Annotated in this window: 55 protein-coding genes, 2 tRNA genes and 2 riboswitches (2 of these 59 running past the window's edge); of the genes, 32 read left to right on the top strand and 25 right to left on the bottom strand. The window is 67.5% G+C overall.

What is annotated here, in order from left to right; all coding sequences use genetic code 11:
• Together metK and lnt are read right to left on the bottom strand one after the other, a co-directional pair.
• Positions 1–891, bottom strand: partial view of a methionine adenosyltransferase gene (gene metK, locus O3305_RS18465; protein WP_184161484.1) — the 5' portion only. 321 nt of this gene lie to the left of the window's left edge; only the first 891 of its 1,212 coding nucleotides appear in the window; its start codon is at positions 889–891; the stop codon falls past the left edge of the window.
• Positions 892–962: 71 nt separating this feature from the next.
• Positions 963–2,501 carry an apolipoprotein N-acyltransferase gene (gene lnt / locus O3305_RS18460; RefSeq protein WP_269573837.1) on the bottom strand — a complete coding sequence of 513 codons (1,539 nt, stop codon included), beginning with the start codon at positions 2,499–2,501 and terminating at the stop codon, positions 963–965.
• A gap of 196 nt (positions 2,502–2,697) precedes the next feature.
• Between lnt and aguB the strand changes: the two genes are divergently transcribed.
• The 3 genes from aguB to O3305_RS18445 are packed head-to-tail and all read left to right on the top strand — an operon-like array spanning position 2,698 to position 4,967.
• Complete coding sequence (gene aguB / locus O3305_RS18455) at positions 2,698–3,549, top strand: N-carbamoylputrescine amidase (protein ID WP_269573836.1); 852 nt, start codon at positions 2,698–2,700, stop codon at positions 3,547–3,549.
• Positions 3,549–4,250 (top strand): VIT1/CCC1 transporter family protein, encoded by a 702-nt coding sequence (locus O3305_RS18450; RefSeq protein ID WP_269573835.1) that lies wholly within the window; start codon positions 3,549–3,551, stop codon positions 4,248–4,250. Before aguB ends, O3305_RS18450 begins: the two co-directional genes overlap by 1 nt.
• A gap of 54 nt (positions 4,251–4,304) precedes the next feature.
• A complete protein-coding gene (locus O3305_RS18445) occupies positions 4,305–4,967 on the top strand; it encodes a sulfite oxidase-like oxidoreductase (protein ID WP_269573834.1) in 663 nt (220 codons plus the stop codon).
• Positions 4,968–4,989: 22 nt separating this feature from the next.
• Here O3305_RS18445 and O3305_RS18440 read toward each other — a convergent pair whose 3' ends face one another.
• On the bottom strand, positions 4,990–5,274 hold the full coding sequence (locus O3305_RS18440; protein ID WP_269573833.1) for a hypothetical protein: 285 nt from the start codon (positions 5,272–5,274) through the stop codon (positions 4,990–4,992).
• Positions 5,275–5,351: 77 nt separating this feature from the next.
• Complete coding sequence (locus tag O3305_RS18435) at positions 5,352–5,945, bottom strand: uracil-DNA glycosylase (RefSeq protein WP_184161496.1); 594 nt, start codon at positions 5,943–5,945, stop codon at positions 5,352–5,354.
• A 23-nt stretch (positions 5,946–5,968) separates the two neighbouring features.
• On the opposite strand from O3305_RS18435, the gene folK reads away from it, so the two are divergent.
• The 3 genes from folK to dld all read left to right on the top strand — a co-directional run bounded on the left by folK (position 5,969) and on the right by dld (position 8,335).
• The gene (gene folK / locus O3305_RS18430) at positions 5,969–6,469 is read left to right on the top strand and encodes a 2-amino-4-hydroxy-6-hydroxymethyldihydropteridine diphosphokinase (protein ID WP_269573832.1); all 501 of its coding nucleotides are present in this window, start codon (positions 5,969–5,971) and stop codon (positions 6,467–6,469) included.
• Positions 6,460–6,535: transfer RNA gene (locus O3305_RS18425), tRNA-Lys, on the top strand. The genes folK and O3305_RS18425 overlap by 10 nt, the downstream gene beginning before the upstream one ends.
• A gap of 84 nt (positions 6,536–6,619) precedes the next feature.
• Positions 6,620–8,335, top strand: a complete 1,716-nt coding sequence (gene dld, locus O3305_RS18420; protein WP_269573831.1) for a D-lactate dehydrogenase — start codon at positions 6,620–6,622, stop codon at positions 8,333–8,335.
• Between the two features lie 12 nt (positions 8,336–8,347).
• On the opposite strand, the gene O3305_RS18415 is transcribed toward dld, so the two are convergent.
• Positions 8,348–9,190: an amidohydrolase family protein gene (locus O3305_RS18415; protein ID WP_269573830.1), complete on the bottom strand. Its 843-nt coding sequence runs from the start codon at positions 9,188–9,190 to the stop codon at positions 8,348–8,350.
• Positions 9,191–9,364: 174 nt separating this feature from the next.
• On the opposite strand from O3305_RS18415, the gene O3305_RS18410 reads away from it, so the two are divergent.
• Positions 9,365–10,345 carry a bile acid:sodium symporter family protein gene (locus O3305_RS18410; protein WP_269576559.1) on the top strand — a complete coding sequence of 327 codons (981 nt, stop codon included), beginning with the start codon at positions 9,365–9,367 and terminating at the stop codon, positions 10,343–10,345.
• Here O3305_RS18410 and speD read toward each other — a convergent pair.
• The 14 genes from speD to O3305_RS18340 form a co-directional block, all read right to left on the bottom strand.
• Positions 10,342–10,698: an adenosylmethionine decarboxylase gene (gene speD, locus O3305_RS18405; protein WP_269573829.1), complete on the bottom strand. Its 357-nt coding sequence runs from the start codon at positions 10,696–10,698 to the stop codon at positions 10,342–10,344. The two genes, O3305_RS18410 and speD, sit on opposite strands and share 4 nt — an antisense overlap.
• Positions 10,695–12,305 carry an FAD-dependent oxidoreductase gene (locus O3305_RS18400; protein ID WP_269573828.1) on the bottom strand — a complete coding sequence of 537 codons (1,611 nt, stop codon included), beginning with the start codon at positions 12,303–12,305 and terminating at the stop codon, positions 10,695–10,697. The genes speD and O3305_RS18400 overlap by 4 nt, the downstream gene beginning before the upstream one ends.
• Positions 12,295–13,830 carry a polyamine aminopropyltransferase gene (locus O3305_RS18395; RefSeq protein ID WP_269573827.1) on the bottom strand — a complete coding sequence of 512 codons (1,536 nt, stop codon included), beginning with the start codon at positions 13,828–13,830 and terminating at the stop codon, positions 12,295–12,297. The genes O3305_RS18400 and O3305_RS18395 overlap by 11 nt, the downstream gene beginning before the upstream one ends.
• Positions 13,823–14,035: a DUF350 domain-containing protein gene (locus tag O3305_RS18390; RefSeq protein WP_269573826.1), complete on the bottom strand. Its 213-nt coding sequence runs from the start codon at positions 14,033–14,035 to the stop codon at positions 13,823–13,825. Before O3305_RS18390 ends, O3305_RS18395 begins: the two co-directional genes overlap by 8 nt.
• A gap of 10 nt (positions 14,036–14,045) precedes the next feature.
• Positions 14,046–14,192: a hypothetical protein gene (locus O3305_RS18385; protein ID WP_184161688.1), complete on the bottom strand. Its 147-nt coding sequence runs from the start codon at positions 14,190–14,192 to the stop codon at positions 14,046–14,048.
• A complete protein-coding gene (locus tag O3305_RS18380; protein WP_269573825.1) occupies positions 14,189–15,562 on the bottom strand; it encodes a DUF4178 domain-containing protein in 1,374 nt (457 codons plus the stop codon). Before O3305_RS18380 ends, O3305_RS18385 begins: the two co-directional genes overlap by 4 nt.
• The gene (locus tag O3305_RS18375; protein ID WP_269573824.1) at positions 15,552–16,226 is read right to left on the bottom strand and encodes a DUF4178 domain-containing protein; all 675 of its coding nucleotides are present in this window, start codon (positions 16,224–16,226) and stop codon (positions 15,552–15,554) included. Before O3305_RS18375 ends, O3305_RS18380 begins: the two co-directional genes overlap by 11 nt.
• Positions 16,227–16,233: 7 nt before the next feature.
• Positions 16,234–17,235: an SPFH domain-containing protein gene (locus O3305_RS18370; RefSeq protein ID WP_269573823.1), complete on the bottom strand. Its 1,002-nt coding sequence runs from the start codon at positions 17,233–17,235 to the stop codon at positions 16,234–16,236.
• 128 nt (positions 17,236–17,363) lie between these two features.
• On the bottom strand, positions 17,364–18,386 hold the full coding sequence (gene rtcA / locus O3305_RS18365) for an RNA 3'-terminal phosphate cyclase (protein WP_269573822.1): 1,023 nt from the start codon (positions 18,384–18,386) through the stop codon (positions 17,364–17,366).
• A complete protein-coding gene (locus tag O3305_RS18360; protein ID WP_269573821.1) occupies positions 18,383–19,180 on the bottom strand; it encodes a nucleotidyltransferase domain-containing protein in 798 nt (265 codons plus the stop codon). The genes rtcA and O3305_RS18360 overlap by 4 nt, the downstream gene beginning before the upstream one ends.
• A gap of 8 nt (positions 19,181–19,188) precedes the next feature.
• Entirely contained in the window at positions 19,189–19,632 is a 444-nt protein-coding gene (locus O3305_RS18355) for a hypothetical protein (protein ID WP_269573820.1), read from the bottom strand.
• Positions 19,633–19,685: 53 nt separating this feature from the next.
• Positions 19,686–20,912 (bottom strand): RtcB family protein, encoded by a 1,227-nt coding sequence (locus O3305_RS18350; protein ID WP_269573819.1) that lies wholly within the window; start codon positions 20,910–20,912, stop codon positions 19,686–19,688.
• Between the two features lie 570 nt (positions 20,913–21,482).
• A complete protein-coding gene (locus O3305_RS18345; RefSeq protein WP_269573818.1) occupies positions 21,483–23,027 on the bottom strand; it encodes a vWA domain-containing protein in 1,545 nt (514 codons plus the stop codon).
• Positions 23,028–23,045: 18 nt separating this feature from the next.
• Positions 23,046–23,123: transfer RNA gene (locus O3305_RS18340), tRNA-Pro, on the bottom strand.
• 262 nt (positions 23,124–23,385) lie between these two features.
• Between O3305_RS18340 and rtcR the strand changes: the two genes are divergently transcribed.
• Entirely contained in the window at positions 23,386–24,981 is a 1,596-nt protein-coding gene (gene rtcR, locus O3305_RS18335; RefSeq protein WP_269573817.1) for an RNA repair transcriptional activator RtcR, read from the top strand.
• A gap of 140 nt (positions 24,982–25,121) precedes the next feature.
• On the top strand, positions 25,122–26,138 hold the full coding sequence (locus tag O3305_RS18330; RefSeq protein WP_269573816.1) for an alpha/beta hydrolase: 1,017 nt from the start codon (positions 25,122–25,124) through the stop codon (positions 26,136–26,138).
• A 103-nt stretch (positions 26,139–26,241) separates the two neighbouring features.
• Here O3305_RS18330 and O3305_RS18325 read toward each other — a convergent pair whose 3' ends face one another.
• Genes O3305_RS18325 through O3305_RS18310 form a run of 4 tightly spaced genes read right to left on the bottom strand, consistent with a single transcriptional unit; the run spans position 26,242 to position 30,335 of the window.
• The gene (locus tag O3305_RS18325; RefSeq protein ID WP_269573815.1) at positions 26,242–27,483 is read right to left on the bottom strand and encodes an MFS transporter; all 1,242 of its coding nucleotides are present in this window, start codon (positions 27,481–27,483) and stop codon (positions 26,242–26,244) included.
• Positions 27,484–28,206: an IclR family transcriptional regulator gene (locus O3305_RS18320; RefSeq protein ID WP_184161717.1), complete on the bottom strand. Its 723-nt coding sequence runs from the start codon at positions 28,204–28,206 to the stop codon at positions 27,484–27,486.
• 39 nt (positions 28,207–28,245) lie between these two features.
• Positions 28,246–29,412 (bottom strand): mandelate racemase/muconate lactonizing enzyme family protein, encoded by a 1,167-nt coding sequence (locus tag O3305_RS18315; RefSeq protein ID WP_269573814.1) that lies wholly within the window; start codon positions 29,410–29,412, stop codon positions 28,246–28,248.
• Positions 29,413–29,414: 2 nt separating this feature from the next.
• The gene (locus O3305_RS18310) at positions 29,415–30,335 is read right to left on the bottom strand and encodes a dihydrodipicolinate synthase family protein (protein WP_269573813.1); all 921 of its coding nucleotides are present in this window, start codon (positions 30,333–30,335) and stop codon (positions 29,415–29,417) included.
• Positions 30,336–30,546: 211 nt separating this feature from the next.
• On the opposite strand from O3305_RS18310, the gene O3305_RS18305 reads away from it, so the two are divergent.
• From O3305_RS18305 to O3305_RS18190, 23 genes are all read left to right on the top strand, one after another.
• Entirely contained in the window at positions 30,547–33,222 is a 2,676-nt protein-coding gene (locus O3305_RS18305; protein ID WP_269573812.1) for a TonB-dependent receptor, read from the top strand.
• A gap of 27 nt (positions 33,223–33,249) precedes the next feature.
• Entirely contained in the window at positions 33,250–33,978 is a 729-nt protein-coding gene (locus O3305_RS18300) for an SDR family NAD(P)-dependent oxidoreductase (RefSeq protein ID WP_269573811.1), read from the top strand.
• On the top strand, positions 33,962–34,879 hold the full coding sequence (locus O3305_RS18295; RefSeq protein WP_269573810.1) for a 2-dehydro-3-deoxygalactonokinase: 918 nt from the start codon (positions 33,962–33,964) through the stop codon (positions 34,877–34,879). The genes O3305_RS18300 and O3305_RS18295 overlap by 17 nt, the downstream gene beginning before the upstream one ends.
• Positions 34,876–36,315: a 2-dehydro-3-deoxy-6-phosphogalactonate aldolase gene (locus tag O3305_RS23155; protein WP_353739202.1), complete on the top strand. Its 1,440-nt coding sequence runs from the start codon at positions 34,876–34,878 to the stop codon at positions 36,313–36,315. Before O3305_RS18295 ends, O3305_RS23155 begins: the two co-directional genes overlap by 4 nt.
• 69 nt (positions 36,316–36,384) lie before the next feature.
• Positions 36,385–37,668: a BNR-4 repeat-containing protein gene (locus tag O3305_RS18280; RefSeq protein ID WP_269573809.1), complete on the top strand. Its 1,284-nt coding sequence runs from the start codon at positions 36,385–36,387 to the stop codon at positions 37,666–37,668.
• A 60-nt stretch (positions 37,669–37,728) separates the two neighbouring features.
• Positions 37,729–37,998: a hypothetical protein gene (locus O3305_RS18275; protein ID WP_269573808.1), complete on the top strand. Its 270-nt coding sequence runs from the start codon at positions 37,729–37,731 to the stop codon at positions 37,996–37,998.
• 59 nt (positions 37,999–38,057) lie between these two features.
• A riboswitch (cobalamin riboswitch) is annotated at positions 38,058–38,279 on the top strand.
• A gap of 175 nt (positions 38,280–38,454) precedes the next feature.
• Positions 38,455–40,395 carry a TonB-dependent receptor plug domain-containing protein gene (locus O3305_RS18270; RefSeq protein ID WP_269573807.1) on the top strand — a complete coding sequence of 647 codons (1,941 nt, stop codon included), beginning with the start codon at positions 38,455–38,457 and terminating at the stop codon, positions 40,393–40,395.
• Between the two features lie 20 nt (positions 40,396–40,415).
• On the top strand, positions 40,416–41,024 hold the full coding sequence (gene cobO / locus O3305_RS18265) for a cob(I)yrinic acid a,c-diamide adenosyltransferase (protein ID WP_269573806.1): 609 nt from the start codon (positions 40,416–40,418) through the stop codon (positions 41,022–41,024).
• Positions 41,024–41,881 carry an ABC transporter substrate-binding protein gene (locus tag O3305_RS18260; RefSeq protein WP_269573805.1) on the top strand — a complete coding sequence of 286 codons (858 nt, stop codon included), beginning with the start codon at positions 41,024–41,026 and terminating at the stop codon, positions 41,879–41,881. Before cobO ends, O3305_RS18260 begins: the two co-directional genes overlap by 1 nt.
• Positions 41,878–42,870 (top strand): FecCD family ABC transporter permease, encoded by a 993-nt coding sequence (locus O3305_RS18255; protein ID WP_269573804.1) that lies wholly within the window; start codon positions 41,878–41,880, stop codon positions 42,868–42,870. Before O3305_RS18260 ends, O3305_RS18255 begins: the two co-directional genes overlap by 4 nt.
• The gene (locus O3305_RS18250; RefSeq protein ID WP_269573803.1) at positions 42,864–43,637 is read left to right on the top strand and encodes an ABC transporter ATP-binding protein; all 774 of its coding nucleotides are present in this window, start codon (positions 42,864–42,866) and stop codon (positions 43,635–43,637) included. The genes O3305_RS18255 and O3305_RS18250 overlap by 7 nt, the downstream gene beginning before the upstream one ends.
• Positions 43,634–44,326: a phytanoyl-CoA dioxygenase family protein gene (locus O3305_RS18245; RefSeq protein ID WP_269573802.1), complete on the top strand. Its 693-nt coding sequence runs from the start codon at positions 43,634–43,636 to the stop codon at positions 44,324–44,326. The genes O3305_RS18250 and O3305_RS18245 overlap by 4 nt, the downstream gene beginning before the upstream one ends.
• Positions 44,325–44,508, top strand: a riboswitch (cobalamin riboswitch). (Overlaps the previous gene by 2 nt.)
• A 141-nt stretch (positions 44,509–44,649) precedes the next feature.
• Positions 44,650–46,611: a TonB-dependent receptor plug domain-containing protein gene (locus O3305_RS18240; protein ID WP_269573801.1), complete on the top strand. Its 1,962-nt coding sequence runs from the start codon at positions 44,650–44,652 to the stop codon at positions 46,609–46,611.
• Positions 46,612–46,625: 14 nt separating this feature from the next.
• Positions 46,626–47,162 (top strand): hypothetical protein, encoded by a 537-nt coding sequence (locus O3305_RS18235; protein WP_269573800.1) that lies wholly within the window; start codon positions 46,626–46,628, stop codon positions 47,160–47,162.
• On the top strand, positions 47,162–47,569 hold the full coding sequence (locus O3305_RS18230; RefSeq protein WP_269573799.1) for a DUF1636 domain-containing protein: 408 nt from the start codon (positions 47,162–47,164) through the stop codon (positions 47,567–47,569). The genes O3305_RS18235 and O3305_RS18230 overlap by 1 nt, the downstream gene beginning before the upstream one ends.
• Positions 47,566–48,579 carry a nicotinate-nucleotide--dimethylbenzimidazole phosphoribosyltransferase gene (gene cobT / locus O3305_RS18225; RefSeq protein ID WP_269573798.1) on the top strand — a complete coding sequence of 338 codons (1,014 nt, stop codon included), beginning with the start codon at positions 47,566–47,568 and terminating at the stop codon, positions 48,577–48,579. Before O3305_RS18230 ends, cobT begins: the two co-directional genes overlap by 4 nt.
• Positions 48,576–49,145, top strand: a complete 570-nt coding sequence (locus O3305_RS18220; protein ID WP_269573797.1) for a histidine phosphatase family protein — start codon at positions 48,576–48,578, stop codon at positions 49,143–49,145. The genes cobT and O3305_RS18220 overlap by 4 nt, the downstream gene beginning before the upstream one ends.
• Positions 49,142–49,861, top strand: a complete 720-nt coding sequence (locus tag O3305_RS18215; RefSeq protein ID WP_269573796.1) for an adenosylcobinamide-GDP ribazoletransferase — start codon at positions 49,142–49,144, stop codon at positions 49,859–49,861. Before O3305_RS18220 ends, O3305_RS18215 begins: the two co-directional genes overlap by 4 nt.
• The gene (locus O3305_RS18210; protein WP_269573795.1) at positions 49,858–50,823 is read left to right on the top strand and encodes an aminotransferase class I/II-fold pyridoxal phosphate-dependent enzyme; all 966 of its coding nucleotides are present in this window, start codon (positions 49,858–49,860) and stop codon (positions 50,821–50,823) included. Before O3305_RS18215 ends, O3305_RS18210 begins: the two co-directional genes overlap by 4 nt.
• The gene (gene cbiB / locus O3305_RS18205) at positions 50,816–51,754 is read left to right on the top strand and encodes an adenosylcobinamide-phosphate synthase CbiB (RefSeq protein WP_269573794.1); all 939 of its coding nucleotides are present in this window, start codon (positions 50,816–50,818) and stop codon (positions 51,752–51,754) included. The genes O3305_RS18210 and cbiB overlap by 8 nt, the downstream gene beginning before the upstream one ends.
• The gene (locus tag O3305_RS18200) at positions 51,742–53,199 is read left to right on the top strand and encodes a cobyric acid synthase (protein ID WP_269573793.1); all 1,458 of its coding nucleotides are present in this window, start codon (positions 51,742–51,744) and stop codon (positions 53,197–53,199) included. Before cbiB ends, O3305_RS18200 begins: the two co-directional genes overlap by 13 nt.
• A complete protein-coding gene (gene cobU, locus O3305_RS18195; protein WP_269573792.1) occupies positions 53,196–53,702 on the top strand; it encodes a bifunctional adenosylcobinamide kinase/adenosylcobinamide-phosphate guanylyltransferase in 507 nt (168 codons plus the stop codon). Before O3305_RS18200 ends, cobU begins: the two co-directional genes overlap by 4 nt.
• Before the next feature lie 68 nt (positions 53,703–53,770).
• On the top strand, positions 53,771–54,739 hold the full coding sequence (locus O3305_RS18190; RefSeq protein WP_269573791.1) for a hypothetical protein: 969 nt from the start codon (positions 53,771–53,773) through the stop codon (positions 54,737–54,739).
• On the opposite strand, the gene O3305_RS18185 is transcribed toward O3305_RS18190, so the two are convergent.
• Positions 54,733–56,283 carry a sodium:solute symporter gene (locus O3305_RS18185; protein ID WP_269573790.1) on the bottom strand — a complete coding sequence of 517 codons (1,551 nt, stop codon included), beginning with the start codon at positions 56,281–56,283 and terminating at the stop codon, positions 54,733–54,735. The two genes, O3305_RS18190 and O3305_RS18185, sit on opposite strands and share 7 nt — an antisense overlap.
• Before the next feature lie 8 nt (positions 56,284–56,291).
• Positions 56,292–56,622, bottom strand: partial view of an exo-beta-N-acetylmuramidase NamZ family protein gene (locus O3305_RS18180; protein WP_269573789.1) — the 3' end only. Its footprint extends 908 nt past the window's final position; the window shows 331 of its 1,239 coding nt (coding positions 909–1,239); its start codon lies off the right edge, out of view; its stop codon occupies positions 56,292–56,294.

The raw sequence follows: 56,622 nt of genomic DNA, 5'->3' as shown, positions 1-56,622 counted from the left end.
GGCGAGATAGCGGGTGATGTACGCCGCCGAACGGTCGACCTTGGTCGGGTCCTTGCCCGAGAAGGCGCCGCCGCCGTGCGGAGCCGCGCCGCCATAGGTATCGACGATGATCTTGCGGCCGGTGACGCCCGCGTCACCGTCCGGACCACCGATCTCGAACGAGCCGGTCGGGTTGATGTGGTACTCGGTGGCGTCCGAAAGCAGCGCCGCCGGGATCACGTCCGCGACGACCTTCTTCACATAGGCCTTGAGCTCGGCTTCCTTGTCGCCTTCGTCATAGCCCTTGCCGTGCTGGGTCGAGACGACGATCGCGGTGGCCGCAACCGGCACGCCATTTTCGAAGCGCAGCGTGACCTGGCTCTTGGCGTCCGGCTCGAGGAACGGCGCGGCGCCCGAGTGACGGTCGGCCGCCATCTTGGCGAGGATCTTGTGGCTGTAGTCGAGCGTCGCCGGCATCAGGTCAGGAGTCTCGTCGGTGGCGAAACCGAACATGATGCCCTGATCGCCCGCGCCTTCGTCCTTGTTGCCCGAAGCATCCACACCCTGCGCGATATGCGCCGACTGCGGGTGCAGGTTGTTCTCGAAGCGGAAGCTCTCCCAGTGGAAGCCGTCCTGCTCGTAGCCGATGCGCTTGACGGTGTCGCGGACGGTCTTCTCGACCTCTTCCTGCACGCCCGGGGCCCAGTTGCCCTCGGTGTCCATGATGCCCTTGCCGCGGATTTCACCGGCGAGGACGACCAGCTGGGTGGTGGTCAGCGTTTCGCAGGCGATGCGGGCTTCGGGGTCCTTCGAGAGGAACAGATCGACGATGGCGTCGGAAATCTGGTCGGCGACCTTGTCGGGATGGCCTTCCGAGACCGATTCGGACGTGAAGAGATAGTTGGAACGCATGGTTTTCCTCAGACAATGGGAGGAAAGCGCGGCCGTTGCCATGCCATATAAAGCTTTCCTTATATCCTGCCCTAGCGGGCCAGGCGCCGGAAGGCAATTGCCAACACTACGCAAGCGAGCGCGGCGAGCAGCGCCAGCCAGTTGCCCAGGCGGGAGAACAGGGTCGGCGGCGCCGCCCGCGGGAGCGGTGCTTCGATCGCACCTTCCTGCTCCGCCGGCACCGTGCCGAGCAGGCGACCGCGCGCATCGATGATCGCGGAAATGCCGGTGGGCGTGGCGCGCAGGATCGGCAGCCCCTCCTCGATCGCGCGTAGCCGTGCCTGCGCCAGATGCTGCACCGGCCCCCAGCTGCCGAACCAGGCATCGTTGGAAGGATTGAACAGGAAATCGGGCCGGTTGCGCTGATCGATGATCTGGCCGGAGAAGATGATCTCGTAGCAGATCGCCACGCCCGACTTGCCGAATCTCGGCACGTCCAGCGTCTGCGGGCCCGGGCCGGGCAGGAAATCGAAGTCGCCCATCACCACCCGGGCGAGGCCGAGCGGCGCGAGCAGCGTGCGCATCGGCAGATATTCGCCATAGGGCACCAGATGCGCCTTGTCGTAGCGCTTGCCGAGCATCCCGGCGGAATCGACCGTCCATACCGAATTGCCGACGCCGGCAAGCTTGCCTTCCGAGAAGATCAGCGCGTTGCCGCCGACCATCGCGCGATCCCGCGGCCCCAGCAGCCCGCCGATCCGCCCGCGCACCCAGCGGGGATCGGCGTCGCGGTAATAGGCCTGGGGATAGCCGTCCTCGATCAGGTAGTTGACCATGCCCTCGGGCCAGACGACCAGTCGCGGCACCGCGCCCGGCTGGCCGCTCCAGTCCGCCAGCTTGTTGAGCACCCGCGGTGCATAGTCGGGCTGATCCACGCCCACCTGGCCGATATTGGGCTGGACGATGCGGACATGCGGACGGCTCATATCCTCGGCCGGACGACCGGGATTCAGCGCGAAGCCGGCGACCAGCAGCAAAGCGGCAGTGGCCAAGGGCGCGCGATACTGGTGCTGGCTGGCAAGATAGAGCGCGCCGGCGGCGAGCAGGGTGACGCCCGACAGCGCATAGGTGCCGGTGAATGCCGCGAGCTGCGCGATCGGCGTCGGCACCCAGATCACGCCCATCGGGTTCCAGGGATAGCCGGTGAACAGCGTGCCGCGCAGATATTCGGTGACGATCCAGGCGCCGGCGGCGGCAAGGATAAAGCCGAGGTCCGGCTCGTCCCAGCGCGCCTTGACCAGCCGGGTGAAGCGCCAGGCCAGGCCCATGGCCACCGCCGGATACACCGCCAGATAGAGCGCCAGCAGCACCACCGCGAAATAGCCGAGCACCGGCGGCATCTTGTCCTGGAAATCGAAGGCGTGCTGGATCCAGTTATTGCCGAGGGTGAAATGCCCGACCCCGAACAGCCAGCCGCGCAGCAGCGCGCTCTTCGTCGTCGGCGCGTGCCAGGTGAGGTGCAGCAGCACCGCGAGGCAGATCAGCGTTACCGGCCACCAGTCGAGCGGGGCGAATCCGGTAGCGGAGAGGAAGCCGGCGATCAGCGCGATGAGCAAAGGGCGGTTGAGCATCGGGTGGGTGCTTACCCGATCCCAAAATACCCTGTCATGCTGAACTTGTTTCAGCATCCAACGTGCGGCTGACGACACCGCCCGATCCTCCAGGCCACGGCCCGGCCCAACCTTGGACCCTGAAACACGTTCAGGGTGACGAAGTGGGGAACGGATCGGGTAGCGAATCCCCCTCGACCGCACTACATGGCGCGCCATGACCGAGATCACCGTCGCCGCCCTGCAGCTCGCCTTTTCCGACAATATCGACGCGAACATCGCGAACGTGTCGCGGCTTGTCCGCGAGGCGGCCTCGCGCGGCGCGCAGGTGGTGCTGCCGCCCGAACTGTTCGAAGGCGAATATTTCTGCCGGGTCGAGGACGAGGGCCTGTTCGCCAATGCGAAGCCCACCTCCGAGCACAAGTCGGTCCTGGCGATGCAGGAACTGGCGCGCGAGCTGAAGATCCACATCCCGACCAGCTTCTTCGAGATGGACGGTCATCATTACTACAACAGCCTCGCGATGATCGATCCGGACGGCAAGATCGCCGGCGTCTATCGCAAGAGCCACATCCCCGACGGCCCCGGTTACGAGGAAAAGTTCTACTTCCGCCCCGGCAATACCGGGTTCAAGGTTTGGAACGGTCCCGACAAGACCACGCTCGGCGTCGGGGTGTGCTGGGATCAATGGTATCCCGAGACCGCGCGCGCGATGATGCTGATGGGCGCCGACATCCTGTTCTACCCGACCGCGATCGGCAGCGAGCCGCATGACGACAGCCTCGACACCGCGCGCCTGTGGCGCCGGGCAATGGTGGGCCATGCCGTGTCGAACGTCGTCCCCGTGGTCGCCGCCAACCGCATCGGCACCGAGCATGGCCAGACCTTCTATGGCACCAGCTTCATCACCGACGAGCGCGGCGACATCCTGGCCGAACTCGACCGCGAAGAAGAGGGCGTGATCACCGCCAAGATCGACCTCACGCTGGCCAAGCGCCACCGCGCCGCCTTCGGCTTCTTCCGCGATCGCCGCCCGGAGCTGTATGGTCGCCTGGTGCAGGATATCTGATGCGCAGCAAGCGCCACCTCGAGCGTCACCTGGTCTCTCGGATCGGTTGGCTGCGCGCGGCGGTGCTTGGCGCGAATGACGGTATCGTCTCCACAGCAAGCCTGATCGTCGGCGTTGCTGCGGCAGCGCCGGACCGGTATGCGATCCTGGTCGCGGGCGTGGCAGCCTTGCTTGCCGGCGCACTTTCGATGGCTGCAGGCGAATATGTCTCCGTGAGCTCGCAGGCAGATACCGAGAGAGCCGATCTTGATCGCGAGCGGACCGAACTCGCAGAAATGCCCGAGATGGAGCTGGAGGAGCTTAGCCAGATCTATATCTCTCGCGGGGTCGAAGAGAAGCTTGCCCGCGATGTTGCGGCCCAGATGATGGCGCATGATGCTCTGGAGGCCCATGCACGCGATGAGCTCGGCATCACCAGTCATCTTGCCGCTCGGCCGGTCCAGGCGGGAATAACATCGGCGCTTACATTCGCGGTCGGTGCCGCCGCGCCCTTGCTGGTCGCGCTGCTTGCCCCGACTGCGATGGTGATTCCAGCCGTATTCATCGCCTCGTTGCTCTGTCTTGCCCTGCTCGGCGCGCTGGGCGCCCGCACCGGCGGCGCCGGCATCGGCCGAGCGGTGATGCGGGTGGTGTTCTGGGGAGCCGTAGCGATGGCTGTCACCGCAGGAGTGGGAGCGTTGTTCGGCACCACTCCAGGCTGACACGCGTTCGCAAAGGGCCTAATCTTTGCGGCAACTGCGACTGGAACCGCAAGCATGGACGACCCCGAACTTCCCGACGACAGCAAGCTGACGCTCTCCAAGCAGCAATGGGCGAGCCAGGGCAAGTTCCTGACCGGTCATATCGCCCGGCCCGAGGAGGAGCGCCTGCCGCCCGGCCAGCACCTGACCGTCAAATGGCCGGTGCTCGATCTCGGCCGCCAGCCCGACATCGCCCGCGAGCGCTGGAAACTGGAAGTGACCGGCATGGTCGCCAGGCCGGTGACGCTCGACTGGGCCGGGCTCATGGCGCTGCCGCAGACGCGACTGACCAGCGACATCCACTGCGTCACCAGCTGGTCGCGCTACGACAATGACTGGCAGGGCGTGCTGACCCGCGACCTGCTGGAGCATGTCGAGCCGCGCGACGAGGTGCAGGCGGTGATGCTTCACGGCTATGACGGCTATACCACCAATGTGCTGCTCAGCGACTTCGCTGCTCCGCAAGCGATCGTCGCGCATGGCTGGGCCGGCCAGCCGCTGGCGCGCGACCATGGCGGCCCGGCGCGGCTGGTGATCCCGCACCTCTATTTCTGGAAAAGCGCCAAGTGGATCCGCAAGATCGAGCTTATCGGCGCGGACAAGCCCGGCTTCTGGGAAGTGAACGGCTATCACATGCGCGGCGATCCCTGGACCGAGCAGCGCTACAGCCGGGATTAGAGCATTCTCTGGCCGCGCAGGTTCAGCGCTGCTTGTCGCCCAGTTCGTCGGCGATCTTCACGGGCTTGTCGCAACCGTCTTCCGTACGCTGCACGGCAAGGAACAAGCCTGCCTTCGGTTCCCGACCGAGCGTGCCCGCGCGCACCGGGTTACCGAAGGTGGGTATGGCATAGCCCATGCGTGCATTCTGGCACTCGACCTTGGGTGCCGCAGGCAGCGCAAGGTGCGAAGCCGGAACCGATACTTCCCGCTCACCGGCGAAAGCGGGGACAGGCGTGAGGGCCAGACAGAGAAGCACGATACGCATGGGCACCTCCTTTACCTGGAGCCATGCTAGCAGAGTTGCCGCCAACCGGCGTACCGCGAGATGTCACCGATCCGGTGCTATGCGTCGCGGAGCGCCACGGCACGGGCAACCACCGCCTCGAGCATCTCGGGCGTCAGCCGCCCGGTATTCTGGTTGTAGCGCGAGCAGTGATAGCTATCGAGCAGCAGCTGCCCGCGGTGCATGCGATGCTCGGCGCCATGCGCGAAGCGATGCTTGGGGAGCTTGCCGCCCATCGCCTTGACCGCCGACTGGTGCGCGACCTGACCGAGCGCGATCACGATCGGCGCCTTGAGCTCGGCGGCCAGGAACGGGCGGCAGGCATGGATCTCGGCCGGCTCGGGCTTGTTCTCGGGCGGCAGGCAGCGGACGGCATTGAGGATCACCACGCCCCTGGGCTCGCCCGCCTCCGCCAGCCCGAACCTGGCGAGCGTCGCGAACAGCAGGTCACCCGAGGCATCGCCGGTAAAGGCGCGACCGGTGCGGTTCGCGCCATGCTTGCCGGGGGCGAGGCCGACGATCGCGATCGGCGCATCGGGCTCGCCCAGCATCGGCACCGGCGCGTTCCACCAGTCGGGATGTGCCGCACGCAGCTCGGTGCGGAGCGCGACGAGGCGCGGACAGAGCGGGCAATCACGGCTTGGCTCGAGCATCCGCGCGCGATAGTCGCCGAAGCGTGCCGAGGACAAGCTATGCCATCGCGATCGGATCGAACCGGCCGGGCCGCCATGGCGGCCCGCGGCGCGAGGTGCTGGCGGCGATCGCGGCGCTGGAGGGGGTGCGCGCGGTATCGCCGATCCTCCACACGCCGCCGCTCGGCCCGTCGAAGCGCCGCTTCGCCAATGCGGTGGCGTTGATCGAGAGCGACGACGAGCCTCCTGCCCTGCTGCGGCGATTGAAGGCGATCGAACGCAGTTTCGGCCGGCGGCGCGGGCAGAGCTGGGCGGCGCGGGTGATCGACCTCGACATTGTGCTGTGGTCGGGCGGCAGCTGGGGCACGCCCGGGCTCACCGTGCCGCACCGCCTGTTCCGCACCCGCGATTTCGTGCTGGCGCCGCTGCTGCGGGTGGCGCCGGAATGGCGCGATCCGATCACGGGCCTGAACGTCCGGCAGCTTCACGCCCGGTTGACCCGCCGCAAGCCCGCATCTAGGGGCAGGGCCGGTGTGGGTCCGTAGCTCAGTCGGTAGAGCAAGCGACTTTTAATCGAGAGGTCCCGGGTTCGAATCCCGGCGGACCCACCACCGCCTCTCCGCGCACATGCGCCCATCCGGATCCGCGCAATTTCCATTTGGGCCCGGCCTGCGCACGCGCTGCAGCTGACGGGAATGACGGTGGGCGAAGAAACGCAGGTTCGGGACGATCTCCTCCAGGCGCTCGAAGGTGCCGTCGGTGCGCGACATGTATTGACCGATCCCAGGCGCACCCGCTTCTATCGCACCGGTTTTCGAACCGCGGCGGGAGATGCCCTTGCCGTGGTCCGGCCGGGATCGCTGGTGGAGATGTGGCGCGCGATCGAGGTCTGTACCCGCTTCGGCGCGCCGATGATCGTGCAGGCCGCCAATACCGGCCTGACCGGCGGCTCCACGCCGGCACCGGGCGGATATGACCGGCCGATCGTGATCATCAGCACCCTGCGCATCGGCGGCATCACCCCGATCAACGAAGGGCGCCAGGCGATCTGCCTGCCCGGGGCAACGCTTCACGCGCTCGAAAGCGCGCTGAAGCCGCTGGGCCGGGAGCCGCACTCCGTGATCGGCTCCTCCTGCTTCGGCGCGTCGATCGTCGGCGGAGTCTGCAACAATTCGGGCGGCTCGCTGGTGCGACGCGGCGTCGCCTATACCGACTATGCCCTGTTCGCCCGGTCGACGGCCGATGGCGGCATCGAACTGGTCAATCATCTCGGCATCGACCTGGGGGACGACCCCGTCGAGATCCTGCACCAGCTCGACACTGGAGCCTTTCCGCGGATCGCGGACGAGACCCCCGGCAAGTCGGCCAGCGACAAGGACTATGCCAGCCAGGTCCGCGACGTCGATGCGGATACGCCCGCGCGCTACAATGCGGACAAGAGGTGCCTGCACGAAGCCTCCGGATCCGCGGGCAAGCTCGCGGTCTTCGCGGTCCGGCTCGACACGTTCGAGCTGGAGAAGGACACCCGTACCTTCCTGGTCGGCTGCAACGATCCCGCCCAGTTCGCGACGCTGCGCCGCGCTATCCTGAGCGAGGATCGCCCGCTCCCGATCGCGGCGGAATATCTGCATCGCGAAGCGTTCGATCTCGCCGACACCTATGGCAAGGACCAGTTCCTGCTGATCGAGAAGCTGGGGACGGACCGGCTTCCCAGGTTCTTCGCGCTCAAGAGCCGCATCGACGCGATGCTCGAGCGCTGGCGGTGGATGCCCGCCAATGCCGTCGATCGCCTGCTGCACGGACTGGCGTGCTGGCTGCCGGACCATCTGTCCCCCCGGCTGCGCGAATGGCGCGACCGGTTCGAGCACCTTCTCCTGATCAAGGTATCGGCCGGCGCGGTTCCGGAAATGCGCGCGCTGCTCGACCAATGGGGCGCCGGCAAGGACGCAGCGAGCGTCGAATGCACCCCGGGTGAAGCGACCAAGGCGTTTCTCCACCGCTTCGTGATCGCGGGCGCGGCGATCCGGTACCGAGCGCTGCACACCCGGCAATCGGCGGGCGTCCTGTCGCTCGACATCGCGCTTCGCCGCAACGATGCCGACTGGTTCGAGACGCTTCCGGCCGAGATCAGCGAGCAGGTCGCCCACCGCATCTATTACGGTCACTTCCTCTGCCATGTGCTGCACCAGGACTATGTCCTCACGGCAGGCGCCGATCCCGATGCGATCAAGACAGCGATGCTCGACCTGCTGGACAAAAGGGGCGCGCGCTATCCTGCCGAACACAATGTCGGCCATACCTATCCCGCCGCACCGAACCTGGCAGCCTTCTACGAAGCGCTCGATCCGGCCAATCTTTTCAATCCCGGGATCGGCAAGACCTCGCGCCGGAAGAACCACGAGGCGGGATAAGGCACCGCTGGATCAAGCCGGCAATCGATAGATGCGTTCGGCATTCCGCCAGAAGAAGTGCTCGCGATTGGACTCACTCCAGTCCTCGCTCAGTGCTTCCGCCAGCCCGAACCAGGCCTTGTAGCCGCCCGCGACTTCGCAAACCGGCCAGTCGCCGCCGAACAGGATGCGATCGGGACCGAACGCCTCGACCGCGGCGCGGGCGTACCAGAGGATCTCGTCCGGCACCCAGCCGGTCCAGTCCGCCTCGGTAAGCAGGCCGGAGATCTTGCAGGCGACATTGGGCAGAGCCGCCATCTCGCGCATCTGCGCGTGCCAGGGTTCCCGCAGCCCGGCCAGGATCGCCGGCTTGGCGCAATGGTCGAGGACGAACTGTCCGTCTGGGCATTGCCTGACGAGCTCGATCGCCTCCGTCAGCTGGTCATGGGTGAGGCAAAGCTCGAAATGCAGGCCGTGCCGATGCACCTCGCGCACGCCGGCGACGAAGCCGGGCTGTACCGCATAGCCCGCAGGATGGCCCTGGAGATTGTCGCGGATCCCGCGCACCAGCGGCAGGGCGCGCACTGCCTCGAACGTTGCCGGCGCGGCATCGTCGAGCAGCGCGACGCGCGCGACAATGGCCTGGATGCGCGGATCGGCCTCGGCCAGGCCGGCCACCCAGCCAGCCTCCTGCACCGAACAGCGCGGATGCGCGTCGCACTCCACAAAGACCATCCGGGCAACCGGCACATCGGCGGAGGCGCGCTGATACCCGGCGGGAAGGAAACTGCGGTCGAACGGCGAGCCTCTCTCGATCCAGGGATAATCGAGCGCATCGACATCCCAGAAATGGACGTGCGTATCGATGACCTGCAAGCAGCCTTCCCCCTCCAGAGATTTTCAGGGCCGCATATTGCGTGCCGATACGCCTGTTCCGCAATCCGCCGCGGCATTCCCGCACAGGAAATCGCCATCGATCGATCAAACCAAGGGATGGATTGCGCCGATGCCCTCCCGTCCCCAAGGTCCAACCTTCCCTGGTTCCCGAGTATCGCCTTGCTTCGTTCGCTTTTCGCTCGCTTCTCGATCGATCCCTATCTCCTGCTGCTGATCGGCACCGTGATCCTCGCGCTGCTGCTTCCGGCACGCGGGGCGGCGCAAGGCATCGCCGAGATGGCGGTGACGCTCGCGGTCGGGCTGCTGTTCTTCCTCTATGGCGCAAGGCTTTCCGCCTCGGCGGTATGGGCAGGCATCGCCCATTGGCGGCTCCAGTCGCTGGTGCTGGCGAGCACCTTCGTCCTGTTCCCGCTGCTCGGCCTTGCGGTCTATTTCCTTGCCGGCGCCTGGGTGCCGCATGATATCGCGATCGGCCTGCTCTACCTCTGCCTGCTGCCCTCGACGGTGCAGTCCTCGATCGCCTTCACTTCGATCGCGCGCGGCAATGTGCCGGCCGCCTTGTGCAGCGCATCGGTATCGAACCTGCTCGGCGTGGTGCTCACCCCGATCCTGGTCGCCTGGTTGCTGCCAGCCTCGGGCGGCGGCTTCTCGATGGGTGCAATCGAGGACATCGCGCTGCAGATCCTGCTTCCCTTCCTCGCCGGCCAGGCGCTGCGCCGCTGGATCGGCGGCTGGATCCTGCGCCACCGCACGCTCACCTCGATCGCCGACCGGGGCTCGATCCTGCTCGTCGTCTATGCCGCGTTCAGCGCCGGCGTAGTGGCAGGTGTATGGAGCAGCCTGAGCGTGCCGGACTTCGTCATCGTCCTGCTGCTGAGCACGCTGATCCTCGCCATCGTCATCGCGATCACCACCGCGCTCAGCCGCGCGCTCGGCTTCTCGACCGAGGACGAGATCGCCATCGTCTTCTGCGGCTCGAAGAAGAGCATGGCGAGCGGCATCCCGATGGCGACGATCCTGTTCGCCGGCCACGCGGTCGGCCTGATCGTGCTGCCGCTGATGCTGTTCCACCAGATCCAGCTCTTCGTCTGCGCAACGCTCGCCAGACGCTATGCGAAGCGCCCACAGGCCTAGCCCGCCACCGCCTGTTTGCCGAAGTTGCGCTGGACCAGCGAGCGCTGGTCGATCCTCGCCGCCAGGCCGGTCACGATAGCATCGAGCCCCGCATCGAGGTCGTGCGCAAGCCCGCACATGAAGATGTCGACACAGGCGGTGCCATATTCGGGCCAGGTGTGGATCGAGATGTGCGATTCAGCGAGCAGGGCCACGCCGGTCACCCCCTGTCCAGGGCCGAAGCTGTGCAGCCGCACTTCGAGCAGCGTCGCGCCGGCAGCCGCCGCGGCAGCGACGAGGCAGGCCTCGATATGATCGGCCTCCGTCAGCCGGGTAGCGCCGCTAAGATCGGCGATCAGATGGTATCCGGTCACAACAGGGACTCATGCGCGTGGCGTAACAGGGTCATCGCGCCTTCGGCGGCGCGGACCCCGTGATAATGGGCTTCCTCGAACAGCGACAGTCCGCTGAGGTCGGAATGGGCGAGGAACAGCGGCGGCGCGGGCTGGTGCGTCGTGCCGCGATCGAGAAAACCCGGTGTGGGACGGATCATCGCATGGCCCCAGCGCCAGAGCTCGATCGCACCGATCGCGCCGTCCAGTTCGGGATGCAGCGCGAGCAGATCGTCGCGCACGATGCGCTTCCATTCATCGGCCGATCGCTCGACCAGCAGCCGGCGCGCGGCGGCGGGCTCCATATTCGACAGCGGCAGATACCAGGTGAGCACCGTCTTCTCGGAGATCGCCGCGGGCCCCTGATGGGTGGCGACGACATAGCCGAGCGAATCGCTGGTGCTCGACACATTGTCCCAGGCCAGTGGCACGCCGCGCCCGCCCGGCAGGTGATCGACCGTGACATTTGCGATCAGCCAGGGCGCATAGCTGAATGCCTTGGCATCGCCGAGCTCGGGGCAAACCCGGGTGGCGATGAAATGCGGCATGGCGAGGATCGCAGCGCGGGCACGGGTGCGGACGGTGCGATTGGCGGCGACATCGAAACTGTCGACCAGCACCCGGTCTCCCTCGCGAGTGACCCGGTGGACGATGTGGCCGCGCGCGATCTTCCCTGGAAAGAAGCCGGCGAGCTGCCCGACCAGGCGGCCATTGCCCTCGGGCCAGGTCAGCTCGTTCTCACCTGCACCGTTCGCGGCCCAGCCGCGGCGGCCGGCGAAATAATGGATACCCGCCCAGGCCGAGACATGCTGTGGCTCGGTGCCGTAGTCGTCGCGCATCGCATAGCGGACATGGGCGCGCAGCACCGGCGAATGCCAGCCCTGCGCATCGAGCCATTCGGCGAAGGACTGCCCGTCGAGTGCGCGCAGGTGCGGCTCCTGCGAACTATAGGCCATGGGCACGGCGAAAGCCGGCTTGCCGTCGGTGCCGATATAGCTGGAAAAGCGCTTCATCTGCGCGTCGAAGGCCGCGAGGTCCTCGCGGTCCCGCCGGGTGAGCCCGGTGCGCGGGATCAGCCCCTCCTGCCAGCGCCCCTGCCAGAACAGCCGTTCCTGCAGATCGGCGCAGAGCTGGACAGGATCATAGACCGGCACGCCATCCGCATCGCCGGTGATCATGCCGAGTTGGCGCAGCAGGTGCCGGAGCGCCTTCGCCTCCCGGTTGGCGACCGGCAGGTAATGCGCGCCAAGCGGATAGGCCGATACGGCGTTGCGCCCGCACCGGGCATTGCCGCCGACCGCGTCCTCCAGCTCGAGCAGCTTGAACTTGCCGAAGCCGGCATCGGTTAGCCGCCAGCCTGCGGAGAGCCCGGCCACGCCGCCGCCGGCGATGATGAGGTCGACTTCCTCCTCGGCGCTGGGTTCGGGAAAGCCGCCGTCACGCAGCCGGTGGCCGCGCGCCATGTCGGCGCCGCCCAGCGCGCCCGGCGGCAGCGGCGCCTCATGGTTCAGCGCATAGGCGAGACCGCCGCCGGCGACTGCGATCGCCGCTGCGCCCAGGCCCAGCGCCGTGCGCCGGTCAGCCTTCATATTTCCCCCAGGCATCGGCGAACTCGCGCACCAGCACCTGGTTGTCGAGCCGGTTCACCGGGGTCGGTCGCCGCGCCATGTCGGGCGGAAAATCGAACAGGCGCTGGTCGATCGTGGGGGTGAGGAAGCGCCCGCCCGGCAGGACGCGCGCCTGGTCCGGGATAGGCCTGGCCGCCGCCAGCACGAAACCCCACTCGCCGAAGCTCGGTACATAGACATGATAGCCGCGCGTCTGCAGCCCCACCGCCTCGAGCGTCGACGCGACGGTCCAGAAGGCGTTGGGCGCGACCAGCGGGGAAGTACTCTGCACCACCATCATGCCGCCCGGCGCGAGCAGCTTGCGCACCGCGCGATAGAAGGTGTCGGTGTAGAGCTTGCCGACCGAGTAATCGACGGGATCGGGGAAATCGACGATGATCGCGTCATACTGGCCGCTATGCTCGCGCGCCCAGCGAAAGCCGTCGGCATTGATCACGGTCATCCGCTTGTCGGTCAGCGAGCCGCGATTGAGCGCGGCGAGGGTCGGCGTGTTCGAGAACAGGCTGGTCATCTCGCCGTCGAGGTCGACCAGCGTGAGCTTCGCCACTTCGGGATGCTTGAGCACCTCGCGCGCGGCCAGCCCGTCGCCGCCGCCGAAGATCAGCACGTTGCGCGGATTGGCCACCCGGCCGAGCGCGGGGTGCACCAGCGCTTCGTGATAGCGATATTCGTCGCGCGACGAGAATTGCAGGTTGCCGTTGAGATAGAGCCGCAAGTCGTCGTCGCGGCGCGTCAGCACGATGCGCTGGAAGCGCGTGGTCTGGGCATAGATCACCGGTTCGCCGTAACTCGCCACCTCCGCCCAGCGCTGGAGCCGATCCGATGCGATGAAGCCGGCGATCAAGCCGATCAGGATCAGCACCCCGGCCAGCTTCTCGCTCCGGTAGCCGGTCGCGCGGGGCAGCACGAACAGTAGCGCCAGCGCCACTGCGGCGTTGGCGATGCCGAACAGGAAGCCGGTGCGGATCATCCCGAGATGCGGCATCAGCAGCAGCGGGAAGAGCAGGCTGGCAACGAGCGCGCCGACATAATCGAAGGTCAGCACGTTCGACACGGTCTCGCGGAAATCGAAGCCGCGCAGGATGCGGATCAGCAGCGGGATCTCGAGCCCGACCAGGAAGCCGATGGCCAGCACCAGTCCGTAGAGCGCGACCCGGAAATGCTCGACCAGCGGGAAGAGCAGGAACAGCGCGGCGGCCGAGCTGCCGCCGATCAGCGCGATCAGCAGCTCGACCCGGACGAACAGCCGCACTTCGTCGCGCTTCACATAGCGCGAGCACCAGCTGCCGACGCCCATCGCGAACAGATAGGAGCCGATGACGGTGGAGAATTGCGTGACGCTGTCGCCGAGCAGATAGCTGGCCAGGGTGCTCGCCAGCAGCTCGTAGATCAGTCCGCAGGTGGAGACGACGAACGCGGACGCAAGCAGCGCCGCCGCGGGGGCGGAGGCGCGGAACCGTGGATGGGCGGGATCGCCTTCAGCCATGGATGGCGGCGGCGACGATCATCGCGAGCCCGATCGCGACGGCACCGGCGAAGATCGCAACGGCGATATTCTGCTTCTGGTGGATCTCCTGCCACAGCTTGCCCGGGGTGAGCAGGTCGAGGACGATGAAGCCGATTGCGAAGATGACGATGCCGACCACCGCATAGACGAGCGTGGCGAGCAGGGCTGGAAAAGAAGTGAACATATCCAACTCCTTATTTGTGGGTGGGGCCAGAGATGCGGGAATAGCCGTGCGCCCGCCCGCCTTCGGCGAAGGGGGACCAGGCGAAGATGCCGCTGAGCACGAACAGCGCAGCCACGCCGAGGCACCAGAGCGCATAGAGGAAAGTGCGCGTGCTCATTCTTCGTCATCCTCCGAGGATTGCGTCAGCGCGGCAAAGCCGGTCGGTGCGAAATCGCTTTCCGCCTGGCGTGCCTTGTCGAACTGGATGTGGCGGATCAGGCCGATCAGCAGCGGCAGGCCGAGCAGGAGCAGCGCGATGAAGAAGCTCGAGGCGAACAGCGCGCCGCCCCGCACCTCCACCACGACTTCCGGCTGGTTGTCCTGGTTCAGCCAGCCCGGATCCTCGACCGACACGCCCCTGGCGTAATCCCAGGTCGTGCTGCTGTTCCAGCGATTGCCCTTGTAATCGACGACCAGGTCATAATCCCCGGCCGGCACGCTCGCCACCGAGATCGAGGAGCGGCGCGAGCCCTCCGTCCACGGCCCGTCGGAATCGCTGCCCGAATAGCGCTCGGCCGCGCCATAGGCCTCATAGACCTGCTGCGTCTTGCGATCGACCAAGGTGTAGTCGAGATCGACCCAGCCATTCTCCAGCCGCGGTACATCGGCGCGGATCTCGACGCGCTGATAGAGATGGCCAAGGTGGATCGGGCCCAGCGTGACGGTACGTTCGGTGCCGTCGGAGGCGATCGGGAAGCGCCCCGCGGTAACCCAGCTGGTGCCGCCGAAGGCCAGGATCAGCACGGTCAGCAGCAGGAACATGCCTGCGAAGATCTTGAACCCGGTGCCCAGCCAGGCGGCATTGGGCGAAGGCTGGTGCGGCATCGGCGGCCAGCTGGCGCCCTTCTGCACGCCGAACGCTTCCGCCATCTCCTTGTGGTCGAGCAGGATCGACCGGGTCCAGCTCACTTCATGCGCGTTCTTCTCGCGCGAGAGCATCGAGCCCGGGCGGACCCAGTCGGCACCGACCACTTCCTCGCCTACCGCCACGCGCCAGTAGAATTCGCCGAGCACGTAGTTCACCCGCGCGGTGCTGTCCTCGTAGAAGCGGGTATAGGCCCTGTCGCCGAGCAGCATCGTCTCGTAATCGGAATAGCTGGGCGAGACGGTCAGCTGCTCGCCCAGGCTCCAACCGCGGCCGTCCGTGATCAGCCAGCGATAGCCGTGATAGGGATTGAACAGCAGATATTCGTCCCAGGCCCCGCCGCCCGCCGCCGAGCGCTGCAGATAGCCGATCGCTTCCCATTCGATCCCGCGCAACGTGCCGCGCGACCCAAGCGGAATCTCCAGCGCCTCGGCGGCCTGGCGATATTCGGTGATCAGCTTCACTTGCGGATCGGTGACGTCGAGGATCGAGCTGCAATATTGGCAGACGACGCTCACGCTATAGCCGGCCGCGCGGAGCGCGACCGAGCCGCCGCATGCCGGGCAGGCCAGGGCCTTCACCGCAGGGGCCGCGGGCAGCTGGAGTTCGGTTTCAGGCTGCATAAGCGGGAAGCGTCCAGCCTTCGAACGCGCGCAGTCCGGTGGGAGCGAGTTCAGGGAGCGTCACATAGCACCCCTGGTAGAAAGTCGTGGCGAGCGCATCGCGCTGGAGCGAGGCGCATTCGCCCTTCGGCCCGCGCAGATCGACGCTGTAGACCCGCCAGCCCGGCGTCGGGGTGAAGGGCAGCTCCCCTTCGGCCGCGATGCAAAGCACGTCGCGCGCATCGACGATCGTCAGCTTGCGCGCGTCGAGCGTGATCTCGGCGCCCGGCACCGCCTCCTTGCCCTTGCCGATGTCCTTGAGCGTGCGGGTCTGGACCTGGCTGAACGGGCGCTCGCGCATCAGCATGAACTGGCCCATCGCATCGCCCAGCCAGCCGTGGCTGCCATCGCCGAACAGCAACAGCCACTCGTTCCAGGCGCCGTCAGTCCAGGCCCAGCGCACCCGGCCGATCACTTCGAACGGCTGATCCTCGATGCGCCCCCGCATCCCGATCCGCACCGGGCTGACATCGAAGGGCAGCGGCGCGGACTTGCCGACCACCATCACGCCGGTGTCGCTGCGGGAAAGCAGGCTATGGCAATAGTCGCAGACGCGCGCCGGCAGGGCCGCCGAACGGAAGACGGCTTCGGCGCCGCAATTGGGGCAATTGACGCTCAGGCTCATGACGGCTTCAGCGGATGCGCGAAAGCAGCTCGGCCTTCTTGGCGTCGAACTCCTCTTGGGTGATCGCCCCGATCGTCAGCAGCTTGTGGAGCTTCTCGATCTGGGCATAGGCATCTTCGCCCGGCGCCGCGGCAGCCCCCGGCGCCGGCAGCGCGCCGCCGCCGATCCCGCCGGCCATGCTCTGGCCGATCGCCACGCCGGCCGCCGCGCCCGCACCGATTCCGGCGATACCGCCCGACTGGGCCGCCGCCGTCTCGATCGCCTCGGCGCTCTGGAAACGCACGAACCGGTCAAGGTCCCCGACCACGCGCATCGAGCTGGCCTTGTCGAGCATCGCCTGCACTTCGTCGGGCAGCGACAGGCTCTCGATGAAGAAGCTGGTGCAGCTCAGCCCCCATTGCGCGAAGGCCGGCTCCACCGCTGCCTTGAGCTTCTCCGAAAGCGCGCTCTGGTTCGCGGCGAGATCGAGGAAGGCGATCTCGCCGGTGCCCAGCGCCGAGGCGATCGACGTGGCGATCGCGGCGCGCAGCTGCGGCTCGAGGTCGCTCACCGTCAACCGGTCGAGCGAGCCCATCATCTTAACCGCGAAGGCCGAGACATCCTCGACCCGGAAGCTGTAGCTGCCGAATGCGCGAATGCGCAGCGGGCCGAATTCCTTGTCGCGCACCGTGATCGGCTGGGTGGTGCCCCATTTGAGCCCGGTCTGCTCCTTCTGGCTGTAGAAATAGACATCGGCCTTGAAGGGCGAGGCAAAGCCCTTGTCCCAGTTCATCAGCGAAGTGAGCAGCGGCAGGTTGCCGGTCTGCAGCGTGTGCAGCCCGGGCAGGAAGGCGTCGGCAATCTCGCCCTGGTTGAAGAACAGCGCGGTCTGGCCGCTGCGCACGGTCAGCTGCGCCCCGTTCTGGATCTCGCGATCCTGCATCGGATAGCGGATCGCCAGCGTGCCGGGCTCGTCGACCCAGTCAATGACGTCGACGAACTGCTTCGAAAGGAAGTCGAAAATGCCCATGGTGCCCCTCCTGCACTGCAGGATAGGCGATATATTGCCGGCGCAAAACTGCAAAGCGACATGCCAACCGGCATTTCGACATTCCGGCAACTGCCCGGCCGCTTGCGCAAACCGGGCAGTTGCTGGTCTCAGCCGCTCGCCAGCCGGACGAGATGGCACCCATCGGACTGTTGCTCGAACAGCCAGCGTTGCCCCGTGAACCGCTCGATGATGTCGGCGGCGGTCCGAGCGTGCTGGCTCGGCTTCACCGTGGTGAAGCTGCCACCGCCGGCAAGCGCGAAGGGCAGCAGCAACTGGTCGGCGAGATACGGCCCTGCGAATGCCGGCGATTCGAGAAACCCGGCCATGCGCTGCGCCGCCGTCCGGGCGAGCGATTCCGCCGATACGCCCAGCTTGCCGAAGCCGGTGACGACCTCGGTCACCTGCTCGAACTCGGCCGCGAGCAGCAGCGCATTGCCCGGCCCCTGCCCCTCGGGCAGCTGGTGCATGGCAAAGGCATCCTCCGGCCACTCAGGCAAAAGGCTGCGTGCAGTCCGCAATTCACGCTCGGCGATATTGCCCGGCAATGCCGCGAACAGCGCCGTCGCCGAAACCGAGCGCAGCGCACCGCGCTCAATGCAGTCGATCGGCGCGAGCTTGCCCGGCACGATGTCCACTTCGATCCGGCCGCCACCGCGCGGGTAGAAGCCATGGCGGACCAGCCGCATGTCGATACCCGCGCCCATCCGCCGCACCACCGGCGCGAACGTCTTCGCGATGAAGTCGAACGGGGGCGCGAGCATGTTGTGCGTGCCGCCCTCGAGGACGATCCGCGACGGTCCATTGGCCATCAGCAACGGCATCAACAGGGTCTGGAAGACCAGCCCGGTGCTGCCCGCCGTACCCACCGCGAAATGATATTCGCCGGGCGTGACGCGGCCAGGCGTAAAGCTGAAGTCAGACGCGCCGACTTCCAACCCCTCGCAGACCGTGCCGCCGATCGCCAGCGCCGCTTCGATCGCAGTCACATGCTGGCGCATCAGCCCCGGCTTCTCGCGCTTGCCGCGCGCATTGGTGATGCGGAAGGGCTGGCCGGTCACCAGCGACAGCGCGCAGCTGTTGCGCACGATCTGGCCGCCGCCCTCGCCTTCCGATCCGTCGATGACAATCATGTATTCACCAGTTCCAGAAAAAGGTCGTTCGCACGATCGACGAAGCGATCGTGCAGCTTGCGCGCCGGCAGCTCTCCCGCCCGCTCGAGTTCGCCGCGGATCAGCACGTCGATCTCGGGCGGCCGGGCGCCATTGGCACGCTCGTTAGTGCGCGCCTTGGCCTCGACCAGCGCCTCGATCTGCTCGACCAGCAAGGCCGGCAGGTCGCTCGCCGCAACCAGCGCCTGCAGGTTCATCGGCGGCCGCACCCCCGGGTTGAGCCGGATTGCACGGATCGCCAGCGCAGGACGCAGGGCGTAGAAATACTTCTTCACCGGCACATCCCCTTCCCCGTCGAGCCACCGATCCGCGGCCAGCTTGCCCGACCGCGCATAATGATAGGCGATCGCCCGCGGATCGAGCAGGTCGTCCGCCAGTTCCGCCAACCGGGCGATGAACGGATCATCGGTCCGATAGCGGATCGGCGAGAGCATCCACTCGCTGACCACGGCATTCGACTTGAGCAGCAGAGTGAGCGCCTTGCGCACGTCCCAGCCGTTCAGGTCGATCTCGTCCTCGATCGGCATCTCGATCACGTCGCGGCCGGGCGCCAGCGACAGATACCAGTCGCGCGGCCGCACATAGAGGAAGCGCACGTCATAGTCGCTGTCGGGCGAGGGAAAGCCCCAGGCCCGCGAACCGGATTCGGCCGCAATCAGCAGGCGCGCGCCATGCTCCGCCTCGATTCGCTCGAGGCGGGTTTCGATCTCCTTCCGCACGGCGGAGGGGATGGTCGCGTCGGCCTTGGCTGTCATCTCTTGTCTCACCAGAACATCCAGGGATCGGGCCGTCGCGCGTCGGATGGCCCGATGCCAGAATCATTTTGCCCGAGCATGAGGTCGATAAAGGCCTCTCGCAGCAGTGGCGCACGCTCCGCACCGATTCTGAGGATCAGCCTGTTCTCGACGGGCTCGATCTCCAACGCGGCCTGTTCAGGGCAATATTCGACCCGAAGCCTCTCGAACCTGTCCCACTTTGGCGAGCCGAAGTTCGGCCGCCCCCATATCGCTGGTGTTACCGGAGCGAGCCCCATCGTTCGATGGCTCGGCACTTCCTGACCGACCATGCGATCGATCAGATCGATGATCGATGCACAGCCGTCGCGGTCGGCATGGAAGTGCCAGCCGCGACGGCTGCCGCTGAGCGCGGCATAGCGCCAGATATAAAGGCTGCCCGCCTGCTTCCAGGCGGAAACCTCTGCAATCATCTTCCTGACCTCTTGGGAAACCGGCGGTGTGCGCCAAGAGCTGAGGAGAGCTTTTAGCCCTTCACGCACACCACCTGCTTGAGCGTATGGACGATCTCGACCAGGTCGGCCTGCGCCGCCATCACGGCCTCGATCGGCTTGTACGCCTTCGGCGTCTCGTCGATCACGCCCTCGTCCTTGCGGCACGCCACACCCGCGGTGTCACGGATATGCTCGTCGAGCGTCACCAGCTTCTTGGCCGCGGTGCGGGACATCACGCGCCCCGCCCCGTGGCTGCAGCTGTCGAACGATTCCGCGTTGCCCAGGCCGCGCACGATGAACGACTTGGCGCCCATCGATCCGGGGATGATCCCCAGCACGCCCTTGGCCGCGCGGACCGCGCCCTTGCGGGTGACCAGCACATTCTCACCGAAGTGGTTTTCGCGCTGGACATAATTGTGGTGGCAGTTGACTGCCTCCAGCTCCGCATCGAACGGCTTGGCGATCTGCCCGCGCAGCGCGCGGATGACGTTGGTCATCATCATCCGCCGGTTCAGCGCCGCGAAGTCCTGCGCCCAGCCGACCGCCTCGACATAGTCTTCGAAATGGTCGGTCCCTTCCGGGAAATAGGCCAGGTTCTCGTCGGGCAGGTTGATGTGCCACTTGCGCATGTCCTGCTTCGCCAGCTCGATGAAGTAGGTGCCGATCGCATTGCCGACGCCGCGCGACCCCGAATGGAGCATCACCCACACGCGCTGGTCCTGATCCAGGCACAGCTCGATGAAGTGGTTGCCCGTGCCCAAAGTCCCCAGATGCACCAGGTGATTGGTGTTCTTGAGCTTCGGATACTTCTCGACGATCCGGTCGAATCGCTGGGCAAGCGTTGCCCAGGCTTCGACGATCGCCGGGGGCGGATCGCCCCACGAACCCGTGTCGCGCTTGTTGCGGTTCATCGACCGGCCGTGCGGCACGGCGCGCTCGATCGCGCTGCGGATCCCTTCCAAATTGTCGGGCAGGTCGCTTGCCACCAGCGAGGTGCGCGCCGCCATCATGCCGCAGCCGATATCGACACCCACCGCGGCAGGGATCACCGCGCCCTTGGTCGGGATCACCGAGCCGACGGTCGCGCCGATGCCGATATGGACATCGGGCATCGCGGCGACATGCTTGAACACGAACGGCATCTTCGCCGCGCGCGCCAGCTGGTCGCGGGCCCCGTCTTCCACAGGCACGCCACGGGTCCACATCTTGATCGGCACGCCCCCTTCGACGTGCTGGAAATCATACAGCGTCTCGGTCATCGCGACCTCCTTCAAACTCGATCATGGTGCCGGCGACGAGCGGTGGCGAGACAGTTTTGCTGAGCTATCCGGTTGCCCGGAGGCGGAGTTGAACCGCCGACCTCCCGCCGCAAGAGGGCGGGTGCTCTGTCCTGTAGTCCCGCCGGCATTCGCCAGCGAATTGGGTTCCGGCGACGAGGGATGCGATGGACGTTCCCCGAAGGGACACTTTGGAGGTGTAGTCCAACGCGGCATTCGCCGGGTTTTGCCGGTCACGGCGACGAGGGATGGGAAAGACTGCCCCGAAGGGCCGGTGCTCTATCCGCTGAGCTACCGCTCCCGGGGGAGCGGGCGGGATTCGAACCCGCGACACCCGCATTACCAATGTAGTCCTTGCCCGGCATTCGCCGTGATGTTCGTGTTGGGCCGTGGCGACGAGGAGTGACGAGAACGTCCTTGAGCTACCGCTGCAACGGGGGGACTCAAACCCCACCTCCCGTTCGGCCGAAGCCTCCCGGGCGCTCTTTCCGGACTTTCGGGTTTCCCCTTGGAGCAATGTAATCCCGCCGGCATTCGCCACGGCCCTGTTCGTCAGATCTCCACTTGCTTGACGATGCCCACCCCGTCACGCGTGTCGCCGGAGACGAAGCGCGCGATGGTGTCGAACACCGCGTCGGAGAAGCCCCCGACATTCAATATGTCCGCCCGGTCCTGCGCCTGGCTGGTGCCATGCGGCTGGATGTCGATGCAGACGAGCTTGGCAGCCGGGTTGCGGCGCTTCAGCGCGTTCCACTCGCGCATCGTCGCCGTCGCGCCGTACCGGTTGGCATCCACCCAGGACTCGTTGTCCGAGACGATCACCACCAGGTCCACCGGCTCGCGCAGCAGGTTGAGTGCAGCCAGCGGTGCCGAGACGTTGGTCCCGCCCCCGCCGATCGCCGCCAGCTTCGCCGCATTCACAGCGACGCGGGCGCGCGGATCGAGCTTCACCTTCACCACCGCCTGCTCGAACGGCAGTACGCGGGTATCGCGATTGGTGCGCAGCATCGCTGCAGCAACCAGCGCCGCGACATCGATGCACCGCACCTTCGACGAGGCGCCCTTGCGGTAGCCCGTCGCCGGCGAAGACATCGACCCAGACACATCGGGACAGACCACGACCCGGCCCGGCACCTTCGGCAAGCGCGCGAGCGACTGCTCGAGTGCATCCTCCAGCGCCGCCTGGACCTTGAGCGGCACGCTCTCGCGGGCCTGGTCCAGCGCCACCATCAGCTGGTAGGGCATGGGCCGGACCTTCGCGATCGCGTCGCCATCCGCCAGCCGCACGGCAACCGCATCGGCGACCCCCGCCACGTCGAACGCCCCGTTGCGCGCCAGCGTGTTGAGGTTCATCCGCAGCGCCTGCCAGCCGATCCGCGTGGACAGCACCGCCCAGTCTTCCGCCGTCAGCGGAAAGGCAGTCAGCCACTCGAACGGCACGTTCGGCAGCGGGAGCGACCGATCGGCCTTCCACGCCTCGAACCCGGCGATCTCGGCAGGCAGCGCGGCAACGTCGTACGGACGCCCGATCAGCCAGCCGTAGAAAGCGCGCCGCGCCGCATCGGCGGGCTTGGGGTGCACCATGCGGACAATGTCCGCCAGGCTCGGATCCTTGCCCGTCGCCGCCATCAGCTGCGGCATCGACGCCTGCTCCAGCCAGCGCTGGACCAGCCGCTTCGGCCGCGAGCCGAGCGAAGTACGCCCCACCTGCCCCGAGCGCATGATCTGCACGAAGTTGCGCAGCATGCGGCCATTGTCGATCACCCGGCCGAACACGCGGACCGCAAGATCCGGATCGGCAACCGTGAGATACGCCGCAAGCAGCGCCGGCATGTCCTTCATCGCGCCCGACTGCCGGGCGTAGACCGCGGCCTGGGCAACGAAATACGGATCGCAGACCCGTGCGGCATCGAGCATCTCGGCCAGCTGCGTTTCCGCCGGCGCGTAGAAATTGTCGGCCAGCGCGCCGGTCACGGCAAGCTGGGCGAGCTTGTGCTCGGGCCCATAGGCATAGGCCGGCGCACCCTCGCGGTTCCGCGTATCCGCGGCCGGCATCAGCTTTGCGATCGCCGAAGCGAAAAGTCCTTTGTTGGCCATCGTCCAACTCCTCGTATCTGGTCAGGGCGGCAGGATTTGAACCTGCGACCTCCCGCTCCCAAGGCGGGCGCTCTGCGCAGCCTGAGCTACGCCCTGTGAAATTTCCCGGGGGCGGCCAGCCCATTCCGGCCGCCCCGCGTTTCCGCCGCCGGCTTGGGAGGTTCGACATCTCCCCGTCCGACGCCGAAATGTATTGCAGTGCGCGTGCCAGTTTCGCTGCGCGCGCCGGAATTTTCTCACAACATATTGGTTATTAGTTATTTTATTCGGCACGCTGATGTGACTGCATTCTCATCGAAAACAAATCGAAAGCGATTTTGCTATCGATAGAGATCGTAATTTATCCTATGGTATAAGCATGAAGCCACTCACCGTTATCGGATTCCTCGGCTCGACGCTTGACGCGAGCAAGTTTGGCCCGTCACGCTGGGGCAAGTGGCGCCCGTCCGTCGCACTGACGATGCACGAGGATCTGCGCGTCGATCGCTTCATCCTGCTGCACGGCTCGCTGCATCGTCGGCTGGCGGAATATGTCGCCGAGGACATCGCCTCGGTGTCCCCCGAGACCACCGTCGAGATGCGGCTGCTCGATTTCGGCGACCCCTGGGATTTCGAGCAGGTCTACGGAAAGCTGCTCGACTTCGCCCGAGCCGAACCCTTCGATCCGGACGTCGAAGACTATCTGATCCACATCACCACCGGCACGCATGTCGCGCAGATCTGCCTCTTCCTGCTCACCGAGGCGCGCTATCTGCCCGGCCGCCTGCTGCAGACCCAGCCGCGGCGCGGCACGCCCGGCGATGCCGCCGGCCTGTGGAACGTGATCGACCTCGACCTGTCGCGCTATGACAGCATCGCCACCCGCTTCGCCGTTGCCGCGGAGGAAAGCACCTCCTTCCTCAAATCGGGCATCGAGACACGCAACGCCGCGTTCAACCGGATGATCGACGAGATCGAGCATGTCGCCCATCGCTCCAAGGCGCCGATCCTGCTGATGGGGCCCACCGGCGCGGGCAAGAGCCAGCTTGCGCGACGCATCTACGAGCTCAAGCGCCTCAAGCACCAGATCGCAGGCACCTTCGTCGAAGTGAACTGCGCGACGCTGAAGGGCGACGGCGCGATGTCGGCGCTGTTCGGGCACCGCAAGGGCGCTTTCACCGGCGCGGTTGCCGATCGGCCGGGGCTGCTGCGCGCCGCCGACAAGGGCATGTTGTTCCTCGACGAGATCGGCGAGCTGGGCCTCGACGAGCAGGCGATGATCCTGCGCGCGATCGAGGACAAGCGTTTCCTGCCGGTGGGGTCTGACAAGGAAGCCGCATCCGACTTCCAGCTGATCGCCGGCACCAATCGTGACCTGGGCGAGGCCGTCGCCGCCGGCCAGTTCCGCGACGATCTCTATGCCCGGCTCAACCTCTGGACCTTCCAGCTGCCCGGCCTGGCCGAGCGGCGCGAGGATATCGAGCCGAACCTCGACTATGAGCTCGAGCGCTTCGCCGAACGCGAGGGCGACAGCGCCAGCTTCAACAAGGAAGCCCGCCAGCGCTACCTGGCCTTCGCGACCGGACCGGATGCCAGGTGGCCGGGCAATTTCCGCGACCTCGCCGCCAGCGTGACGCGTATGGCGACGCTCAGCGCCAAGGGCCGGATCGACCTCGAATGCGTGGAAGCGGAGATCGAACGATTGAAGCGGCTCTGGTCGGGCCAGCGCGAGGACGAAGCGGGCGTGCTGGGCACGATCCTCGCCACCGAGGCACTCGCCGAAATCGATCCGTTCGATCGCGTCCAGCTGGCGGAGGCGATCCGCACCTGCCGGCGCAGCCGCTCGCTATCCGAAGCCGGCCGCACCCTCTTCGCCGCCTCGCGCACCCGCCGGACCAGCGCCAATGATGCAGACCGGCTGCGCAAATATCTGGCGCGCTTTGGGCTGGATTGGGCGGTAGCGTCGGGCCAATGAACCGGCCAAGACATTTATAGCAACAATCATGGCCGATATTGTGCCTTTCCGCAGGATATCGGCCATTTTCGTTGCTGTGTTCGCCACACTGGCTAGGATGCCCTCGCCCGCATCGACAAGGGCCGCGCAGGGAGAGGATGATGACCCGCATCGTGGAAGCCGGTAGCCGCCGGAACATGCTCAAGGCGGCTGCGCTGCTGCCCGTCGTCGCGGCGGGCGCCGCGAGGGCGCAAGCCGCGTCGCCAGGCGACCTCCTCGCCTTCGCCCGCGACACCCGCGAGCCGGATCTCGTCCTGCCGCTCTGGCCCGAGGGCAAAATGCCGGGCGGCCCGATCCCGGCGATGACCGAACGCATCGACGACCAGACCGACAATGCCGGGCTGCGCTACCGCGTCGCCGAGCACGTCACGCGCCCCACCCTTTCCTTCTTCGCGCCGACCACGAGCCCGACCGGCGCCTCGATCCTGATCCTGCCCGGCGGCGGCTATTCGCGCGTCGGCATCGACCGCGAAGGCTATGAGACTGCGCGCTGGTTCAATGCGCAGGGCATCGCCGCCTTCGTGCTGCGCTACCGATTGCCCGCGGATCGGTGGGGCGGCGGCGCGCTCGTCGCGCTGCAGGATGCGCAACGGGCAATGCGGCTGATCCGGGCGGGCGGCAAATGGAGCATCGACCCCAAGCGCGTCAGCGTGCTCGGCGGATCTGCCGGCGGGCATCTGGCGATCAGCCTGTGCGTGAAGGTCTATGACCGCACCTATCCGGTGATCGACGCCGCCGACCGGCTGCTCACCCGGCCCGATGGCGCGATCCTGCTCTATCCGGTCGTGTCGATGGGCGCGGGCGCGCATACCGGATCGAAGCTGGCGCTGCTCGGCCCCGACGCCTCAACTGCGGACGCAGCCGCCTGGTCGTTCGACCAGCGCCTGCCAGGGATCACGCCGCCGATCTTGCTGGCGCATGCAGTCCATGATCGGGTGGTGCCGGTCGATCACGCGCTCGCGCTGTTCGGCGCGGTGCGCGGATCGGGCGGTTCGATCGACATGCATTTGTTCGAGGACGGCGCACACGGGCTCGGCCTGCGCGGCGATCCGGCCTGGCCGATGTCGGACTGGCCCAACCTCGCCCGACGCTGGCAGCAGCGCAACGGGCTGGCGTAGACCCCGATATACTCGTCACCCCGGCCTTGAGCCGGGGTCCCGCTATCCTACCCTCCCGCGAAGGAGCGGGACCCCGGGTCAAGCCCGGGGTGACGGAAGAAGATTAACCCGGCCGCAGTTCCGACTTCGGCTGGCTGCGCAGTGCCACAAAGGCGATCAGCATCGCCAGCGGGTGGAGGCACCCCATCAGCAGGAAGATCTGCCCGTAATTGCCCGACTGGGCGAGGCGGCCGACAAGCTGAGTCGAGAAGATCCCGCCCAGCCCGCTGCCCGCCGCGACGATGCCGAACACGGTCGCCACCACCCGGGTCGGATAGAGGTCGACCACCAGGGTGCTGATATTGATCTGGAAGACGAGGTGCGCGAACGCCACCAGTGCCGCCAGCGCGAAGGTCACTTCGATCCCCGGATTGGTCGAGATCAGCATGCCCACCGGCGCCAGCACCGCCGCGACGCCAAGACCGACCAGCCGGCTGTTCGGAGGAGTCATCCCGCGCTTGATCAGCTGGCCCGAGAAGATGCCCCCGCCGATGCTGCCGATGTCCGCCGCGAGATAGACGATCCACGCCGTCGCCGCGATCGTCATCAGGCTCAGCTCGCGCTGATCGGCAAGGTATTTTGGGAACCAGAACAGGTAGAAATACCACACGGGATCGGCGAGCATCCGCGACACGGCAAAGCCCCAGAGCGGCCGCTCGCGCAGGATGACGCGCCACGGCGTCGGCTCGCGCACTTCCTCCCGCGCCTCCTTGCGACGCGGATAGATCGCCAGCCAGGCAACCAACCAGACAAAGCCCATCGCGCCGGTCGCCACGAACGCTTCGCGCCAGCCATAGGTGAGTGCCAGCCAGCCGATCAGCGGCGGGGCGATCGTCGCGCCGACCATTGCGCCGGCGGTATAGGTGCCGAATGCGAAGCCACGTTCGCGCGGCGGGAAATGCTCGGAGACCGCCTTGGGCCCGGCGGTATAGTTGCCCGCCTCGCCCAGGCCGAGCATCGCCCGTGCCCCGCCCAGCGCCCCGGCGCTGCGCACGAAGCCCGTCGCCATGTTGGCGAGCGACCACCAGCCGACGAACAGCGCCAGCGCCGTCCGCGTGCCCAGCTTGTCGGTCAGCCAGCCGGCGACGAGATAGGCGATGGTGTAGGCGATCAGGAACAGCTGGACGACATGCGCATAGCCGATGTCGTTCATGCCCAGGTCGCGCTGGACCATCGGCGCCAGGATCGAAAGCGTCTGCCGATCGACATAGTTGAGCACGGTCGAGGCGAAGAGCAGCGCGAGGATCGCCCAGCGCAAAGGGCTCGGCGATTTGGTCTCGCCGATGGGCACAGCCGGATCGGACATTCAGCCTCCTATTTCGGGTGCAGCCTCGCGCAGCGCGGCAACCAGCGGCTCGGTCGCCGCCTCGGGAATCCAGCCGGAAAGCGCGATGCCGGCATGGGCCGGGTCGCCGGTCGAAACCGCGACGACATGATGGTCGCGCTCATCGGCGACATGGACACGCGCATAGCCCAGCCGCCGTACCTCGGCGAGCTTGGCGAGCAGCTGCTCGATCCCTTCCGGGAACATCGGAATGTCCTTGTCGCGGTAGATGTCGCGCACTTCGTCGTCGTCCAGCTCGGAGAGCAGGACGATGCCGATGCCGCTGGTGGTGGCGGGCAGCAGGCCGATACGCCCAAGCCCGCGCGATGCCTCGATTCCCGGCGGCGCGTGAAACAGATAGCTGACGCTGTCGCCCCACAGCACGCCGAGCGCGACCGTGTGGCCAAAGCGGCGAAGATTCTCGAGCACCGGCAGCGCGCGCCGGATCAGGCCTGATGCGAACAGGCTCTGCGCGGCGAGCACATGCATGCCGGCACCGGCGGTATATTTGCGGTTGGCGGTCTGCCGGGCGATGCCGAGATAGGCGAGCGTCTTGAGCAGCCGGTTGATCTTGGTCGGATCGGCGTCGAGCCGGCGAGCGAGCTCGCGGCAGCCGACCGGCTCGGGCGAAGTGGCAAGCGCCTGGAGCGTGGCGATGCCGTCGATCAGGCTCTGGTTCGGCTGGGCGTTGAGTTTAGCGCGCATGGTTGCATCCTATGCACCCGCGCGTGCGCGCCGCATAGCTCACGCCACCTGCTCCGCATGGCCCCAGAAGCGCCCGTTCGGCTCGACGCCAAGGCCCGCACCAGTGGGCAGGACATAGCCGCCCTCGCCATGCCCCATATCGGTGTCGAGCAGTGCCAGGTTCCGCTCGAACACGGAGTGCTGCCACTCATGCTTCCACAGGCCCGGGATCGTCGCCGAAGCCTGGAGGCTGGCGGCGAGGAAGATGCCGGTGCCGACCGTCGCATGCGGCGCCACCGCGACGCGCTTCGCCGCTGCCAGCCGGGCGATTCGGACGAACTGGGTGATGCCGGTATGGCCCATCTCGGGCTGGATGTACGCCAGCGGGCCGGCGGCTAGGCGGTTCGCGGCCTCATACTCGGTGTACCATTCCTCGCCCGCTGCGACCGGAACCGGGCTGGTAGCCGCAAGATGTGCCAAGCCGGCGATGTCCTCGGGCCTGACCGGCGCCTCGACGAAGCCGGGGCGGTACGGCACAAGCTTCTGGATCAGGTCGGCAGCCTCGGCCGGGCTGAACTTCCAGTGCAGGTCGATCAGGACCTCGGCCTTGTCGCCCAGCGCCTCGCGGAGCGCAGCCATCTCGGCAACGATCCCCTCATGGCTGACCACCGCGGCGAACTTGAACGCGTCGATCCCGCGCGCCTGCCAGTCCCTGGCCAGCGCCACCCGCGCCTCCAGCGTCGCCGCCGGAAGCCCCGAAAGATAGCTCGGGATCGCCCCGTGCACGGTCTCGCCGATCAGGTCGCGGACAGGCTTGCCCTTGGCCTTGCCCTTCAAATCCCACAACGCGATGTCGATCGCCGCGATCGCATCGACATGGAAGCCGCCCCAGGCGCCGCGCACGCGCATCAGCCCGTAGAGCAGGTCCCAGGTCGCACCGATGTCGGTGATTTCCTCGCCCATCAGCACCGGTGCGAGCAGATCGTTGATGATCTCGCAGGTCGCGCGCGGTGCGCAGATGCCATAGGTCTCGCCCCAGCCCACGCTGCCGCCCTCGGTGGTCACGCGCACCACGATCGAACGGTCAACGGTGGGGTAGATCGTGCCGTTGCCCTTGCGCACGATATAGCCACGCGCATTCACGCGCTCCCCCTCCGCGAGCGGCCCGAGATAGGGGGTGTCGCGGGGGACAGTGACGATGAACGTGTCGATCGCGGCGATGCGCATGGTCAGGCGAGTGCCCCCTGGGGTGCTTCCACCGGCAGCAAGTCTGCCAGCCGGGCGAGCAGCGCGTCCAGCTCTGCCTGGTCGTAGCGGTCGAGTTCCGGCCCCGGCGCACGCACATAAGTGCTCTCGATCAACCCACGACGCTGCAGCACCGCCTTGGTCAGCCGCCAGCGGAAGATCGCCTGCATGTTGAGCAGGGGCAAAGTACGCTCGAACAAATCCCGCGCGCGCCCTTCCTCGCCCGCCGCATAGTCGGCGAGCATGCGGACGTGCAGCTCGGTGATCTCGCAGGCCGGCATCGTGCCGCGTGCGCCGCGCGCCAGCTCGTCGATCACATAGCGCGCGCCGGCCCCGCCAAAAACGGCCTCGAGCGAATCGCCGGCCAGTGCGGTCAGCCGGGTGATGCGCTGGCCCGAGGGCGGCGCCTCTTCCTTGACATATTTGATGCCCGGCACCTGGTGCGCAAGTTCCGCGACCTGCTCCAGCCGCATGCCGATGCCCATCGGCGCCGGCGCGTTCTGCAGCATGATCGCGATGCCCGAGCCTTGGTGCGCGGCGTGGAAGAAACCGGCCATCGCGGCAAGATCGCCGGCAAAGGTCTTGGGCGTGAGGATCATCGCCGCCGAAGCACCGGCCTTCGCGCCGGCCTCGGCATAGGCGATGGCCTCATTGGTATCGCCGGTGCTGCCCCCGACCACGAAAGGCACCCGGCCATCCAGCCATTCGCCGATTCGCGCAGTGAGGTGCAGCCGCTCCTCGACGCTCAGCATGTCATATTCGCTGGCGAGCCCCGGGAAGACCACGCCCTGCGCGCCGGCGGCGACGATATAGTCGAGGACGCGGCGCATGCCGGCCTCGTCCACCGCGCCCGTGGCAGTGAAAATCGTCGGCAGAATCGGCAGCACGCCTTGCAGTTGGGTCACGTCCCCTCCGAAATATTTTGTTGCTATATTTGTCATATGCATCCGCAAAATAACCCTTGTCAACTCAAGTGTTGCGCCGCTGTCACCGCGTTGCCCTCTGTGAACGAGGGTGTTGCGCGATCCTTATTGTTGCTTTAGTAGATACGTAATGCGGAAGCCAAGGGCATAAAGTCCGGGCCCGCCAACCGCCGGGTTGATAAGGGGAGAGGATATGAAGAATCGCACCGTCCAGCGCCTGCTGGTGTCCACCATTCTCGGGTCGGCGGCATTGCTTGCCACGCCCGCCGCAGCGCAGACCGACTCGGCCGCGCCGGCCGCCCAGGCAGCCGATCCCGCCGGGCAGCAAGACGACGGCGCCATCATCGTCACCGGCATCCGCCAGAGCCTTGGCGCCGCGCGTGACATCAAGCGCGACGCGATCCAGTTCGTCGATGCGATCGTCGCCGACGACATCGGCAAGCTGCCCGATCGCAACGTCGCCGAATCGCTCGCCCGCGTCTCGGGCATCCAGGTCGATCGCGGCATTGCGGAGGGCACTAACGTCTCGGTGCGCGGCCTTCGTCAGAACGTCTATCTGTTCAACGGCCGCGAGATCGTCGATGCCACCGGCCGCGGCGGCGTCGGCCTCGATCAGCTCGGCAGCTCGACCTATGGTATCCTGTCGCTGGTCCCCTCCGAGCTGATCTCGCGCCTCGAGGTGACCAAGCTTGCCGGCGCCGACGACATTGCGGGCGCGCTTGGCGGCATCGTCGATATCAACACGCGCAAGCCACTCGACGGCCCGAACAGCATCGCCGCCCGCGCCGGCGCCAGCTACGACACGCTGACCGAGAAGCCGAGCTACGAGCTGTTCGGCCTGGTCTCGCAGAAGTTCGCCGGCGACACGCTCGGCGTGCTGGTCTCGGCTTCCTATGGTCGCCGCAAGCTTTCGCAGCAGGGACTCGATACCTTCTCGGGCTATACCCGCTTCACTGACTCAAACGGCGCTGTGCATTTCGGTCATTCGGACGTTCGCCCCGAGGAAATTTCCGAGACGCGCACCAAGTTCGGCCTGGACGGCGTGATCCAGTGGAAGCCGGGCCCGGGCGTCGAGATCACCCTGGACAGCTTCTATTCCAAGCTGATCTCGGACCGCGAGCGCTACTGGGTCTCGTTCAACCCGCAGACCGGGCTGACCAACGCCACTTATTCGCCGAACAACATCCTTATCTCGGGCAACTCGACCGCGCCGGTGCTGACCAACAGCGAGTTCGCCTATACCAAGGCCGACACCTGGTCCTCGGCGCTGAACGGCAAGTTCGACGTGACCGACCGGATCAAGGCGAGCGCCGAGGTTTCGTACAACCGCTCGACCTCGAGCTACGACCAGAATTACCTCCGGCTCCAGCCGCTCACCACGATCACGCCGAGCACCAGCTTCGACTTCTCCAAGGGCGATCTCGGTGCCTATTCGATCAGCGGCATCAACCTGAGCGATCCGTCGCAGCTGCGCTTCACCATCCTGTTCGACAATCTCTACCGGGCGAAGACCGAGGCCACCGCCGCGCGCACCGACTGGAGCGCGGACCTGGGCGAAGGCTTCCTCGACAAGCTGAGCGTCGGCGTGCGCTATCAGAAGCTCGACACGCGGGTGAACCCGGCGCTCGCCGATATCCGCCCGACCGGCGGCATCGTCGCGACCTCGCTCGCGCAATATCTGACGCTGCGCTCGAATCCCAAGTTCGCCGAGGGTGACTTCGCGGGCCTGACCCGCACCTTCCTGGCGGGCAATGACACGATCGCCAACGGCTGCAGTGCCTGGACCACGGTCACCGCCGTCTCGCAATCGGCGGCCTGCCTCAATCCGACCCAGACGGCCACCGCGCTCGCCGGTACCTATCGGATCAACGAGAAGTTCACCGAAGGCTATGCCAAGCTCGACTTCAAGGTGGAGGGCGGCCTCGACCTCGCCGGCAATATCGGCGTGCGCTACCTGCACCGCGACATGACCTCGATCGGCAACCTGATCGGCGCCACCGGCGGGGTCACCCCGGCCAGCTTCGAGCGCACCGATGACGAATGGCTGCCCTCGGCAACCGTCCGACTGAACGTCGCCGAAGGGATGATCGTGCGCCTGGGCGCGGCGAAGGTCGTCGCCTTCCCGAACACCGCCGATCTCAACAACGGCGTCACGCTCAACAACACCGCGATCTTCGTCGGCGGCGTGCAGACCACCCCGGGCACCGGCAGCGGCGGCGCGCCGAACCTCAATCCGTTCAAGGCCAACCAGTTCGACGCCTCGCTCGAATATTATTTCGGCCGCCAGGCGCTGTTCTCGGTCGGGCTTTTCTACAAGGACGTCTCGACCTTCATCGTCGCCAAGCAGAGCCCTGAGACGTTCAACAACGTCAACTACCTCATCAACCGCAAGATCAATGGCGACGGCGCCAAGGTGAAGGGTATCGAGGCACTGCTCCAGCTGCCCTTCTACTTCCTCCCGGGCGCGCTGGACGGGTTCGGCATCGTCGCCACCTATTCGTACATCGACTCGACCACGCCGATCCGCGACGCGGTGGGCCGCGTGCTCGCCTTCCCGGGCCTGTCGAAGAACAACGCCAACCTGGTCGGCTATTACGAGAAGGGTCCGGTTTCCTTCCGCGTCGCATACAACTGGCGCGACGACTATCTGGTCGGCCTGTCGGGTGCGAACACCGGCATCTACAACGATGCCTATACCGATCTGTCGGCGACCTTCCGGTACGACATCTCGAAGAACTTCTCGCTCAACCTCGAGGCGAACAACCTCCTCAACGAGCACCAGCGCACCTATGACGGCTCCTCGGAAGCGCTGCGGACGAACCTGTTCTTCGGGCGCATGTACAAGGCCAGCATCAGCGTCAAATTCTGACGCCAGCCTGCCGGGAGGAGATCGAAGGTGAGCGATAGCGAACTGGCAGGACGCACGGCGCTGGTAACCGGCGCCGCGAGCGGGATCGGCGCGGCGATCGCCCGGCGGTTCCGCACTGCCGGCGCCCGGGTCGTCGGGCTCGATCTCCGGCCCGCATCCGATGCGGACGAGGCGCTGGTCGCCGATCTCCGCTCGGATGCGGACGTGGCCGAAGCGGTGGCGCGGCTGGGCGGGATCGACATCCTCGTCCACGCCGCCGCCATCTCGGTCCATGGCGGCGTGATCGACACCGAGACCGCCGCCTGGGCCGATATCTACAACGTCAATGTGATCGGCGCCGTGCGGTTGCTGCGCCATGCCGTGCCTCCGATGCGGGCGCGGGGCGGCGGATCGATCCTGCTGCTTTCCTCGATCAATGCTGATTTCGCCACGCCGACGCTTGCGGCCTATGCCGCATCCAAGGCCGCTATCGAGAGCCTGACGCGCACCGCCGCGCTCGAATTCGCGCCGGATGGGATCCGGGTCAACGCAATCGCTCCGGCTTCGGTCGATACGCCGCTGCTGCAGGACTCCTTCGATCGCGCGGCCGATCCTGAAGCCGCGCATGCCGCCAATATCTTGCGCCATCCGCTTGGCCGCCTCGGCACGCCCGAGGACGTTGCGGAGCTGGCGCTGTTCCTCGCCTCGGATCGGGCGAGCTGGATCACCGGGGCCATTCATCCCCTGGACGGAGGTGCAAGTGTCACACGCCGCTGATGCCGAGATTGTCGGCGTCAATTGGGGAAGCTCGAACTTCCGCGCCTGGCGTATCGCGGGCGACGGGACCGCGGTCGATGAGATCGTCGCGGCGAAGGGCGTTGCGGGGCTGAGCCGGGAAGGCATGGCCGAGGTTATGGCGACACTCGCCGCGCGCTGGCCCGATCACGGCCCGATCTACGCATCGGGCATGATCGGATCGAATATCGGCTGGGCCGAGGCGCCCTATGCGATTGCACCGGCCGGCATGGCGGACCTCGCCCGTGCGACGATCCCGGTGGAGATCGGCGACAGCCCGGTGCGGATCGTACCTGGCATCGCCTGCAACCGCGACTTCGACGCCGCGCCGGACATCCTGCGCGGCGAGGAAACCGAACTGCTCGGCCTGATGGAGCTGGCTCCCGGCGACGGCGTCGCGGCGCTGCCCGGCACCCATACCAAATGGGTGCGACGCGAGAATGGACGCATCGGCGAGTTCCTCACCGCCATGTCCGGCGAGATCTTCGACCGGCTGACCGCGCAGGGGCTGCTCGCCTCGATCGTCGAAGGCGAGGCGGCGGACGGACCGGCATTCCGCGAGGGAGTCGCACGCGGCCGTGCCGGCGGGCTTGGGCTGTCGAGCCTCCTCTTCGGCGCCCGCGCCCGCGTGATCCGCGGCGCGCTCAGCCGTGCCGACGCCGCATCCTATATCCGCGGACTGCTGATCGGTTCGGAGATCGCCGATGCGATGGCGGCCTTCCCCGATATGGGCGGTGCCGTGGTGCCGCTGATCGGTAACGGGCCGCTTTCCCGCCTCTACGCCGCCGCGCTCGGCTCGGTCGGCATCGAGAGCGAACTCGTCGAATCGCGGCACGCCTGCCTGCTCGGCTTCCGCGCGCTGCACCGGGCGAGCATCGGATGAGCGACGGCGCTGCCGCCCGGCTCGATGCGGCGCTGGCCGAACTGCCGATCGTCGCGATCCTGCGCGGGCTGCGCACCGGGGAAGCGGCGGCGATGGTCGGCGCGCTTTACGATGCCGGCATCCGCGTCGCCGAAGTCCCGCTCAATTCGCCCGACCCGTTCGACACGATCGCGCTGCTCTGCCGCCAGTTCGGCGACCGGATGGCGATCGGGGCGGGGACCGTCACCGATCCGGAGCAGGTACGAAAGCTGGCCGCATGCGGCGCGGCGATCTGTGTCTCGCCCAATGTCGATGCCGCGGTTATCGGGGAGGCACTAAATCTCGGCCTGGTTCCGCTGCCCGGTTGCGCAACGCCGAGCGAAGCGTTCGCCGCACTCGCCGCCGGCGCGCGCCACCTTAAGTTCTTCCCTGCCGCCGGGCGCGAAGGTGACATCGCCGCGCTGCGCACGGTGCTGCCTAAGCATGTGGTGGTGCTGGCGGTCGGCGGCGTCGGCCCGGCCAATATCCCGACATTGCGGGAGGCCGGCTGCAGCGGCTTCGGCATCGGATCGGATCTCTACAAGCCGGGCCGCTCCGCCGAGGAGGTCGGCGGCCGCGCCCGTGCGCTGGTCCGCGCCATCCGGCACGCCCCGCGCGCGCTGCTGCTCGCCAACCCGCAGGCGATCATCGGCGAGTCCCCGGTAGTGCAGGGCGATACCGTCACCTGGACCGATCCGGTGCGCCGCCGAATCTATCGCTTAACCGAAGGCCAGGCGACCGAACAACCGACCGACCAACCCGTCTTCGGCCTCGCCCCGCTGCCCGAGGACCGCATCGCCGGCACGCTCGAGAGCGCCTTCTGCACCCTCGCCGGTACTACCGGACCCGTTGCGGAGATCGGCGCCGGATGCCGCTTCAACGACCTGGCCGTCGATCCCAAAGGCGGCCTGTGGGGCGGGACGATGCACAAGGCGATCCTGGCGGGCCGCGGCGCAATCTTCCATGCGCCCAGCCCCGAAGCCGCGCCGCGCCGCGTGGCGGAAGGCCTGGGCGTTCCCAATGGCATGGCCTTCTCCGAAGACGGCAAGACGCTGTTCGTCATCGACACGCTCTCGCGCACCTTGATCGCCTATCCTGCCGATATCGAAGCCGGGATGCTCGGTGAGCCGGTGATCGTCAGCGACTTCATGAACGTGCCCGGCAAGCCCGACGGCATGACCCGCGCGGCCAATGGCCGTTTCTTCGTCGCGATGTGGGGCGGCGGCTGTATCGCCGAGCTGGCGCCCGACGGCGCCATGCTGCGCAGCATCCCGGTGCCGGCACCCAATCTCAGCAGCGCCGCACTGGCCGGCGACACGCTCTACGTAACAAGCTCGCGCATGCGGCTTTCGCCTGCCCAGCTCGAGGCTTTCCCCGCCAGCGGCGGGCTGTTCGCGATTGACCTGACGGGCGGCTGATCCGCCCGACACACCCGGTCCAAGGAGACGCGTACCGAGTAACCAAAACTAAAATCAGGAGAGAATGCCATGCGCTTGCGCTTGATTGCCAGCACAGCGTTGCTGTGCCCGCTTGCCCTTTTGACGCCCGCCACCGCCCAGGCCCAGGTGGTCGTGGACACGGTACCGGCCGAGACCGATTCCTCCAATGCCGCCGCCTGGTGGCGGCCGATGGTGGTGAAGGGCAACACCACCTATGTCGCGTTCAACGCGCCGGGCGATACCGCCGGCACGCACAAGATCAAGATCGGTGTGAAGACCGGCACCGACGCCTGGACGATCGACTATCTCAAGGACGAGAACGGCAATGTCTGGAGCCATGCCGACGATGTCGGGCATGACCAGCCGACGATCGCGGTGGACGGAGACGGCTATATCCATGTCTGGACCGATCATCATGTCGACGACTGGCGCTATTTCCGATCGAGCGCACCCAATGATCCCACCGGAATGCTGCGCCGCATCGGCGACATGCCGGGCACTGTCGGCGCAACCTATCCAATCGCCGAGGATGCGCCCAATGGCGACATCTTCCTGATCATCCGCAACCATTACAACAATGCCGGCCAGGGCGAGCTCTATCGCTGGGACAATGCCGCGAACAGCTGGTCGAAGATCGGCATCTTCGCGCGCGAGAACACCAACTACGTCTATCCCGACGACCTGAAGATCGACGATGCGGGCAACGTCCATATCGCCTTCGAATGGGCCTATGGCACGCCGCGCTCGCTGCGCCACTACGGCTCCTACCTGAAGTACGATGTCGCCGCCGGCGTATTCCGCACCGCGAACGGCGTCGCGCTCAGTGCCCCGGCCACGCGCACCACCGCCAATGTCCTGTTCCAGGGGCTGGGCACCGGCGAGGTGTGGAACAACTCGAACGACGGCGTCGGCATCCAGGCGGCAGGGCTCACCGTCGATCAATATGCCCGGCCGAGCATAGCCTATCGCTATCGCACCGCCGGCGGCACCAACGCGTACAACTTCGATGTCTACCGCGTGCGCTGGAACGGCGCCTGGGTCGACCGGGTGAAGATCTATACGGCCAACAACGACGTGCCCGCCGCCGTCGAGACCACGCACAACGGCACCCGGGCCCGGGTCTATTTCACCGTGCTGGGCAGCGGCCTGATGGCAGCGGAAAGCCCGACCTGGGCGGTACGCCAGGTCGCACCAGCCCAGAGCGCGGTGACCCGCATCTCGGGCATTCTCAAGTCGACGACCGAGGACGTGATCTACGCCGCGGCACCGACCGAGATCGACGCCAATCGCGGGCGGCTCCACGTCATCAGCATCGGCAACACCCTGCCCTGACCGAACGAACGCTCCGGCGGCGGGTCCCGCCGCCGGAGCGCTTCCGCATGGAGATCGCCCTTGATCCGCAAACACTTGCTCTGGCTGCTGCCGCTGGCGGGCATAGCCGGCCTGATGCTGTTCCTCGCACGCACCGCCGATGCGCCGGCAAAGAGCGGCACCGTGATCGTTTCGCCGACGCCCGACGCCGCGCCGAGCCCGGCGCCCATCCTCACTCCGCTGCCCGTCGCCACCGAGACGCCGAAGCCGAAGACGGTCCTCATTCCCGAGGCTCCAGCGAAGACGGCGGACGGCACGATCGTCACCCGCTGCACCGATCCGGAGTGCTGAGCGGCTTGGCGCGGCGTTCCATTTGCCCTATGCGCCGCGCCGTGGAGGGCACACGCCCTCCACGACAAGATCGCGCCGGTGCCCCGAAAGGGGCTTAAACGGGAATGCGGTGCGGACGGGCCTTCCGTCCAATTCCGCGGCTGTCCCTGCAACTGTAAGCGGCGAGCGCGATGCACTGGCTCCCCAATCGAGGGAGCAGCCACTGGACCATCGGTCCGGGAAGGCCGTGCATCACGCCCTGACCCGCGAGCCAGGAGACCTGCCGGCGCAACGGTCGCTCTTGCTTTGGTCCAGGGGATGGCCAGGGCACGGTATCTCTCCGTCTGAGCGACGAACCAAGCGGCAGGGGCCGCTTCGGTACGTGCGCGACGGCGAACAAGCGCCCGCCTCGCGTCTCGCACCGGCCGTTCGCGGCAGGCCCCCGCCCTCGTTGCACGGGCGCCGGGGGGACTACCCATGTTGAAGACCAGTTTCGTCTCGCTGCTCGCGATCGCCGCCGCCACGCCGGCCTTCGCCCAAGACGCGGACCAGGCCAGCGACCCGCAGGACACGATTGTCGTCACCGCCTCGCGCTCGGGCGAAGGCACCGAACTCAAGGACCTGCCCGCCTCCGCCACGGTGATCACCGCGCAGCAGCTCGACCAGCGCCAGACCCGCATCGTCTCCGACGTGCTGCGCGACGTGCCCGGCGTCTCGGTCAGCCGGATCGGCGCGATCGGCGGCCAGACCCAGATCCGCATCCGCGGCTCGGAGAGCAACCACGTCCTCGTCCTGATCGACGGGATCGAGGCGGCCGATCCCTATTATGGCGAATATGACCTGGGCACGCTGATCGCCGATCCGGCGGCGCGCGTCGAAGTGCTGCGCGGCCAGCAGAGCTCGCTCTACGGATCGGACGCGATCGGCGGCGTAATCAACTACATCACGCTCTCGGGTCGCGAGGCGCCGGGCTACAGCGCGCGCATCGAAGGCGGCTCGTTCGGCACGATCAGCACCGCGACCCGCGCCGCCGGCGCCTCGGGCGACTTCGACTATGCGGTGTCGGGCAGCTGGTACCACACCAGAGGCTATCCCACCGCGCGCGGCGGCAGCCGCGACATCGGCTCCGACAATGTCGGCGCGACCACCAAGCTGAACTGGACTCCAGCCGAGAACTTCAAGCTGAGCGGCGTGCTGCGCTACAGCTATACCGATGCCGAGACCAACGATGCCGATGCCAATCCGGCGAGCCCGAGCTTCGGCTACACGATCGACAGCCCCGGCACCTATTTCACCAACGAAGCGCTTTACGGCCTGCTCAGCGCCGAGCTGACCGCGCTCGACGGGCGCTGGACCAACACGCTCTCCGGTCAGTTCTCGGACACCACGCGCAAGGGCTACAACGCCTTCGGCTTCAACTATGGCGACAAGGGCCAGCGCTACAAGGGATCCTTCGTGTCGAGCTTCCGCTTCGGCACCGACGCGATCAGCCACCGGCTGACCGGTGCGGTCGATTGGGAGCGCGAGCAGTTCCAGAACATCGCGCCGTCGACCGGCTCGCCCTATGACGCGTTCCGCGGCCGCCGCGACACCGACAATCTCGGCCTGGTCGGCCAGTATGAGCTGACCGCGGGCGGCTTCACCGGCGGCGCCTCGATCCGCTACGACGACAATAACCGCTTCGCCGACACTACCACCTGGCGCGTCCAGGCCGGCTATCGCCTGCCGACCGAGACGCGCGTCCACGCCGCTTACGGCACCGGCGTGAAGAACCCCGGCTATTACGAACTCTACGGCTATTCGAGCGGCACCTATATCGGCAATCCGGACCTGAAGCCGGAGAAGTCCGAGGGCTGGGAAGTCGGCGTCGACCAGAGCTTCTGGGACGGCAAGGCCGTGATCGGCGCGACCTGGTTCGATTCTAAGCTGACCGACGAGATCTACACCAGCTATCCGGCGCCCAACTACACCGCGACGCCGGCCAACCGCGCCACCGATTCCAAGCAGCACGGCGTGGAAGTCACCGCCAGCCTGCGCCCGATCCGGCAAGTGCAGATCGAGGCGGTCTATACGCATCTTGATGCTACCGAGGACGGTGTCACCGAAGTCCGCCGCCCCGGCGACATTGCCAGCTTCAACGCCACGCTCTTCAGCAAGGACGAGCGCTTCTCGACCACGCTGACCGTGCGCTACAATGGCCGAATCGACGACGTCGCCTATACCGACCCGAGCTATGTGCCGGTGCGCGTGTCGCTCAAGCCCTTCACGCTGGTCAATCTCAACGCGCAGTACAAGCTGACCGATCGCTTTTCGGTATTCGGCCGCGTCGAGAACCTGTTCGACGTGAACTATGAGGAAGTGTTCAGCTTCGCGACCCCGGGTGCTGCCGTCTATGGCGGCGTCCGCGTGGCGTTCTGAAGCATCAGGGGGAAGCGGCCGTGAAGCAGCGCACCGACGAAGAGCATAATGCCAAGATGAAGAAGCTTCAGGTCGCCCAGGCCAAGAAGCTTGCCACCAAGACGGTCGAGAAGGGCCTGATCATCGTCCATACCGGGCCGGGCAAGGGCAAGACCTCCGCCGCGCTCGGCATGGCGGTGCGCGCGATCGGCCACGGCATGAAGGTGGGCATGGTCCAGTTCGTGAAGGGCGCGATGGCCACCGGCGAGAAGGCGGTGTTCGACCGCTTCCCCGACCTGATCGAATTCAAGCCGATGGGCGAGGGCTTCACCTGGGACACGCAGGACCGCAGCCGCGACATCGCGGTGGCGCGCGAGGCGTGGGAAGAAGTGAAGCGGATGATCGCCGATCCCGAATACGCGATGGTGATCGCCGACGAGCTCAACATCGTGCTGCGCTACGATTATCTGCCGACCGAGGAAGTGCTCGAGGCGCTCGCCGCCAAGCCGGCAATGAAGCATGTCATCATCACCGGTCGCAACGCCCCCCAGGCGCTGATCGACGCCGCCGATCTCGTCACCGAGATGGCGCAGGTGAAGCACCCCTTCCGCGAACAGAACGTCAAGGCACAGGCGGGGATCGAGTTCTGATGGCTCCGGCCAAGCTCCTGGCCCTGCCGCTGCTCGCCCTGGGCGGCGCGGCGCTCTGGGCGAGCGCCCCCGCATCCGCGCCGCCCTCGACCAAGCCCGAGCGGATCGTCTCGCTCAACCTGTGTGCCGATCAGCTCGTTCTCGCGCTCGCCGATCGCAACCAGATCGCCGGGCTCACCCGCAACGCCACCGACACCGAGATGTCGGGCGAGGCCATGAAGGCGCGCGGTCTGCCGGTGCTCAAGAACTCGGCCGAGCAAATCCTTGCGATCGATCCCGACCTGGTCGTCGGCATGCCGGCGAAGCGCAGCGCGGCGATGCGCGCGCTCAAGGGCCACAAGTACAACATGCTCGATCTCGAGACCGCCAATACGGTCGATGAGATCTATGCCTCGATCCGCCAGACAGCAGTGGCGGTCGGCCATCCCGAGCGCGGTGAAGCACTGGTCGCGAGGATGCAGGCGGCGCTGGCCAGGATCGGCAAGCCCGGCGGCGGCAAGGTCGCGGCCTACTACCAGCGCCGCGGCTTCATGACCGGCACCGGCACGCTGATCGACGACCTGATGCAGCGCATGGGACTGGTGAACCTGGCGGCGAAGCTCGACAAGCCGCCGCTCTCGCAGCTCAGCCTCGAGGAGATGGTCGCGGCCGGCCCCGATTACCTCATCGTCGAGAGCGCCACCGACAAGATCGCCGACCAGGGCACCGAGATGCTCCACCATCCGGCGATCGCCAACATCCCCCGTATCTCCATCCCCCAGGCATGGACCGTGTGCGGCAGCCCCGCCTATGTCGAGGCGGCCCAGGGGATGGCGACCCAACTTATCCGCTATCAGGATCGGACCCACGCCCGATGACCCTATCCCGTCCCTTGTTGATCGGCGGCCTGCTCGCTCTCACGCTCGTCGCGGCGATCGGATCCTTGCTGTTCGGCCCGGTCCATCTGTCACTCGCCCGGATGTTCGCCGCCTTTACCGGGCATGGTGACCGCATCGCCTCCACCATCCTGCTCGAACTGCGCCTGCCGCGCATGCTGCTCGGCCTCGGCGTCGGCGCGATGCTCGGCCTGGCCGGCGCGGCGCTGCAAGGGTATCTGCGCAACCCGCTCGCCGAGCCTTCGGTGCTCGGCACGTCCAACGCCGCGTCGCTCGGCGCGGTGGCGGCGCTCTACTTCGGGCTGGCCGAGTTGCATCCGATCGTACTCCCCGTACTGGCGGTGCTTGGCGCGCTGCTGTCGCTGGTCGGCCTGTCCGCACTTGCCGGACGCTCGGAAAGCCCGCTCACCCTGATCCTCGCCGGCATCGCCATCGCCACCTTGGCCACGGCGGGCGTGAGCCTGGCGCTCAACCTTTCGCCCAATCCCTTCGCGGCGATGGAGATCATGACCTGGCTGCTCGGCAGCCTGGAGAACCGCTCGTTCGAACATGTCTGGATCGCCTATCCCTGCATCGCGATCGGTGCGCTGCTGCTGTTCTGGGACGGCCGCGCGCTCGATGCGCTGACGCTCGGCGAGGACGGCGCCCAGGCGCTCGGCGTCGATATCCAGCGCACCCGCATCCGCCTGCTGCTCGGCACCGCGATCGGCGTCGGCGGCGCGGTCGCGGTATCGGGCGCGATCGGATTTGTCGGCCTGATCGTCCCGCATCTCGTCCGCCCGCTCACCGACCGGAGCCCCTCGGCGATCCTGCTGCCCTCCGCGATCGGCGGCGCCGCCCTGCTCACCTTCGCCGATCTCGCGGTGCGGCTTATCGATACCAAGAACGAGCTCAAGCTCGGCGTCGTGACCGCGTTCCTCGGCGTACCGGTCTTCCTGATCCACCTGATGCGGGAGCGCCGCCTGTGGTGAACATCCGTCTCGAACAGGTCGGCGTGTCGCTCGGCAAGCGCCATGTCGTCCGCAGCGCCAGCGCAGGTTTCGCGCCCGGCACGCTCACCGGCATCGTCGGCCCCAATGGTGCGGGCAAGTCCACCCTCGCCCGCGCGATGCTGGCGCTGGTGCCGCATAGCGGGCGCATCCTCGTCGATGACGCCGACGTCGCGAGCATGCCGCGCGCGGAACTGGCCAGGCGTGTCGCCTATCTCCCCCAGGGCCAGACGCTGCACTGGCCGCTCACCGTCGAGCGGCTGGTCGAGCTTGGCCGCCTGCCGCATCTCGCGCCGATGTCGCGGATCGGCGAGGCCGATACCGCAGCGATCGAGCGGGCGATGGCGCGCGCCGATGTCGGGGGCTTGCGCGACCGCCCCGCCACCGAGCTTTCGGGCGGCGAGCGCGCCCGCGTCCTCCTCGCCCGCGCGCTCGCGGTGGAAGCCCCCGCACTGATCGCCGACGAGCCGCTCGCCAGCCTCGATCCCGGTCACCAGATCGACGTGATGGAGCTGCTCCAGTCCGAGGCCCGCGCCGGCGGTCTGGTGATCGCGGTGCTCCACGACCTCACCATGGCCGCACGCTACTGCGACCGGCTGGTGCTGATCGACGGCGGCACCGTCGTCGCCGACGGGACGCCCGCCGAAGTTCTCACTTCCGCCAATCTCAAGTCGGTCTACGGCATCGAGGCGAAGGTAGAGCTCAGCGGCGACTGGCCGACGATCACCACTTTGGGCCGCAGCCGATGACCGATCCCGCCTTCTACCGCGAACAGGGCTATGCCGCCCTGCCACTGTTCGATCGCGCGCTGGTCGAGGCCGCACAGGCCGATATCGCCGAGCATATCGACCGGCTGTCGCACGCCTTCTACCTGCCCTTCGACAAGAGCTGCCCCGACGTCCCGCCCGCCGAACGGCTCGACCGGATCTATGCGAGCGACCGCAGCCAGGCGAACCTGCTGCGCGTCGCGATCTGCACCGATGCGCATCGCGGCCCCAGGCTGCAGGAGATCGCCAACGATCCGCGCCTGCTCGCCGAGGCCCAGCGGCTCAGCGAGCGCGAACTGGCCGGCAAGGTCGTCCGTATCCGCGCCAGCATCGCCAGCTTCCCCGAGCACCGCCACGCCTGGCACTCGGACGTTGCCCGCGACGACGGCACCTCGTGCGGGCAGGTCTGGACCACCGCCTGGATCCCGCTCTGCGACGCCGGGCCCGGCAATGGCGGGCTGGAGATCATCCCCGGCCGCCAGCCCGCGCCGCTCGCCAGCGAGACCGACCAGGGCCTTCGGATCACCGACGAGGCGATCGCCGGCATGCCCCGGCTCCAGCCCGAATGTCCGGCGGGCACCGTCCTGTTCCTCGATCGCTTCACGCCGCACCGCACGCTGCCGGCCGACAAGGCACGCTTCGCGCTTGTCGTCTGGATGAAGGCCGCCTAAGGGCAGCGCCGCGACAGGTTCCCCGGAGGCGGGGATGAAAAGGGAACGGGAAAACCCCGGCTGCCCCTGCAACTGTAAGCGGTGAGTCATCGGCCATTTGCCATTGGGTGTTGCAGCCCGAGAAGGCGGCCGACCGGCATCGACCCGCGAGCCAGGAGACCTGCCCGTCGTGGTCGTCTTTCGTGCGGACAGGGTGTGCCGGACGGACGGGGGTGAACCCGAGCGACGACAAGGTTGGCCGCGCGCATGCGCGGACGCTGTCGTGCGCGCCCAATGGCCCCGGCAGCGTCCGCGCGTACCCGGCATGTCGATTGGGTCGAATAATGCTGAAGTCCGTTTTCCGTCTCTCCGTTTCTGTTCTCGCCCTCGCCGCGGCTCCCGCCGCCTTCGCGCAGCAGGCCGCCGCACCCGATGCCGCCGCCACCGAGAGCAACGACGACATCGTCGTCACCGCCACCCGCGCGCCGGTGAACATCGACCAGGTTCCCGCCTCGATCACCGTGCTCGACAAGGCCGCGATCGATCGCAGCCAGGATGTCGGCGCGACCGAACTCCTGCTCCGCACGCCCGGCATCAGCATCTCGCGCAACGGCGGCTATGGCACTTCGACCTCGCTGCGCATCCGCGGCGCCGAATCCGACCAGACCGTGGTGGTGATCGATGGCGTGAAGCTCAACGATCCGGCGGCCACCGGCGGCGGCTACAACTTCGCCAACATGCTGATCGGTGACAGCGCGCGCATCGAAGTGCTGCGTGGGCCCCAGTCGATCCTCTGGGGCAGCCAGGCGATCGGCGGCGTGGTCAACATCGTCACCGCCACGCCCGAAAAGCCGCTCGAGGGCAGCTTCGACATCGAGGCCGGCTCGCGCGAGACGGTCAGCGCCCGCGCTGCGATCGGCGGCAAGACCGGCCCGCTCGCCTGGCGCATCGGCGGCCAGCGCTTCACCACCGCGGGCATCTCGGCGATCGCCCCTGAATTCGGCGGCAAGGAAGCCGATGGCTACACCAACAGCAGCGCCAGCGGCCGCGCCGAGCTGACGCTCACCAGCAACCTGAGCGTCGAGGTCCGCGGCTATTATTCGAACGGCCGTACCGAGATCGATTCGACCAGCGGCGACAATAGCGACTATTCGACCAACGAGGAGTTTGTCGGCTATGCGGGCATCAACCTGTCGCTGCTCGACGGGCGTTTCCGCAACCGCTTCGCCTATGCCTATACCGACACCGATCGCGACAGCTACGGCCCGACCCGCGCCCGCCCGTTGAGCTTCGAGTCCGACGGCAAGAACAAGCGCTTCGAGTACCAGGGCAGCTTCGCCTTCACGAAGCAGATCTCCGCGGTGTTCGGCGTCGAGAACGAGAATTCGGACTTCCGCAGCCGCTCGCCCGCCGCGTCGCTGGCAACGCCGCTGCCGGCCTTTGCGCGCGGCGAGGCCGAGCTGACCAGCGCCTATGCCCAGCTCAGCGTCGAGCCGATCACCGGCCTGACCCTGAACGGCGGCATCCGCTATGACGATCACAGCCGCTTCGGCGGGCAGACCCTGTTCCAGGCCGGCGGCGTGTGGCGCCTGTCGACCGGTACAATCCTGCGGGCCAACTACGGTGAAGGCTTCAAGGCGCCCTCGCTGTACCAGCAGTTCAGCGAATACGGGAACACTGCGCTGGACCCGGAACAGGCCAAGGGCTGGGAAGCCGGCGTCGAGCAGCAGCTGTTCGGCCGCAAGCTTGTGTTCGGCGCGACCTGGTTCGAGCGCAAGACCACCAGCCAGATCATCTTCAACAGCTGCACCACGACCTCGACCGTGCCGCTCTGCTTCGTGCCGGGCAGCACCACCGTGCGCCGCTTCGGATACTATTCCAACGTTTCGCGTGCCGAGGCGCATGGCATCGAGGCTTCGGGCGCGCTCAACCTGGGCGGCTTCACCCTCGACGGCAACTACAGCTGGACCGTCGCCGAGGATCGCTCGGCCGGCACCGCGACCTTCGGCAAGTGGCTGCCGCGCCGCCCGCAGAACACCGCGAACGGCTCGATCAGCTACGCCTTCCCGTTCGGCCTGACCACCGGCGCGGCGGTGCGCTGGTCCGGCCACAGCTTCGACAATGCGGCGAACACCACCAGGCTCGACGACTATACGCTGGTCGACCTGCGCGCCGAGCTCAAGGCCGGTGACAATCTCAGCGTGTTCGCCCGCGCCGAGAACCTGTTCGACGAGAAGTACATGACCGCCTATCGCTACGGCACGCTGGGCCGCAGCATCTATGCCGGCATCCGCGGGCGCTTCTGATGGGAGAAGGCAATATGACGCAGGCACGCGCATCCACGCTGTGGATCATGCTGCTTACCCTGGCGAGCATGGCGACCAGCTTCGCCCTTGCCTGCACGGCTCCGGTTGCGGCGCTCGCCGCGCTGGCGGCAGTGCATATGCGCCGGCGCGACGGGATCGCGCTGGCGCTCGCCGCCTGGGGCGCCAACCAGGCGGTCGGCTTCCTGTTCCTCCACTATCCGCATGATCCCAAGACGCTCCTCTGGGGCGTCGGGCTCGGCACCGCGGCGGCCGGATCGGCGATCGTCGCCTATGCCGCGCTCGGCCGGCTCCGAATCCAATCGACCGTCGCGAAACTGGCCATCGCCTATGTCGCGGCGTTCGTTGCCGGCAAGCTGGTCACCTTGTGCTGGGCGGCGATGCTGGGCGGCGTGGCGATCACGCTTCACCCCGGCTATTCGCTCGACCAGTTCCTGCGCAACGGTGCGATCCTGATCGGGCTCTATGCCTTTTACCGGCTGCTGGTCGCGCTCGGGGTGCCGGCGCCGGGCGGCAAGCTGGCCACCGCCTGATGCTTACCCGCGTCGCGGACGGCCCGGCGGTCGTCGCCTGTAACACCTGTCGCCATTCCGCGGACTCCCGCGAGGATGGCGCAGGCGTGCGCGGCGGCGCCCGGCTGGTCGCGGCGCTCCGGGCCGTGCAGGCGAAGGATCCGCGCTATGCCGGTGTCGCGGTGCAGGAAATGCCGTGTCTGTTCGCCTGCACCGATCACTGCACCGTCCATCTGCGCGCGCCCGACAAGGTCGGCTATGTCCTGGGCCGGTTAACGCCCGACGAGGACAGCGCACGCGCCATTCTCGACTATGCCGTGCACTATGCAGCCAGCGAGCATGGCCGTGTCCCCTATTCCGCCTGGCCCGAGGGAATTAAGGGCCATTTCATCACGCGCACCCCGCCCCCAGGATTCGTCGCAGAATGATCTTCGCCTCGCCCGCCGATTTCCGTGTCGCGCTCGCCGATCTTTGTGTTCCGGACGAAGGCGCCATCGCTGCGGCGCGCGCCCGCCAGGCCGAGCTGACCAAGCCGGCAGGCTCGCTCGGCCGGCTCGAGGAGCTCGCGGTCTTTATCGCCGGCTGGCAGGGCAATCCGCGCCCCACTATCAAGCGCGCCCGTACCGCGATCTTCGCCGGCAACCACGGCGTGACCGTCCACGGCGTCAGCGCCTTCCCGGCCAGCGTGACCGTCCAGATGGTCGCCAATTTCGAGGCCGGCGGCGCGGCGATCAACGCCCTGTCCGGCGCGGCCGGCCTTGAGCTCGAAGTGACCGCGCTCGATCTCGACACCCCGACCGCCGATTTCACCATCGCCCCGGCAATGACCGAGGCGGAGTGCCTTGCCGCGCTCAACGCCGGTGCTGCCGTAGTGGGCAACGACCTTGACCTGCTCACCGTAGGCGAGATGGGCATCGGCAATTCCACCGCCGCCGCCGCGCTCTGCCTGCGCGCCTTTGGCGGCACCGCGGCCGAGTGGATCGGCCCGGGCACCGGCGTCGATGCCGAAGGTATCGCCCGCAAGACCGCGGTCGTGGAGCGTGCACGCGCCTTCCACGCCGATGGGCCGGCGGACGCCTTCGAGACGCTGCGCCGGGTCGGCGGGCGCGAGATCGCGGCGATCGCCGGTGCCGTGTTGCACGCCCGGCAGCTCGGCATCCCCGTGGTGCTCGACGGCTTCATCAGCAGCGCGGCCGTGGCCCCGCTCGCAGCAGACAATATCGAGATCACCGATCATTGCATCGCCGGCCATGTCTCGGCGGAGCCCGGCCATGTCCGGCTGCTCGCCAGGCTCGGCCTGGATCCGCTGCTCGAACTCGGCATGCGGCTCGGCGAAGGCAGCGGCGGCGCGCTCGCGGTGAACCTGATCCGCTCGGCACTGGCCGCGCACAACCAGATGGCGACATTTGCCGAGGCACAGGTCGCCGCCAAGCTGTGACGCCCTGGACACTGCATCTGCTGCGCCACGGTGCACCGGCTTTGCCCGGACGGCTGATGGGGCGCACCGATTGCGGATCGACACCCGAAGGGATCGCCGCCTGCGTCGCGCGTGCTGCCGGTCTGGATATTGAGCGCATCGTCAGTTCCGATCTCCAGCGCGCGCGCCACGCCGCCGCCGCGATCGCCGACGCCGGCAGGATCTGGCCTGCTGTCGACCCGCGCTGGCGCGAACTCGATTTCGGGGCCTGGGACGGTTTGGCGCCGGACGAGGTCGAGTCCGGCGCGATGCTGCGCTTCTGGGAAGACCCCGACGCCAATCCGCCGCCCGGCGGCGAGCGCTGGTCGGAGCTGGTCGCGCGCGTCTCCGCCGCGATTGCCGCACTCGAACCCTCGCCCACGCTGGTCGTTACCCATGGCGGCGCGATCCGCGCGGCGCTGCATCTGCTGTGCGGCTTCGGCCAGCACAAGCTCTGGGCCTTCGACCTGCCCTATGCGGCTTTGGTCTCGCTGCGCGTATGGCCAGGCGAGAAGCCGAGCGCCCAGATTTCCGGGCTCGTCACATGAAGGGCCTGATCGTCGCGATCCAGTTCCTGACTCGACTCCCGACTCCACGCCTGCCGGTGAGCGGCGCCGAGTTCGCCGCGTCGATGCGCTGGTTCCCGGCGGTCGGCCTGATCATCGGTGCCCTCGTCGCGGGCGGATGCTGGCTCGGCGCCGCGATCGATCCCTGGAGCGGTGCGCTCGCCGGGCTGGTGCTGTGGGTAGCGGTCACCGGCGCGCTGCATCTCGACGGACTCGGCGACATCGCCGATGCGGCGGGCGCCGCGCACAAGGACCGAGACCGCGTCCTTGCGGTGCTCTCCGATCCGCATATCGGCAGCTTCGGCGCGGTGGCGATCGGCGTGCAGCTCATCGCCAAGCTGATACTGCTTCACGCCCTGGTCGCGACGAGTGCCTGGCTGGCCATCGTGCTGATCCCCTTTGCTGCGCGCATCGCCCCGCTGTTCTGGACGCGCTGGCTGCCCGACCTCCATGCCGGCCTCGCCTCGCGCTTCCGCGACGCGGTGCGCCCGCTCGACCTGGCGATCTGGAGCGTGGCGCTGCTTGCCGCCTGCTGGTTCTCGCCGAGCCTGATCGCCGCGCCCCTGCTGTGGTTCGGCTGGGCGGCCTGGCTGTGGCGCAAGCTTGGCGGCATATCGGGCGACGGCCACGGCGCCGGGATCGAGCTGACCGAGACCGGTCTGCTGCTCGCCGCGCTGCTGCTGGTCCGCTTCGCATGAGCGCCAGCTGGACCTGGCACGGCGGCGGCGTGGAAGCCGCCCGCGCGCATTTCGACGGCGAGGACTGGATCGATCTTTCGACCGGCATCAACCCCCACCCCTGGCCCGGCACCAACGCCCTGGCCATCGACTGGCAGCGCCTGCCGGAGCGGCATGAACTGGCCGGGCTCGAAGCAGCCGCCGCCGACTATTTCGGGGTCGACCCGCGCCATGTCTGCGCGGTGCCCGGCACCGAAATCGGGCTGCGGCTCGCGGGTGGCCTTGTCGGCGGCAGCGCGCACTATGTCGCTCCGACCTATCGCACCCATGGCGAGATGATCGCCGGCGCAATCCGGACGACACTCGACGCGGCCGGTGCCGGCACGGTGATCCTCGCCAACCCCAACAATCCCGACGGCCGCGCCCTTTCGTCCGCGCAGCTTCGCGGCCTGCTCGACCGTCGCGATCCCGGCGCCTGGCTGCTGCTCGACGAAGCCTTTGCCGATGTCGATCCCGCGCTGAGCCTGGCGGGTGCGATCGACGATGCCCGGCCGCTGATGATCTTCCGCTCCTTCGGCAAGTTCTTCGGGCTGGCCGGCGTACGGCTCGGCTTCGTCCTCGGCCCCAGCCCGATGCTCGACGCGATCCGCGCGGCTCTTGGCGCCTGGCCGGTCTCCGCTGCCGCGATCGCGATCGGCACCGCGGCCTATCGCGATCGCTCCTGGACCGAGGCCATGCGCGCTCGGCTTAGGAATGACGCCGCCGCGCTCGACGCCGTGCTTGCCGCTGCCGGACACGCCGCGATCGGCGCCTGCCCGCTCTTCCGCCTGATCGAAGTGCCGAGCGGCATTGCGCTGTTCGAGCAGCTCGCCCGCCACGCCATCCTGACCCGCCCCTTCGCCGAGCAGCCCCGCTGGCTGCGCATCGGCCTGCCCTCGACGGGCGAAGCACTCGCCCGGCTCGAAACGGCGCTTCGTGGCTGAGCCGGTCGCCCTCGCCGCGCTCGCGCTCGACGCCACGCTGGGCTGGCCCGGCAAGCTCTACCGCCGGATCGGCCATCCCGTCGGCCTGTTCGCGGCGATCATCGGCACCTGCGAGAAGCTCTGGAACCGCCGCGAGCGCGGCTTCGCAGCGCGGCGCACACTCGGTGTCCTGACGGTCCTGCTGCTCGTCATCCTGATCGGTGGCACCGCCTGGCTCATCCAGAGCCTGCTGCTGCACCATCTCGGCACCTGGGGCTGGCTCGCCGTCGCACTGCTCGCCTGGCCGGCCCTCGCCCAACGCAGCCTGTTCGACCATGTCCGCCCGGTCGCCCGGGCACTGGCCCCCGGCAACCTGCCCGCAGCCCGCCGCGAAGTCGGCAAGATCGTCGGCCGCGATACCGCGCAGCTCGACGCGCCCGGCATCGCCCGTGCCGCGATCGAAAGCCTGGCCGAGAGTTTCTGCGACGGCGTCGTCGCTCCCGCCTTCTGGCTGCTGCTGCTCGGCCTGCCCGGGGTGTGGACCTACAAGGCGATCAACACCGCGGACTCGATGATCGGCCACCGCGAGGAGCGCTGGCGCGCATTCGGCTGGGCGGCGGCGCGCAGCGACGACCTGCTCAACCTGATCCCCGCCCGCCTTTCCGGCCTGCTGCTCTGCCTCGCCGCGCCGGGGGGCTGGCGGACATTGCTACGCGACTCACACAAGCATGCCTCGCCCAATGCCGGCTGGCCCGAGGCGGCGATGGCGGGCGCCCTGGGGCTGCGCCTGGCCGGCCCGATCGCCTATGACGGCGCGGTGCAGAACAAACCCTGGATCGGCGACGGCCGCAGCGACGCGAACGCAGGCGACATCGCCCGCGCGCTGCACCTCTATGTCCGCGCCTGCCTGCTGCTCTGGATCATCGCGGGAGTTGTCGCATGGGCGCGCTGATGCTGCAGGGCACCGGCTCCGATGTCGGCAAGTCGGTGCTGGTCGCCGGGCTCTGCCGCGCCTTCGCCAATCGCGGGCTCACCGTACGCCCGTTCAAGCCGCAGAACATGTCGAACAACGCCGCGGTGACCAGCGATGGCGGCGAGATCGGCCGCGCCCAGGCGCTGCAGGCCATCGCCTGCCGGGTCCCGCCGCATACCGACATGAACCCGGTGCTGCTCAAGCCCCAGGCCGATCGCACCTCGCAGTTGATCGTGCAAGGCAAGGTGCGCGGCACGCTCGGCTCGGGCAATTTCCGCCAGGCGCGCGGCAGCCTGATCGGCGAGGTGCTGGAGAGCTACCAGCGCCTGCGCGAGCAATGCGACCTGGTCGTGGTCGAAGGCGCCGGCTCCCCGGCGGAGATCAACCTGCGCGCCGGCGACATTGCGAATATGGGCTTTGCCCGCGCCGCCAATGTGCCGGTGGTGCTGGTGGGTGACATCGATCGCGGCGGCGTGATCGCGGCGATCGTCGGCACCCGCGCGGTGATCGAGCCCGAGGATGCGGAGATGATCCGCGGCTTCCTGATCAACAAGTTCCGCGGCGATCCCGCGCTGTTCGAGGATGGCTATCGCGCGATCGAGCAGCGCGCCGGCTGGCGCGGCTTCGGGGTGATCCCCTGGCTGCCCGCCACCGTCCGCCTGCCGAGCGAGGACGCCGTCATTCTCGATCGCACCGCCTCGCGCGGGGAAGGGCGCAAGCTGGTCGCGTGCCCGATCCTGCCGCGCATCGCCAATTTCGACGACCTCGATCCGTTGAAGCTCGAACCCGGCGTCGAACTGGTCATGATCCCGCCCGGCACGCCGATCCCGGGAGACGCCGCGCTGGTCGTGCTGCCCGGCTCCAAGGCGACGATCGCCGATCTCGCCTTCCTTCGTGCCCAGGGCTGGGACGTGGACATCCTGGCGCATCATCGCCGCGGCGGCGCGGTGCTCGGCCTGTGCGGCGGCTACCAGATGCTCGGCCGCACGGTTGCCGATCCGCTGGGAATCGAGGGGCCGTCGGGCGAAGTCGCCGGTCTCGGCCTGCTCGATGTCGAGACCAGCCTCGCCCCCGCCAAGATACTGCGCCACGCCAGCGGCACCGCGCTCGGCGCGCCGGTCACCGGCTATGAGATGCACATGGGCGAGACGACCGGCCCGGACACCGCCCGTCCCTTCGCCGATCTCGACGGTCTCGGCCCCGAAGGCGCGGTCAGCCGCGACGGTTCGGTGATGGGCAGCTATCTCCACGGCCTGCTCGCCACGCCCGAGATGCGCACGGCATTGCTCGCCCGGATCGGCGTGGCCGGCGCGGGGCGCGACTATCAGGCGGATGTCGATGCCGCGCTCGACGAGATCGCCGGCGAACTCGAGCGCCACGCCGATGTCGATGCGCTGCTCCAGCTTGCCCGGGAGGCCCGATGACAAAGCTGTTCGTTCTCGGCGGCGCCCGCTCGGGCAAGAGCCGCTACGCCCAGCAGCGCGCCGAGGCGCTCGCCGGCCGCCATGTCTTCATTGCCACCGCCGAGGCATGGGATGAGGAGATGGCCGATCGCATCGCCCGCCACCGCGCGGACCGTGACGCCCGCTGGCAGACGGTGGATGCTCCGCGCGACCTCGTCGCCGCGCTTGATGCGGCGAGCGGCACCAGCGCGGTGGTGCTGGTCGATTGCCTGACGCTCTGGGCCAGCAACCTGCTGCTCGCCGATACCGATATGGATGCCGCCACCGTAGCGCTGGCCGAAGCCATCGCCCGGTTCGACGGAGCGCTGATCCTCGTCGCCAATGAAGTCGGCCTCGGCATCGTCCCCGACAATGCCCTTGCCCGCCGCTTCCGCGACGCCGCCGGGCGGATCAACCAGGCCGTGGCGACGATCGCCGACGAAGTGATGCTGGTGGTCGCCGGCCTGCCGATGCGCGTCAAGTAACTCTTTCGGAGTGCTGGAGCGCTCCGGGGCGGCGTGATATTCCAGAGATGCTGCTTGGGGAGTTCAACATGGCGTCGCCGATCAAGATCCTGCTCCAGACCACGATCCCGCCGGTCGAGGATGACTGGAACATCCGCCGCTTCTCGATGCTCCACGCGCATCTTGCCGGCCTGACCGGCGAGGACGGCGCGCCGCTGTTCGAGGTGACCGCGCGCGATCGCACGCCCCCCGGCACGCCCGACCCGGTGCTCTCGACGCTCGACGATTCCGATTTCGACCAGCTCTGGCTGTTCGCGGTCGATACCGGCGACGGACTGGCCGAGGCGGATTGCGCCGCGATCAGCCGCTTCCGCGAAAAGGGCCGCGGCCTGATGGTGACGCGTGACCATATGGATCTGGGCTGTTCGGTCTGCTCGCTCGGCGGCGTCGGCGCGGCGCATTATTTCCACACCCACCATCTCGATCCGGACGAGGCCCGTCGGGTGATCGACGATCGCGAGACCAGCTATATCTCCTGGCCCAACTATCATTCGGGCGCGAACGGCGATTTCCAGGAGATCGCGATCCTCGGCGATGCCCATCCGGTGCTGCGCGACGATGACGCCCCCGGCGGCCTGATCCGCTACCTTCCCTCGCACCCGCATGAAGGCGCCGTCGGCGCGCCCGCGGACGATCCTTCGGCCCGCGTCGTCGCGATCAGCACCAGCAAGGTCAGCGGCAACGCATTCAACATCGCCGTCGCCTTCGAGCCTTCGGATCAGGGCGGCCCCGCCTGGGCGGAATCGACCTTCCATCATTTCGCCGATTACAATTGGGATCCCGCCAAGGGCTGCCCGACCTTCGTCAGCGAGGCGCCCGGCAATGCGCTGGCCGCATCGCAGGAAGCCCAGGCGTCGGTCCGCAACTATGTGCGCAACCTGGCGCTCTGGCTGGCGGGCCAGCTGCCGATCGACGAGCGCGCCCAGCAGCTCGACCGTGAGCTCGACGAAGCACTCGAGGAAAGCTTCCCCGCAAGCGACTCCCCCGCGATCTACTGATCCGCGGTTCTGCCCGGCGGCGCGACCGCGACCAGGAACGCAACCGCGCTGCCGATGCAGAGCTGGAACGGGAAGGCAAGATGCGCCAGCGCCCCGGGCAGGCCGATCGTGCCCGCGATCTTTGGCTGGAGCAGCAGCACCACGAAGAAGCCGGCGATCAGCGCGGCGATCACCGATTCGGTAGTCCCACGCGGCGTGAAGATCGCGGTCATGTAGACGCCGATCAGCCCGGCATAGGCGAACACCATCACCGACAGCGCGAATTCGAGCAGCCCGAGCTGGGCATAATGCTGCCAGTAGAAGGACAGCACCGCGACGATCAGCATCGCCACGCCGATCACGCCCATGCCGGCGCGCCCGGCCTGGACATAGTGATGCTCGGACACTTCGCTCCGCCCCGCGCGCCACGGCCGGTAGAAGTCCTCGATCAGCACCGACGACATCGCGTTGAGCGCCGAGTTGGTCGTCGCCACCGCCGCGGCGATGATCCCGGCGGTCACCAGCCCCCGCAGGCCGGGCGGCAGCTGGGTGAGGATGTAGTGCATGAAGATGCTGATCTTCTCGCCGCCAAAGGCAAGGCTTGCGCCCGCCGTCGCACCGCCCATCAGCTCGGGCCGGTCGTAGAAGACATGGAGCAGCAGCCCGATCGTGATGAACAGCGCCACCACCGGCACCGTCGCGATCACCGACCAGTACAGGCTGCGCGCACCGGTCTTCGCGTCCTTGCAGGCAAGCAGGCGCTGGGTGGTGTCCTGGTCGAGCCCAGAGGACGCGATGTAGAGCAGCGCGATGCCGGTCACGATCGCGAGCAGAGAGAAAGGCTTGGACAAGTCGGTGGTCAGGTCGAACAGCCGCAGCTTGTTGGCGCCGTCGGGCGCATGGGCAAGCCCCTGGAGGATCTCGGCATTGGTCGCCGGGATGCCCGAACGCAGATAGACCAGCACCGCGATCGCGGATCCGACGAAGATCACGAACTGGATCAGGTCGATCCACAGCACCGACTTGAGCCCGCCGACAAAGGTCGAGAGGAAGGCTGCGGCGACAAGCAGGGTGGCGGCGATGAAGATGCCCTGCGCGCTCACCGTGCCGGTCATCACCATCGCGATGGCAATGGCGGCAAGGTAGATGCGCGCGCCGCCCGCCAGCACCCGGCCGAACAGGAACATGCCGCCCGCCCAGCGCGTCGCCAGCGGCCCGAAGCGCTGGCCGAGCAGCTCGTACACCGTCGTCACCCGCGCCGCGTAGAAGCGCGGGATCAGCACATGGGCGACGAATATCGCGCCGATCAGCCCGCCCAGATTGGTGCCGAGATAGGTGAAGTCGCCATGGTAGCCGAAATCCGGCGCGCCGAGGAATGTCGCGGCGGATTGCGTGGCGGAAAGCACCGAGATCGCAGCCAGCCAGGCGGGGACGTTGCCGCCGGCGAGGAAATACTCCTTCGCCGTGCCGGTATGGCGCGGCGTGAACAGCCAGCCCCCCGCGATCAGCACCGTCAGGTAAAGGAGGATGACGACCCAGTCGGTCAGGCTGAAAGGCAGGTGCATCGCGGTCCTCAGTACAGCAGGTAGCGCGCGCGCCGCGCCTTGAAGCGGTTCAGCTCGGCTTGCCAGCCGGCGGCGATCTTCCTCGGGTCCATGCCCGCCTTGATCTGGTCGAGCACCGCGCGGTTGCGCAGCAGCCGGTCGACCTTCTCGATCTGGAAGGTGGCGCCATAGAGTTTCCACAAGGCGGCGACTGCCTCGACGCCCAGCGCCGGCGCGTCGATCCGGTCACGGTCGAGCAGCAGCACTTCGACGCCCTGCACGCGCTGGCCGGCAAAGGGATAGAGCTTGTCGTTCGCCGGCACATAGGTGACCGGCAGGAAGCGCACACCGGGGATCGCC

The sequence above is a fragment of the Sphingomonas sp. NIBR02145 genome, from assembly GCF_027359115.1.
Lineage (GTDB): Bacteria > Pseudomonadota > Alphaproteobacteria > Sphingomonadales > Sphingomonadaceae > Sphingomonas > Sphingomonas kyeonggiensis_A.
The sequence above is the reverse complement of the archived record's forward strand: the minus strand, read 5'-3'. Positions and strand labels throughout refer to the sequence as shown.

Bases quoted from the DNA above. Each gene is read 5' to 3' on its own strand.
- lnt (WP_269573837.1), bottom strand. From the start codon at position 2,501: ATGCTCAACCGCCCTTTGCTCATCGCGCTGATCGCCGGCTTCCTCTCC.
- aguB (WP_269573836.1), top strand. From the start codon at position 2,698: ATGACCGAGATCACCGTCGCCGCCCTGCAGCTCGCCTTTTCCGACAAT.
- O3305_RS18450 (WP_269573835.1), top strand. From the start codon at position 3,549: ATGCGCAGCAAGCGCCACCTCGAGCGTCACCTGGTCTCTCGGATCGGT.
- O3305_RS18445 (WP_269573834.1), top strand. From the start codon at position 4,305: ATGGACGACCCCGAACTTCCCGACGACAGCAAGCTGACGCTCTCCAAG.
- O3305_RS18440 (WP_269573833.1), bottom strand. From the start codon at position 5,274: ATGCGTATCGTGCTTCTCTGTCTGGCCCTCACGCCTGTCCCCGCTTTC.
- O3305_RS18435 (WP_184161496.1), bottom strand. From the start codon at position 5,945: ATGCTCGAGCCAAGCCGTGATTGCCCGCTCTGTCCGCGCCTCGTCGCG.
- dld (WP_269573831.1), top strand. From the start codon at position 6,620: ATGACGGTGGGCGAAGAAACGCAGGTTCGGGACGATCTCCTCCAGGCG.
- O3305_RS18400 (WP_269573828.1), bottom strand. From the start codon at position 12,305: ATGAAGGCTGACCGGCGCACGGCGCTGGGCCTGGGCGCAGCGGCGATC.
- O3305_RS18395 (WP_269573827.1), bottom strand. From the start codon at position 13,830: ATGGCTGAAGGCGATCCCGCCCATCCACGGTTCCGCGCCTCCGCCCCC.
- O3305_RS18390 (WP_269573826.1), bottom strand. From the start codon at position 14,035: ATGTTCACTTCTTTTCCAGCCCTGCTCGCCACGCTCGTCTATGCGGTG.
- O3305_RS18385 (WP_184161688.1), bottom strand. From the start codon at position 14,192: ATGAGCACGCGCACTTTCCTCTATGCGCTCTGGTGCCTCGGCGTGGCT.
- O3305_RS18380 (WP_269573825.1), bottom strand. From the start codon at position 15,562: ATGCAGCCTGAAACCGAACTCCAGCTGCCCGCGGCCCCTGCGGTGAAG.
- O3305_RS18375 (WP_269573824.1), bottom strand. From the start codon at position 16,226: ATGAGCCTGAGCGTCAATTGCCCCAATTGCGGCGCCGAAGCCGTCTTC.
- O3305_RS18370 (WP_269573823.1), bottom strand. From the start codon at position 17,235: ATGGGCATTTTCGACTTCCTTTCGAAGCAGTTCGTCGACGTCATTGAC.
- rtcA (WP_269573822.1), bottom strand. From the start codon at position 18,386: ATGATTGTCATCGACGGATCGGAAGGCGAGGGCGGCGGCCAGATCGTG.
- O3305_RS18360 (WP_269573821.1), bottom strand. From the start codon at position 19,180: ATGACAGCCAAGGCCGACGCGACCATCCCCTCCGCCGTGCGGAAGGAG.
- O3305_RS18355 (WP_269573820.1), bottom strand. From the start codon at position 19,632: ATGATTGCAGAGGTTTCCGCCTGGAAGCAGGCGGGCAGCCTTTATATC.
- O3305_RS18350 (WP_269573819.1), bottom strand. From the start codon at position 20,912: ATGACCGAGACGCTGTATGATTTCCAGCACGTCGAAGGGGGCGTGCCG.
- O3305_RS18345 (WP_269573818.1), bottom strand. From the start codon at position 23,027: ATGGCCAACAAAGGACTTTTCGCTTCGGCGATCGCAAAGCTGATGCCG.
- rtcR (WP_269573817.1), top strand. From the start codon at position 23,386: ATGAAGCCACTCACCGTTATCGGATTCCTCGGCTCGACGCTTGACGCG.
- O3305_RS18330 (WP_269573816.1), top strand. From the start codon at position 25,122: ATGACCCGCATCGTGGAAGCCGGTAGCCGCCGGAACATGCTCAAGGCG.
- O3305_RS18325 (WP_269573815.1), bottom strand. From the start codon at position 27,483: ATGTCCGATCCGGCTGTGCCCATCGGCGAGACCAAATCGCCGAGCCCT.
- O3305_RS18320 (WP_184161717.1), bottom strand. From the start codon at position 28,206: ATGCGCGCTAAACTCAACGCCCAGCCGAACCAGAGCCTGATCGACGGC.
- O3305_RS18315 (WP_269573814.1), bottom strand. From the start codon at position 29,412: ATGCGCATCGCCGCGATCGACACGTTCATCGTCACTGTCCCCCGCGAC.
- O3305_RS18305 (WP_269573812.1), top strand. From the start codon at position 30,547: ATGAAGAATCGCACCGTCCAGCGCCTGCTGGTGTCCACCATTCTCGGG.
- O3305_RS23155 (WP_353739202.1), top strand. From the start codon at position 34,876: ATGAGCGACGGCGCTGCCGCCCGGCTCGATGCGGCGCTGGCCGAACTG.
- O3305_RS18280 (WP_269573809.1), top strand. From the start codon at position 36,385: ATGCGCTTGCGCTTGATTGCCAGCACAGCGTTGCTGTGCCCGCTTGCC.
- O3305_RS18270 (WP_269573807.1), top strand. From the start codon at position 38,455: ATGTTGAAGACCAGTTTCGTCTCGCTGCTCGCGATCGCCGCCGCCACG.
- O3305_RS18260 (WP_269573805.1), top strand. From the start codon at position 41,024: ATGGCTCCGGCCAAGCTCCTGGCCCTGCCGCTGCTCGCCCTGGGCGGC.
- O3305_RS18255 (WP_269573804.1), top strand. From the start codon at position 41,878: ATGACCCTATCCCGTCCCTTGTTGATCGGCGGCCTGCTCGCTCTCACG.
- O3305_RS18245 (WP_269573802.1), top strand. From the start codon at position 43,634: ATGACCGATCCCGCCTTCTACCGCGAACAGGGCTATGCCGCCCTGCCA.
- O3305_RS18240 (WP_269573801.1), top strand. From the start codon at position 44,650: ATGCTGAAGTCCGTTTTCCGTCTCTCCGTTTCTGTTCTCGCCCTCGCC.
- O3305_RS18235 (WP_269573800.1), top strand. From the start codon at position 46,626: ATGACGCAGGCACGCGCATCCACGCTGTGGATCATGCTGCTTACCCTG.
- O3305_RS18230 (WP_269573799.1), top strand. From the start codon at position 47,162: ATGCTTACCCGCGTCGCGGACGGCCCGGCGGTCGTCGCCTGTAACACC.
- cobT (WP_269573798.1), top strand. From the start codon at position 47,566: ATGATCTTCGCCTCGCCCGCCGATTTCCGTGTCGCGCTCGCCGATCTT.
- O3305_RS18215 (WP_269573796.1), top strand. From the start codon at position 49,142: ATGAAGGGCCTGATCGTCGCGATCCAGTTCCTGACTCGACTCCCGACT.
- O3305_RS18210 (WP_269573795.1), top strand. From the start codon at position 49,858: ATGAGCGCCAGCTGGACCTGGCACGGCGGCGGCGTGGAAGCCGCCCGC.
- O3305_RS18200 (WP_269573793.1), top strand. From the start codon at position 51,742: ATGGGCGCGCTGATGCTGCAGGGCACCGGCTCCGATGTCGGCAAGTCG.
- cobU (WP_269573792.1), top strand. From the start codon at position 53,196: ATGACAAAGCTGTTCGTTCTCGGCGGCGCCCGCTCGGGCAAGAGCCGC.
- O3305_RS18190 (WP_269573791.1), top strand. From the start codon at position 53,771: ATGGCGTCGCCGATCAAGATCCTGCTCCAGACCACGATCCCGCCGGTC.
- O3305_RS18185 (WP_269573790.1), bottom strand. From the start codon at position 56,283: ATGCACCTGCCTTTCAGCCTGACCGACTGGGTCGTCATCCTCCTTTAC.